The organism is Sulfurihydrogenibium azorense Az-Fu1 (assembly GCF_000021545.1).
Lineage (GTDB): Bacteria > Aquificota > Aquificia > Aquificales > Hydrogenothermaceae > Sulfurihydrogenibium > Sulfurihydrogenibium azorense.
This window is the reverse complement of sequence record NC_012438.1, coordinates 628041-685238: the sequence shown is the minus strand read 5'-3', so window position 1 is coordinate 685238 and position 57198 is coordinate 628041. Positions and strand designations below refer to the sequence as shown.

General features: G+C 32.4%; 65 protein-coding genes (1 of these 65 cut by a window edge). 11 read left to right on the top strand and 54 right to left on the bottom strand.

Annotated features, from left to right (window positions below; all coding sequences use genetic code 11):
* Positions 1–116: 116 nt before the first annotated feature.
* The 21 genes from hypA to SULAZ_RS03570 form a co-directional block, all read right to left on the bottom strand.
* Positions 117–461 (bottom strand): hydrogenase maturation nickel metallochaperone HypA, encoded by a 345-nt coding sequence (hypA, locus tag SULAZ_RS03665; RefSeq protein ID WP_012673736.1) that lies wholly within the window; start codon positions 459–461, stop codon positions 117–119.
* Position 462: 1 nt separating this feature from the next.
* Positions 463–1461, bottom strand: coding sequence for a hydrogenase expression/formation protein HypE (gene hypE, locus SULAZ_RS03660; RefSeq protein ID WP_012674025.1), 999 nt, complete (start codon positions 1459–1461; stop codon positions 463–465).
* Positions 1458–2576, bottom strand: a complete 1119-nt coding sequence (gene hypD, locus SULAZ_RS03655) for a hydrogenase formation protein HypD (RefSeq protein ID WP_012673783.1) — start codon at positions 2574–2576, stop codon at positions 1458–1460. The genes hypE and hypD overlap by 4 nt, the downstream gene beginning before the upstream one ends.
* Entirely contained in the window at positions 2576–2818 is a 243-nt protein-coding gene (locus SULAZ_RS03650) for a HypC/HybG/HupF family hydrogenase formation chaperone (protein ID WP_012673885.1), read from the bottom strand. Before SULAZ_RS03650 ends, hypD begins: the two co-directional genes overlap by 1 nt.
* Positions 2819–2882: 64 nt before the next feature.
* On the bottom strand, positions 2883–4235 hold the full coding sequence (locus SULAZ_RS03645; protein WP_012673603.1) for a nickel-dependent hydrogenase large subunit: 1353 nt from the start codon (positions 4233–4235) through the stop codon (positions 2883–2885).
* Position 4236: 1 nt separating this feature from the next.
* Positions 4237–5154 (bottom strand): NADH-quinone oxidoreductase subunit B family protein, encoded by a 918-nt coding sequence (locus tag SULAZ_RS03640; RefSeq protein ID WP_041675809.1) that lies wholly within the window; start codon positions 5152–5154, stop codon positions 4237–4239.
* Positions 5151–5750 (bottom strand): TetR/AcrR family transcriptional regulator, encoded by a 600-nt coding sequence (locus SULAZ_RS03635; RefSeq protein WP_041675807.1) that lies wholly within the window; start codon positions 5748–5750, stop codon positions 5151–5153. The genes SULAZ_RS03640 and SULAZ_RS03635 overlap by 4 nt, the downstream gene beginning before the upstream one ends.
* The gene (hypB, locus tag SULAZ_RS03630) at positions 5751–6509 is read right to left on the bottom strand and encodes a hydrogenase nickel incorporation protein HypB (protein WP_012673607.1); all 759 of its coding nucleotides are present in this window, start codon (positions 6507–6509) and stop codon (positions 5751–5753) included.
* Between the two features lie 16 nt (positions 6510–6525).
* The gene (nikR, locus tag SULAZ_RS03625; protein ID WP_012674512.1) at positions 6526–6942 is read right to left on the bottom strand and encodes a nickel-responsive transcriptional regulator NikR; all 417 of its coding nucleotides are present in this window, start codon (positions 6940–6942) and stop codon (positions 6526–6528) included.
* An 11-nt stretch (positions 6943–6953) separates the two neighbouring features.
* Positions 6954–7727 carry an energy-coupling factor ABC transporter ATP-binding protein gene (locus SULAZ_RS03620; RefSeq protein WP_012673848.1) on the bottom strand — a complete coding sequence of 258 codons (774 nt, stop codon included), beginning with the start codon at positions 7725–7727 and terminating at the stop codon, positions 6954–6956.
* A complete protein-coding gene (locus SULAZ_RS03615) occupies positions 7720–8271 on the bottom strand; it encodes an energy-coupling factor transporter transmembrane component T family protein (protein ID WP_012674488.1) in 552 nt (183 codons plus the stop codon). Before SULAZ_RS03615 ends, SULAZ_RS03620 begins: the two co-directional genes overlap by 8 nt.
* On the bottom strand, positions 8264–8911 hold the full coding sequence (locus SULAZ_RS03610) for an energy-coupling factor ABC transporter permease (protein WP_012673593.1): 648 nt from the start codon (positions 8909–8911) through the stop codon (positions 8264–8266). Before SULAZ_RS03610 ends, SULAZ_RS03615 begins: the two co-directional genes overlap by 8 nt.
* 10 nt (positions 8912–8921) lie before the next feature.
* Positions 8922–9950 (bottom strand): transporter, encoded by a 1029-nt coding sequence (locus SULAZ_RS03605; protein ID WP_012674501.1) that lies wholly within the window; start codon positions 9948–9950, stop codon positions 8922–8924.
* Positions 9947–10375 (bottom strand): hypothetical protein, encoded by a 429-nt coding sequence (locus SULAZ_RS03600; protein ID WP_012674608.1) that lies wholly within the window; start codon positions 10373–10375, stop codon positions 9947–9949. The genes SULAZ_RS03605 and SULAZ_RS03600 overlap by 4 nt, the downstream gene beginning before the upstream one ends.
* Before the next feature lies 1 nt (position 10376).
* A complete protein-coding gene (locus SULAZ_RS03595) occupies positions 10377–11054 on the bottom strand; it encodes a DUF4198 domain-containing protein (RefSeq protein WP_012673857.1) in 678 nt (225 codons plus the stop codon).
* A 195-nt stretch (positions 11055–11249) separates the two neighbouring features.
* Positions 11250–11411 carry a hypothetical protein gene (locus tag SULAZ_RS09020; RefSeq protein ID WP_012674348.1) on the bottom strand — a complete coding sequence of 54 codons (162 nt, stop codon included), beginning with the start codon at positions 11409–11411 and terminating at the stop codon, positions 11250–11252.
* A 26-nt stretch (positions 11412–11437) separates the two neighbouring features.
* Entirely contained in the window at positions 11438–12220 is a 783-nt protein-coding gene (locus tag SULAZ_RS03590; protein ID WP_012674048.1) for an alpha/beta hydrolase, read from the bottom strand.
* Positions 12210–13583 (bottom strand): aspartate aminotransferase family protein, encoded by a 1374-nt coding sequence (locus tag SULAZ_RS03585; RefSeq protein WP_012675020.1) that lies wholly within the window; start codon positions 13581–13583, stop codon positions 12210–12212. Before SULAZ_RS03585 ends, SULAZ_RS03590 begins: the two co-directional genes overlap by 11 nt.
* The gene (locus tag SULAZ_RS03580; protein WP_012674261.1) at positions 13555–14223 is read right to left on the bottom strand and encodes an MtnX-like HAD-IB family phosphatase; all 669 of its coding nucleotides are present in this window, start codon (positions 14221–14223) and stop codon (positions 13555–13557) included. The genes SULAZ_RS03585 and SULAZ_RS03580 overlap by 29 nt, the downstream gene beginning before the upstream one ends.
* Positions 14224–14291: 68 nt before the next feature.
* Entirely contained in the window at positions 14292–15611 is a 1320-nt protein-coding gene (locus SULAZ_RS03575; protein ID WP_041675803.1) for a sensor histidine kinase, read from the bottom strand.
* On the bottom strand, positions 15601–16269 hold the full coding sequence (locus tag SULAZ_RS03570; RefSeq protein ID WP_012674468.1) for a response regulator transcription factor: 669 nt from the start codon (positions 16267–16269) through the stop codon (positions 15601–15603). Before SULAZ_RS03570 ends, SULAZ_RS03575 begins: the two co-directional genes overlap by 11 nt.
* Positions 16270–16359: 90 nt before the next feature.
* On the opposite strand from SULAZ_RS03570, the gene SULAZ_RS03565 reads away from it, so the two are divergent.
* Genes SULAZ_RS03565 through SULAZ_RS03555 form a run of 3 tightly spaced genes read left to right on the top strand, consistent with a single transcriptional unit; the run spans position 16360 to position 21625 of the window.
* Positions 16360–17559, top strand: coding sequence for a TolC family protein (locus tag SULAZ_RS03565; protein ID WP_012673731.1), 1200 nt, complete (start codon positions 16360–16362; stop codon positions 17557–17559).
* Positions 17559–18599 (top strand): efflux RND transporter periplasmic adaptor subunit, encoded by a 1041-nt coding sequence (locus tag SULAZ_RS03560; RefSeq protein WP_012674720.1) that lies wholly within the window; start codon positions 17559–17561, stop codon positions 18597–18599. Before SULAZ_RS03565 ends, SULAZ_RS03560 begins: the two co-directional genes overlap by 1 nt.
* Positions 18599–21625 (top strand): efflux RND transporter permease subunit, encoded by a 3027-nt coding sequence (locus SULAZ_RS03555; protein WP_012673845.1) that lies wholly within the window; start codon positions 18599–18601, stop codon positions 21623–21625. The genes SULAZ_RS03560 and SULAZ_RS03555 overlap by 1 nt, the downstream gene beginning before the upstream one ends.
* Positions 21626–21627: 2 nt before the next feature.
* On the opposite strand, the gene murJ is transcribed toward SULAZ_RS03555, so the two are convergent.
* The 5 genes from murJ to dnaN are packed head-to-tail and all read right to left on the bottom strand — an operon-like array spanning position 21628 to position 27915.
* Positions 21628–23142, bottom strand: a complete 1515-nt coding sequence (gene murJ / locus SULAZ_RS03550; protein ID WP_012674500.1) for a murein biosynthesis integral membrane protein MurJ — start codon at positions 23140–23142, stop codon at positions 21628–21630.
* Positions 23143–23604, bottom strand: a complete 462-nt coding sequence (locus SULAZ_RS03545; protein WP_012673451.1) for a hypothetical protein — start codon at positions 23602–23604, stop codon at positions 23143–23145.
* 13 nt (positions 23605–23617) lie between these two features.
* Positions 23618–24367, bottom strand: coding sequence for a L,D-transpeptidase (locus SULAZ_RS03540; protein WP_012673741.1), 750 nt, complete (start codon positions 24365–24367; stop codon positions 23618–23620).
* A 14-nt stretch (positions 24368–24381) separates the two neighbouring features.
* Entirely contained in the window at positions 24382–26811 is a 2430-nt protein-coding gene (gyrB, locus tag SULAZ_RS03535) for a DNA topoisomerase (ATP-hydrolyzing) subunit B (protein ID WP_012674412.1), read from the bottom strand.
* 15 nt (positions 26812–26826) lie between these two features.
* Positions 26827–27915 (bottom strand): DNA polymerase III subunit beta, encoded by a 1089-nt coding sequence (gene dnaN / locus SULAZ_RS03530; protein ID WP_012673481.1) that lies wholly within the window; start codon positions 27913–27915, stop codon positions 26827–26829.
* A gap of 123 nt (positions 27916–28038) precedes the next feature.
* On the opposite strand from dnaN, the gene SULAZ_RS03525 reads away from it, so the two are divergent.
* Positions 28039–28470 (top strand): DUF2203 domain-containing protein, encoded by a 432-nt coding sequence (locus SULAZ_RS03525; protein ID WP_012674204.1) that lies wholly within the window; start codon positions 28039–28041, stop codon positions 28468–28470.
* On the opposite strand, the gene SULAZ_RS03520 is transcribed toward SULAZ_RS03525, so the two are convergent.
* The gene (locus tag SULAZ_RS03520) at positions 28467–30452 is read right to left on the bottom strand and encodes an LPS-assembly protein LptD (RefSeq protein WP_228357468.1); all 1986 of its coding nucleotides are present in this window, start codon (positions 30450–30452) and stop codon (positions 28467–28469) included. The two genes, SULAZ_RS03525 and SULAZ_RS03520, sit on opposite strands and share 4 nt — an antisense overlap.
* Positions 30453–30688: 236 nt before the next feature.
* On the opposite strand from SULAZ_RS03520, the gene SULAZ_RS03515 reads away from it, so the two are divergent.
* Genes SULAZ_RS03515 through SULAZ_RS03500 form a run of 4 tightly spaced genes read left to right on the top strand, consistent with a single transcriptional unit; the run spans position 30689 to position 34548 of the window.
* Complete coding sequence (locus SULAZ_RS03515) at positions 30689–31537, top strand: IS982 family transposase (RefSeq protein ID WP_012674497.1); 849 nt, start codon at positions 30689–30691, stop codon at positions 31535–31537.
* Positions 31538–31596: 59 nt separating this feature from the next.
* Positions 31597–32817 (top strand): OmpP1/FadL family transporter, encoded by a 1221-nt coding sequence (locus tag SULAZ_RS03510; protein ID WP_012673993.1) that lies wholly within the window; start codon positions 31597–31599, stop codon positions 32815–32817.
* 18 nt (positions 32818–32835) lie between these two features.
* Positions 32836–33327 (top strand): SCP2 sterol-binding domain-containing protein, encoded by a 492-nt coding sequence (locus SULAZ_RS03505; protein WP_012674694.1) that lies wholly within the window; start codon positions 32836–32838, stop codon positions 33325–33327.
* Positions 33328–33381: 54 nt separating this feature from the next.
* Positions 33382–34548 carry an anthranilate synthase component I family protein gene (locus tag SULAZ_RS03500; RefSeq protein WP_148205410.1) on the top strand — a complete coding sequence of 389 codons (1167 nt, stop codon included), beginning with the start codon at positions 33382–33384 and terminating at the stop codon, positions 34546–34548.
* Here the strand turns inward: SULAZ_RS03500 and SULAZ_RS03495 are convergent.
* From SULAZ_RS03495 to SULAZ_RS03410, 19 genes are all read right to left on the bottom strand, one after another.
* Positions 34537–35352: an RluA family pseudouridine synthase gene (locus SULAZ_RS03495; RefSeq protein ID WP_012674881.1), complete on the bottom strand. Its 816-nt coding sequence runs from the start codon at positions 35350–35352 to the stop codon at positions 34537–34539. The two genes, SULAZ_RS03500 and SULAZ_RS03495, sit on opposite strands and share 12 nt — an antisense overlap.
* Positions 35345–35860, bottom strand: a complete 516-nt coding sequence (locus SULAZ_RS03490; protein WP_012674073.1) for a DUF4416 family protein — start codon at positions 35858–35860, stop codon at positions 35345–35347. Before SULAZ_RS03490 ends, SULAZ_RS03495 begins: the two co-directional genes overlap by 8 nt.
* Complete coding sequence (moaCB, locus tag SULAZ_RS03485; RefSeq protein ID WP_012674901.1) at positions 35857–36771, bottom strand: bifunctional molybdenum cofactor biosynthesis protein MoaC/MoaB; 915 nt, start codon at positions 36769–36771, stop codon at positions 35857–35859. Before moaCB ends, SULAZ_RS03490 begins: the two co-directional genes overlap by 4 nt.
* A gap of 14 nt (positions 36772–36785) precedes the next feature.
* Positions 36786–37313 carry a hypoxanthine phosphoribosyltransferase gene (gene hpt, locus SULAZ_RS03480; RefSeq protein WP_012673545.1) on the bottom strand — a complete coding sequence of 176 codons (528 nt, stop codon included), beginning with the start codon at positions 37311–37313 and terminating at the stop codon, positions 36786–36788.
* A gap of 3 nt (positions 37314–37316) precedes the next feature.
* Positions 37317–37739, bottom strand: coding sequence for a ribosomal protein S18-alanine N-acetyltransferase (rimI, locus tag SULAZ_RS03475; RefSeq protein ID WP_012675118.1), 423 nt, complete (start codon positions 37737–37739; stop codon positions 37317–37319).
* Positions 37729–38616: a multiheme c-type cytochrome gene (locus tag SULAZ_RS03470; protein WP_228357466.1), complete on the bottom strand. Its 888-nt coding sequence runs from the start codon at positions 38614–38616 to the stop codon at positions 37729–37731. The genes rimI and SULAZ_RS03470 overlap by 11 nt, the downstream gene beginning before the upstream one ends.
* A gap of 8 nt (positions 38617–38624) precedes the next feature.
* Positions 38625–39863 carry a bifunctional 3,4-dihydroxy-2-butanone-4-phosphate synthase/GTP cyclohydrolase II gene (locus SULAZ_RS03465; RefSeq protein ID WP_012674789.1) on the bottom strand — a complete coding sequence of 413 codons (1239 nt, stop codon included), beginning with the start codon at positions 39861–39863 and terminating at the stop codon, positions 38625–38627.
* A gap of 1 nt (position 39864) precedes the next feature.
* Complete coding sequence (locus SULAZ_RS03460) at positions 39865–40215, bottom strand: hypothetical protein (RefSeq protein WP_012673530.1); 351 nt, start codon at positions 40213–40215, stop codon at positions 39865–39867.
* A gap of 79 nt (positions 40216–40294) precedes the next feature.
* Complete coding sequence (locus SULAZ_RS03455; protein WP_012675017.1) at positions 40295–41374, bottom strand: bis-aminopropyl spermidine synthase family protein; 1080 nt, start codon at positions 41372–41374, stop codon at positions 40295–40297.
* 16 nt (positions 41375–41390) lie between these two features.
* Positions 41391–42221, bottom strand: a complete 831-nt coding sequence (gene speE, locus SULAZ_RS03450) for a polyamine aminopropyltransferase (protein WP_012673674.1) — start codon at positions 42219–42221, stop codon at positions 41391–41393.
* 13 nt (positions 42222–42234) lie between these two features.
* Positions 42235–43512: a M16 family metallopeptidase gene (locus SULAZ_RS03445; protein ID WP_012674803.1), complete on the bottom strand. Its 1278-nt coding sequence runs from the start codon at positions 43510–43512 to the stop codon at positions 42235–42237.
* A gap of 93 nt (positions 43513–43605) precedes the next feature.
* Positions 43606–43830: a hypothetical protein gene (locus SULAZ_RS03440; RefSeq protein WP_012673485.1), complete on the bottom strand. Its 225-nt coding sequence runs from the start codon at positions 43828–43830 to the stop codon at positions 43606–43608.
* A 37-nt stretch (positions 43831–43867) separates the two neighbouring features.
* A complete protein-coding gene (locus SULAZ_RS09015) occupies positions 43868–44032 on the bottom strand; it encodes a hypothetical protein (protein WP_012674703.1) in 165 nt (54 codons plus the stop codon).
* A 173-nt stretch (positions 44033–44205) separates the two neighbouring features.
* Positions 44206–44493 carry a hypothetical protein gene (locus SULAZ_RS03435; protein ID WP_012674998.1) on the bottom strand — a complete coding sequence of 96 codons (288 nt, stop codon included), beginning with the start codon at positions 44491–44493 and terminating at the stop codon, positions 44206–44208.
* Between the two features lie 59 nt (positions 44494–44552).
* Positions 44553–45227, bottom strand: coding sequence for a cbb3-type cytochrome c oxidase subunit II (locus SULAZ_RS03430; RefSeq protein WP_012674487.1), 675 nt, complete (start codon positions 45225–45227; stop codon positions 44553–44555).
* Positions 45228–45242: 15 nt separating this feature from the next.
* Complete coding sequence (locus SULAZ_RS03425) at positions 45243–46652, bottom strand: cbb3-type cytochrome c oxidase subunit I (RefSeq protein ID WP_012674369.1); 1410 nt, start codon at positions 46650–46652, stop codon at positions 45243–45245.
* Between the two features lie 18 nt (positions 46653–46670).
* Positions 46671–47435, bottom strand: coding sequence for a c-type cytochrome (locus SULAZ_RS03420; protein WP_012674177.1), 765 nt, complete (start codon positions 47433–47435; stop codon positions 46671–46673).
* A 103-nt stretch (positions 47436–47538) separates the two neighbouring features.
* Positions 47539–47859 carry an antibiotic biosynthesis monooxygenase family protein gene (locus tag SULAZ_RS03415; protein ID WP_012674663.1) on the bottom strand — a complete coding sequence of 107 codons (321 nt, stop codon included), beginning with the start codon at positions 47857–47859 and terminating at the stop codon, positions 47539–47541.
* Positions 47860–48801 carry a dihydroorotate dehydrogenase gene (locus tag SULAZ_RS03410; protein ID WP_012673766.1) on the bottom strand — a complete coding sequence of 314 codons (942 nt, stop codon included), beginning with the start codon at positions 48799–48801 and terminating at the stop codon, positions 47860–47862.
* A gap of 58 nt (positions 48802–48859) precedes the next feature.
* On the opposite strand from SULAZ_RS03410, the gene SULAZ_RS03405 reads away from it, so the two are divergent.
* A complete protein-coding gene (locus SULAZ_RS03405) occupies positions 48860–49840 on the top strand; it encodes a GDP-mannose 4,6-dehydratase (RefSeq protein WP_012674502.1) in 981 nt (326 codons plus the stop codon).
* A gap of 3 nt (positions 49841–49843) precedes the next feature.
* Here SULAZ_RS03405 and SULAZ_RS03400 read toward each other — a convergent pair whose 3' ends face one another.
* From SULAZ_RS03400 to SULAZ_RS03380, 5 genes are read right to left on the bottom strand one after another with little or no spacing between them, the layout of a single operon-like run.
* The gene (locus SULAZ_RS03400; RefSeq protein ID WP_012673653.1) at positions 49844–50440 is read right to left on the bottom strand and encodes a recombination protein O N-terminal domain-containing protein; all 597 of its coding nucleotides are present in this window, start codon (positions 50438–50440) and stop codon (positions 49844–49846) included.
* Entirely contained in the window at positions 50441–52201 is a 1761-nt protein-coding gene (locus SULAZ_RS03395; RefSeq protein WP_012673655.1) for a bifunctional 3'-5' exonuclease/DNA polymerase, read from the bottom strand.
* On the bottom strand, positions 52194–52775 hold the full coding sequence (locus tag SULAZ_RS03390) for a nicotinamidase (RefSeq protein ID WP_012674649.1): 582 nt from the start codon (positions 52773–52775) through the stop codon (positions 52194–52196). Before SULAZ_RS03390 ends, SULAZ_RS03395 begins: the two co-directional genes overlap by 8 nt.
* Positions 52772–53125 carry a TraR/DksA family transcriptional regulator gene (locus SULAZ_RS03385; RefSeq protein WP_012674737.1) on the bottom strand — a complete coding sequence of 118 codons (354 nt, stop codon included), beginning with the start codon at positions 53123–53125 and terminating at the stop codon, positions 52772–52774. Before SULAZ_RS03385 ends, SULAZ_RS03390 begins: the two co-directional genes overlap by 4 nt.
* Positions 53126–53179: 54 nt before the next feature.
* The gene (locus SULAZ_RS03380; RefSeq protein ID WP_012674009.1) at positions 53180–53890 is read right to left on the bottom strand and encodes a transporter; all 711 of its coding nucleotides are present in this window, start codon (positions 53888–53890) and stop codon (positions 53180–53182) included.
* A gap of 182 nt (positions 53891–54072) precedes the next feature.
* On the opposite strand from SULAZ_RS03380, the gene SULAZ_RS03375 reads away from it, so the two are divergent.
* A complete protein-coding gene (locus SULAZ_RS03375) occupies positions 54073–54681 on the top strand; it encodes an SCO family protein (RefSeq protein ID WP_012674874.1) in 609 nt (202 codons plus the stop codon).
* A gap of 196 nt (positions 54682–54877) precedes the next feature.
* Positions 54878–55519 (top strand): hypothetical protein, encoded by a 642-nt coding sequence (locus SULAZ_RS03370; RefSeq protein ID WP_012674162.1) that lies wholly within the window; start codon positions 54878–54880, stop codon positions 55517–55519.
* Between the two features lie 54 nt (positions 55520–55573).
* Here SULAZ_RS03370 and SULAZ_RS09310 read toward each other — a convergent pair whose 3' ends face one another.
* From SULAZ_RS09310 to SULAZ_RS03360, 3 genes are all read right to left on the bottom strand, one after another.
* The gene (locus SULAZ_RS09310) at positions 55574–55717 is read right to left on the bottom strand and encodes a hypothetical protein (RefSeq protein ID WP_425476468.1); all 144 of its coding nucleotides are present in this window, start codon (positions 55715–55717) and stop codon (positions 55574–55576) included.
* Positions 55718–55783: 66 nt separating this feature from the next.
* Positions 55784–56632 carry an IS982 family transposase gene (locus tag SULAZ_RS03365; RefSeq protein WP_012674497.1) on the bottom strand — a complete coding sequence of 283 codons (849 nt, stop codon included), beginning with the start codon at positions 56630–56632 and terminating at the stop codon, positions 55784–55786.
* 166 nt (positions 56633–56798) lie between these two features.
* Positions 56799–57198 carry the 3' portion of an efflux RND transporter permease subunit gene (locus SULAZ_RS03360; protein WP_012674014.1) on the bottom strand. 2636 nt of this gene lie beyond the right edge of the window, so the window shows 400 of its 3036 coding nt (coding positions 2637–3036); its start codon lies off the right edge, out of view; its stop codon occupies positions 56799–56801.

Here is a 57198-nt window from a genome sequence, read left to right as displayed (position 1 = left end):
TTTGGTGGAGATCTTTCTCTCTTTAAATTTTTCATTTTTCCATTCCTGAATAATTATTCATTCATATAATAATATAAAGCAAAAAATTTTTTTGTCAACGTAAATGTTTACTAACCTCAAACTTCCAACTCTAAACTTTTCAAAATCATATCTGTCCCGTCTATAACCTCTATATTAAAACTTTGGCAAAACGGACAGATAAAGTTGTAATCTTCAACTGTAAAATCTTTATTACAGTTATTACATCTACAAACTACACTTTGAATTTCCATGATAAAATCTGCGTTTTCTGCTATAGTTTTTTCTTTGAAAATGTTAAAAGCTATTTCTAAAAGATGAGGCTCTACTCCCGACATTTTTCCTATTTTTACAACTACTTTTGAAACCGATTTTGCACTATTTTTTCTCGCATTTTCTTCTATAAGGTTCAACAAACTTTGTACTATTGAAAACTCGTGCATCTTAACATATCCTTGGTAAGATTTCCCCAGCTGGTGGTTCCATAATCCTTAAAGAACCGTAAGAGGTTTTTAGTATAACCCTTTTTTTCCCTTTTGAGTTTACTTTTCCTATAAGTTGTGCATCTTTTCCAAGTGGATTTTTTCTTAGGATCTCCAAAGCTTTCTCCGTATCTTCTTTTGATACTGCCACTACTATCCTTCCCTCGTTTGCTAAAACATACGGCTCTAAGCCCAACAACTCACATAGTCCTTGAACTTGTGGTTTAACAGGTATTTTTTCTTCTAAAACTTCTATTTCCACATTTGAGCTTTCAGCCCATTCATTTAAAACAGCAGACAGTCCACCTCTGGTTGGATCTCTCATAGCCTTTATTTTTACATTCCCCTTTATTAGATCTTCTACCAAAGTCCAAACAGAATCACAATCTGAAATCAGGTCTGTTTGCATATCTATACCTTCCCTTTGAGCCATAATACAAACCCCATGATCTCCAACAGTTCCAGATACGATTATACTATCTCCTTCTGACAAGTTATGAGCAGATACTCCTTCGTAAACTACTTTTCCTAATCCAGATGTATTTATAAAAATCTTATCAACAAAACCTCTTGGAACTACTTTTGTGTCCCCTGTCACTATCAAAGTACCTGTTTTTTTTAACTCTTCTGCCATAGATTTAACTATCTTTTCTAAATCCTCAAAAGGAAAACCTTCCTCTATAATAAAACTACAGCTTAAATACAAAGGTTTTGCTCCCATCACAGAAAGGTCGTTTACAGTTCCTGCTATTGCCAACTTTCCAATATCTCCACCACTAAAGAATATTGGAGAGATAGTAAAAGAGTCAGTTGTAAATGCAACTTTTGAATTTATATTTAACACAGCAGAATCTTCCATACTTAAAAGAATTTCGTTGTTAAAGTACTTAAAAAACAGCTCCTTTATCAGTTTTTGAGTTTCTTCTCCACCTCCACCATGTGCCAACATAATCTGTTTCATTGTTTGTAAACCTCCAGATTTCCATATTTATAGTAAGCAGCACATGCACCTTCTGACGATACCATACACGAACCTAAAGGGTTTTCCGGTTTACAAGCTTTCCCAAAAACCTTGCAATCATAAGGCTTTGCAATACCTTTAAGAATGTCTCCACATATACACAATTTATGATCGTCTATAGGTTTATTTGGAAGAATATCTTTAAATACAACTTCTGCATCTAAGAAAGAAAACTCTTCTTTTATCTTTAAAGCTGAGAATGGAATATCTCCTATACCCCTCCATCGAAACTCATCTCTGACTTCAAAATACTTTTTTATTAAATTTTGAGCTTTTACGTTTCCCTCCCAGGTAACAGCTCTGGTGTACTGTATCTCAACTTCTCTTCTGCCTTCCTTAAACTGTCTAACTATTCTCAAAATACTCTCCATAACGTCAACCGGTTCAAATCCGGCTACAACCACAGGTGTTTTGTAAGAATCAACTATATCTTTGTATATTTTGGCTCCAGTAATAACCGAAACGTGAGAAGGTCCTATAAATGCATCTATTTTCGCTTCCTTACTTTCCATGATTGCTTTTATAGGAGGTGGCACTAAAACATGGTTTATATGGAAAAACACATTTTTCATCTTACTCTCTAAAACTTTCTCTATTACAGATGCAGTCATAGGAGTAGTTGTTTCAAATCCTATTGCAAAGTATATCACTTTTTTATTCGGGTTCTCCTGAGCTATTTTTAAAACATCAAGTGGAGAGTATACCATTTTTACGTTCTTACCCTTTGACCTCTCTTTTGCGAGAGAACTCTCTGAACCAGGAACTCTTATCATATCTCCAAGTGTAACAAGTATATTTTTTTCATCTTGACATAAAACTATCCCATGGTCTATTCTTTCCTTAGGCATTATACAGACAGGACATCCTGGACCATGTATAAAATCTATCTCTTGGGGAAGAAGCTGTTTTAAACCATACTTCATAATAGTGTGTGTATGACCGCCACAAACTTCCATTACATTAATAGGTCTATCTATTTCTTTCTTTATCAGTTTCGAAATTGCAAGAATCTTTTCTTTATCCCTAAAATCCTTTAAAAAATCTACTTTTCCCATCATTCACCTGATTCTTCTTCCAGATGTTTTACAATCTCTTCGTATATCTTTAAACTCTCTAAAGCATCTTCTTCATTCATCTTAGTTATAGCATATCCAACATGGATAAGAACATAATCGCCAACATCAACAGGTTCAGGGAGAAGGTGGAGAGATACTTTTCTTTTTACTCCCATTGTATCTACTATAGCTGTTTCGTCTGGGAAAATCTCCTCCACTCTTGATGGAATTGATAAACACATTTTTATACCTCTAATGAATGATTATTCATTAACTATATTAATGAAATTTTTTAAAATTGTCAACTCAATGAGTTAAACATACAGAGCAAACGTCAAAACTTCTTAAAACCATCTGTGCTTTTAAGGGATCTTCTAAACCTAAAACTGCTTTTTCAGCTGGAGATTTAAATTTATTACATCTTGAGCCTAAGTTCCACATCGTTGGTGTAATTATGTTGTAACTTTTTATAACTCCCTTTTCTACTTTTACTTTATGTATCAAAGAACCTCTTGATGCTTCCACGTAACCAAAAGCTTCACCATAAAGCTTTTTATAATCTTTTGGTTTAATGTAAGATTTCTCATTTACGTTTATCTTTAAAAGCCAATCTTTCATGTTTATTAGTATTCTTAAAATTTCATCAACCCTTGCCCATACTCTAACTAAATAGCTGTCTTTATAAAGACGATAAAGGTTTAGAAACAATTCCGTTTCCGACGTTAGCCTTCTTGCTAAAGGTCCAGTTTGCATAGGTAATCCATCGTACCTGACACCGTTTGCATAGGTGTATCCTGTTTCTTTATTGTAGAGGATATTGAAATCTTTAACCTCTTTTATCTTTTTTAGATTAAGTTTACATTTTTTCTTTTTAATAACACCTTCATTTATACACGGATAAACAGTTGATACTGTTATAAAATGTTCGTAAGACTGTCCTTCTTTATCAAGACCTGTTTTTACACAAAAATCTATAAACGTAGTTAAATCTCCACCTTTTGATTTTGATAAAAACTCTTCTAAGTCTTTAACATTTAAATAATCTTCATAACTCATTCCAAAAATTTCTTCTTCTACATATTTAATTAGTCTGTCTACTATAGATAAAGCATCTACTATATCTGTTTTCAAGGGTTCACTCGTTATCCCCCCTGGAATAGCATAAGATGTATGTGGCCATTGTCCTCCGAAAATAGCGATAACTTTTACTATTTCAGAAGAAAACTTTAAAGCTTTTTTCCATTTTTCTCCTACAAATGGTTTGAATTTTTCGGTTTCCAAAGAAGGAAAAAAGTTTAAAAAATCAGGTATAACGAAAAGATAAAACCATTTCAGATGATTTTGAACAATTTCACTACAGAGGGTTATTTGTTTTATAAGCTTTGCTTTTTCAGTAATCTCTATATCTATTGAACTATTTTTGTAAAGGTTTTCTATAGCGTTTACAGTTGCCATAAGATGAGCATGGCCACAGATACCACAGATTCTTGGATTTATAACCAAAGCATCTAACAGATCTTTCCCTTGTAAAATACGTTCAAAACCTCTATAGTTGTAAGCAACAACGTAAGCATCAGATATTTTTCCATTTTGATCCCAGCAAAGTTTAAGGTTAACATCACCTTCAACTCTATTTAAAACAATTTTTTGAACTCTCATATTAATCAGTATCTTCTAACTTTTTATTTAACCGTTGATTTGTGAATGTTTTTGCAACACCTGATAACATTATATAGGCTCTTTTTGTTACACCCAGTGGAACTTCTTCAGGAATACCTATGTTGGTCTTTGTTTCAAAGTATTTTGAACGTAGGGGAAAATCAAACTCTGTGCAACCGATACACGGCATACCACTTCTTGTTTTTGAAGATTTTTCATTCCAAAGTATTTTATTACATGGAGAGTGTGTTAAAGGTCCCCTACATCCTAACTCGTAAAATAAACATCCTTCTTTTGTCCCAAACTCATGAGCTTCAACTTTCCATTCAAAATACTCATTTCTAATACATCCATCATGAGCTAAGTACATGTAAAAATCTTTAGGTCTGTTAAGGTTGTCAAGTTTAATATCGTATCCAAAATTAAGACTTAAGATAGTCCTTACTATCCATTCAGGATGAGCTGGACAACCTGTTATATTTATAATTGGATATCCAGATTTTGTTTTAAAATCCTCTCCTAAAAAACCTCCTTTATCTTTAAATCTATACTGTAAACCTTTTACGTTTTCGTTATATAAAGCAGGAAAATTTCCATAACAAGCACAGTTTCCAACTGCCAGAATGTAATCTGACTTATCTTTTAAATTATTTAAAATCTCAAATACATCAAACCCTTGGAAAAATACTTCATCCTTTTTAGTGTTGACTGCACCTTCAACTACTAAAAAATTCAAACTTTCTTTTCCGGAAAGTAATAGTTTATATACATCTTTAAACTCCATTTCTGAGGTAAGCATAGGATGATAAAGAATATTGATATTACTTAAAAACACATCTAACATTGTATCGTTTATAGACAAAAAAGAATGTGAGTTTCCATTACAAGTAAGCCCTTGTATCCATACAAGATTTTTCAATCCTTTTTTAGTGCCCGCCAAATGTTCTCTCCTATCTCTTCTGCATACTCTATAGGTCTTTTAGGTAGCACATTCTCTCCCTKTAAAAATACAATACCACCAAGGGGTCCTGTTACAGTAACAAACGCAGGGAAAAAGTCCTGCTGTCTTAAATCTCCCTTTCTTGCTCCATCTTCAAAAAATAACATTAACTCAGTTACAACATCGCTTACACATAAAAATCCTTCACATCCTTCCTTAAAAACTTCCCTATTTGAGAGAAAAACTCTTAAAAAGTAATCAATAAGCTCTGGTTTTTCTTCTGCTATTTCTATAAACCTTCTTACTAAAAGTAATATTTTTTCTCGTGTAGATATATCCATTTCAGAAATCTTTCTTATCTCTTCACCTAAAATATTGGAAGAGTATTGCATTATATACTTTGCAAGCTCTTCTTTAGATTCAAAGTAGTTGTAGAAGTTTCCAACGCTCATTCCCAAAGCTTCAGCTATATCAGGAATAGTTGTTTTGTAAAAACCTTTTTCCGCAAACAACTTTAAAGCAACTTTTATAATTTCTTCCTTCTTTTTTTCTTTTACACGTTTTTTAATCAACATCTACTCCATCATCTCTTTTTTTAATTTTATATATTTTATCCATTTATCCATTCCTTCTCCACTTTTTGAAGATATAATCAGGATATCTGCTTTTGGATTCAAACGTCTTATTTCCTTTTTAACATTATCAACATTAAAGTCAAAGTAAGGAATTAAGTCAGCTTTTGTTATTAAGACAATATCAGCAGATCTAAACATTACAGGATATTTTGCAGGTTTATCATCTCCTTCCGGAACAGATAGTAAAACTATGTTAATGTGAGTTCCTACATCGTAAGATGCAGGACATACAAGATTTCCTACATTTTCAACAAACACTATATCTAAATCCTGTAAAGGTAAATGATGAATGCCTTCATGAACCATAAAAGCATCTAAATGGCAAGCTTGACCAGTTGTAATTTGATAAGCTGGAACTCCTTTTGCCTTTATTCTTTCTGCATCTTTATTTGTCTCTAAATCTCCTTCTATAACTCCTATTTTGTATTCATCTTTTAAAAGATCTATCGTCTTTTCAAGTAGAGTTGTTTTACCGGCACCTGGAGAGCTCATAAGGTTAAAAGATAAAATTCTGTGCTCTTGAAAATGTTCTCTATTACTTTGAGCCTGTTTATCGTTTGCATCAAGTATCTTTGTCAAGACTTCTACAGTCTTTTTATCCTCTGTAATAGGATTAGTATGAACATGGTGATGGTGATGATGGTGATGATCGTCCTGATGGTTATGGGGAGTTATAGAGCATCCACAGTCTTTACACATTTTAAAAACCTCCTTACTACAGTTTAATATTAGCTGTTTTTGTTAATTTTGCAAACTTAACACCGTTTAATCCAGAAATACTGTTTACCACGTTTAATATCTCATCTGCTTTTCCTTTTACAATTATCACTTCTAAACAGTTGTGATGATCTAAATGAATGTGTGTAGAACATAAAATATTTATGTAGTAATCGTGTTGTATGTCTATCATTTTTTGAGACAACTCCCTTTTGTGATGATCGTAGATAATTGTAAGAACACCTATTACCTCTTCTTTTGGTTGACTCCAGCTTTCTTCCACAGCAAACTCCCGTAGTATATCTCTAATAAATTCTGACCTTGAAGAGTAATTATTTTTAATAACCAACTCATCTAAAAAATCTGCAAGATCCTTCGGTATTGAGATAGATATTCTAACCAGATCCTTTTCCATAAAAAACCCCCTTAATCCCAGTCATGAGTATGGTAATGTGCATGGATAATACTGTTATGTCTATGTTTATGAATGTGTATCAGATTTGCCTCAATAAGCAGATTTTCATCTTTTAAGAAGGTCTCAACTTTACCATCGTATAAAATCTTATGATTTTCTCCCAACACAACAGTCCTTTCAGCTAACTCTCCGGCAATACTTAGATTGTGAGTTGTTATTATCATTGTAAGATTCAAATCGTTTAAAAAGTCAATAAACCAACCTGTTGTCCTAGGATCAAGGTTTGAAGTAGGTTCATCAAGAAGTAAAACTTGCGGTTCTATAGCTAATATAGATGCCAGACAAACTTTCTGTTTCTCACCACCGCTCAACTCAAAAGGAGATTTATCAAGGTACTTGGTAATACCAAAAATGTCAGCCCAGTACTTAACTCTGCCATCTACATCATCAAAATCAAACTGCCTAAGACCAAAAGCAATTTCATCGTAAACCGTTGGATTAAAAAGCATAATGTCAGGATTTTGAAAAAGCATAACAACCTCTTTTCTAAACTTCTTGTTGAAAGATTTATCTTTTAACTTTTTTTCGTCTAACTTTTCTCCTTTGTAGAGATATATACCTTCCTGTGGAAAAATAAGTCCATTTAAAATTTTTAATAAGGTAGATTTTCCTACTCCATTTATTCCAAGTAAAACTACTTTTTCTTTTTCATTAATAGAAAAGGTTATGTCGTTTAAAACTACTTTTTCTTCATTTTTATAAGTTATTTCTCTTAATTCAATCATTAAAAAATCCCCTTGATTTCATAGCTTGGGATATTTCCCTACTATTTCTTAAAGACTTATCAAAGAAAAACATGGTTAAATACCCGTAAAATTTTAAATAATCATTAAATGACAATTTTTTTACAACCCTACTTTTCATAAACATTTTAACTTCTTCATAAAGTTTCTTATAACTCAGTATCTGACTGTAAGTCAATATTAAAACATAATATAGATCTTTTGAAAAGGAAAACACTTTAAACAAGTTCAACTTAGAAAATACAAAAGTTGTAAGATACGTAAGTGCAAATACCCTAAGATTTACAACTATTAGGTAATCTATATTAACGTTGTTTTCAAAAATTCCTACAATTAAATAGAAAGCAGATACAGTTCCTGTAAAAAAGACAACAGAGATAATAACTTTTTTTGATATTTTTAAAGCATCTTTAAGGCTAATCCCAATCAAGAATAAGATAGCAGATATAAGTAAAACTTTATTAGAAATTGAAGATATAAAAATCAATGTTGCAACGTATACCAAAAAAAGTAGTTTTTCATACATCAACAAACCCTTTTGATTTTAAAATTTTATAAACAGAAGCTGTGTACAACCCTTCAACTATACCTGCTAAAAAGTGAGGCAACATCAAGGCTGGAATTGTGATATCCCAGGAAAAAGGAAAGTAAAGAGGGTTTCCGCTATTATCGTGGGCTATTACTGGTACAAGCCCAAGAATAAGAGCAACTACCAAAGCAGATAAATTTATAGAAACCCAACCTGACAAAAAGCAGGAAACCTCTTCTTTTAAGAAATTTTTTAGAATACGAAAAGTTAAGTATGCACTAAGACTTCCCAAAAAAGATATAGCTAAACTGTTTATAGGAAAGGAGGTAATCCCACCTTCACCGAATAAAACAGCCTGTAAAAACAAAATCAAAGATGTTGAAAAAAAACTAAACCAGTATCCAAAAGTTATTGACAGTATGGCAACCCCTGTAATATGAACAGAGGTTCCCCCAAACACAGGAAAGGATATAGACATAAGAACAAAGGATAGAGCTGACAAAACAGACAAAATTGGAAGAGTATTTTCATTAAGATTTTGTTTAATTTTTTTAAACCCGTGAACCAAAAGTCCTACATCTACTACATAAGCTGGAATGTAAATTATAGGAGGAATAAAACCATCCGGTATATGCATCACTCTCTCCTTAAAAAAGTGCAGAGAATGTTATTATTAATCTATAATTTTCTTTTCCTTCCCCTCCTTGCTGGGTACTTTCTTCATTTAAACGTTTCCATACAGGCAATTTAACACCTATTCCAAGACTTGTATTTTTATAGTACAATCTTCCACCTAAAACGCCGTAAAGTATCTTTCCTCCAGAACCTTCAGCTTTTATCCCATCTTCTTTATCTCTTTGATTGTACTGATAGGTTGCCTCTATGGAAGTATCTAACCTTAACTTTCTTTCTGGAATAGTCAAGACTCTGTAGGTTAAAGCAGTATTGAATCTAAACTCATCTCCGTATTTGTACTTTTTATTACTTCCATCTGGATTTTTATAACTGTAAGTTTTTTCAAAAAACTTTATGTAGTTAGTGTCAAAAAGAATTGTAAATCTTGGGTTACTTACAAACTGTTTTGTAGCGGTCTGACCTATCCTTATATAAGGTTTTCCAAAGCCCGTAGCCATATCAGCCTCAAAATCGTTTCTAACTTTATCTACTGCAGACCCATTGTAATCTCCCGTAGGAATTGAAAAACCAAAATAAGTCGTAAAGTGCCAGTCCATCATATCATCAAGACTTTCTTTTTTAGGAACAAGTTTAAAACCTTTGTCATACTTATAACCTAACACAGCCATAAAGGATATATCAGCAAAACCAGAAGAAGTAAAGTTATACTGCCCTCCCGCCTTTATCTCTTTCTTTGTATAGTAAGGAATAAACATGTAAGCAGAGAGATAAGGCTTTACACCGTATCCTATTCCATAAGTCCAAAAGTAATACTCATCTTTTTGATCAGGGAATTCAGACCAGCTATACTTTTTCCATTTTACATAATCAAGCTTTCCATAAAATAACCAGCTTCCTTCTGGTAAAGTCGCACTACTTGAAGTCTCCAAAGGAGCTCCCGGACCTTCTAACCCAGCAGCTCCCAAAGATGCAACTCCGTGATGTGCAAATACAGAAATTGGAATCAGAGAGATAATTCCTGCTAAAACCTTTTTATTCATCTTACACTCCTCCTACATTTGAAAATTGATATAAAACCAAATACTCCCAAAATCAATCCAACTCCTACGAAAACCTTTTCATACCTTTTGAACATACTTTCTTCTGTGGATATATAACCGGCCTTTTCTACAAACACTTTTACGTTAGAACCGTGTCCATCTTCTGAAAAAACTTTAATTATCCAATTACCTTCTTTATCCGGAATAAAAACAACTCTTCCAAGAGTATCAGTCCTTCCTACTTGAAAAGGCACCTTTTCACCATCTCTGTAAATTTCGAAGTTTTCATATGAAAATTTTGTCCCATCTGGAAAGTAAAACGAAACCACTACAGTATCACCAACTTTTTTAACAGAATGCTGCAAATCGTGAGCGAAAGTAGACCCTGTTAAAAAAAATAGTAAAAAGATAATAAGGTTTAGCATTTTATTTAACCTCAAAGTTTAAAGTTGAGGTGTAAATTGTAAAGTCAGCTTTCTCTGATACTTCTTTTAACTTTAAGGATGTTGAGATATTTTGAATACCACTACGTTTTATTCTGATATTTATCTTACCTTCATCGTCAGTTGTTCCTATAGGTTTTTCATCGTAAGCAACAACAGTATCTTTAACAGGCTTTGCGTTTAGAGTAACTAAAAACGTAATCTTATCACCGATTTTTACGTTTTTTATACTATCTAAAGGAGTAATTTCTAAATTAGCTGTTAATGGTTTATTTATATCCGTGTCTAACCTTTTAACGTACTCTACAGATTTCCAACTTTCCAAAGGCATATGTACCTGATTTTTAGGTAGGTTTTTAAGTCCATAGGGAGTTTTTGTCCAGTATCCTGAAGAAAATCCTATAAAAACAGAATCACATTTCCCAAAGATTTTTAAAGGATAAGATCTTTCAACTTTTATACTTTTTTCTTTTCCATCTTGAGAGAAACATTTTATCTCGAAGACAGAATTTGGATTATACTCAATGCTTTTCTGATCGTTATCTGATGGATTTAGATGTCCGTAGAAAAGGGTATAGAAGTTGTCCTTTTTTTCCAACCATAGATCATGGGAAAAAGCAATTCCAACTGAAAACAGAAGTAGAATTAAGTATTTTTTCATGATTTCTCCTGTATTAAAAATTTGAAAATTTTAATATTATATTAATGAATATTTATTCATTTGTCAAGGGATAAATTAGTGATATATTAATTCGATCTTGCTTGTATATAAGCCCTAATTCCAAAGTTTTCTCTTTATAAACAAAAAGAAAAGAGGAATGATTAATAATTTAACAAATATTACAAAGATAAGTCCTTACCATTGAATAAATAAACTTAGATTAAAGTTAGTAAAACGACTTACTTTTAATGAATCTAACTTATAAATTTTTTCAAATAAATCAAAAACTTCATCTGCAAAAGATAGACTGTATAGAGAAAGTGTAAGGATTATTTTTAATTTAACTTTTAACTTCATGATTAACTTTTATTTTAAAACTTTCTTCACTGAAAGAATTTTAGTGTTTGTTCAAAAACTGTTTCTTTATCGTTGTCTATTGTTATCATGTGGTAGCTGTCTTCTACTATTATAAGCTTTTTCTTTTGTGAAGAGATTTTTTCATAAATTGTATAGGCACTTTTTACACTGGATACGTCGTCATACTTTGAATGAATAATAATTGTAGGTTTTTTAATGTAAGGAAGTTGTTTTACGAAATACTTAGATAAGTCTAAAAGTTCTTTCAAAACAATGCCTGTAAATCTATCGTACACAAAAGAAGTCTTTTCTGCAAGACTTAAAACTTTTTTTCTTACTTTGTCATTTTTTATTCCATAAGGATACTTTTCTTTAAAGTAAAAAATGTGTTTTAAAGGCGTTGATAATACTAAGGGAAGAAAAACTACTGCTTTTGGTATCGTCCACCCATCAAGGTAAACAAGGGGCGACCAACTGGCTACTGCTTTAACTTTATCACTTTCCCTAGATAGAAGTAAAGCCAACATTCCACCCACACAAAGACCTGCTAAATATATTTCATCATAATCTTTTTCTATCGTTTTTAAAAGTGTTCGTGGAGCTTCTAACCAATCTTTCCACTTGGTTTTTTCTAAATCTTTGACAGTAGTACAATGTCCAGGAAGGATAGGACAGTAAACGTCATAACCTTCCTGATTAAATTTTCCTCCTATCCACCTTAATTCAAAAGGGCTTCCAGTAAGTCCGTGAAGTAAAATTAAAGCTTTCTTACCTTCACCTTTTAAGATAAATCCATCTTTATAGCTCATCTTTTTTTATCCTTAAAAACAGCAAATCAAGTAATTCTACTGCAAGGTCTATTTCTTCATCTGTAATCTCAAGAGATGGTGCAAGGGTTAAAACGTTTTTATAGTAGCCACCTACATCTAACACTAAACCATAAGTTTTTCCATTTAGGTTTAAATCTGCTTTTAATCCTTCTTCTACTATCTTATCTGTTAACCGTTTGGAAGGTGTGTATCCATCTTTTTCACATATCTCTATCCTTAAAGCAAGTCCTAAACCATCAACATCCCCTATAAATGGATACTTTTTCTTTAAATCTTTTAGGAGATTTAAGAATTTTTCTCCTTTTTCTTTTACTGTTTTTTCATAATCTTTCTCTTCAATAAGCTTAAAGACCTCTAAACCGGCTCTGACTCCAATAGGATTTGATGAAAAAGTAGAATGAGTACTTCCTGGTGGGAAAATCTCAGGATTTATCAACTCTTCTTTAGCCCATAAACCTGATAACGGATTCATTCCGTTAGTTAACGACTTTCCAAACACTATTATGTCTGGCACAACACCAAAATGCTCAATACTCCAAAGTTTTCCTGTTCTGTAAAATCCCATCTGTATCTCATCACTTACAAGTAAGACTTTGTACTCATCAAGGACAGGTTTTATCTTTTTAAAGTAATCTTTAGGTGGTATTATGTAGCCTCCTGTTCCTTGAATTGGTTCTATATAAAAAGCTCCAAACTCGCAATTTTTTGTTTTCGGATTACAAACTGTGTAGTACTCACTTTCAAACAGTTTTTCAAACTCTTTTGCACAGTACAAGTCACAAGTTTCTTTATCTTTTCCATATGGACATCTAAAACAGTAGGGGAAAGGAACAAAAAACGCTCTATCAGAAAAATGACCGTATCTTTCTCTGTATCTATAACTTGAGGTGATGTTTGTAGCTCCTATAGTTCTACCGTGATAACCTCCCATAAAGGCAAAGTTTAAATTTTTCTTTGTGTAATTTCTTACTAATTTAAGCGAATCTTCAATAGCCTGAGAACCACCAACGTTAAAGTGGACTCTGCCTTTTACATTAAACCTGTCTTCTACAGACTTTGCTATTTTGTAAGCTAAAAGTATCTTTTCCTTTGTTAAAAATTGAGAAGCAAGCTGTCCTAAAGTATCCATCTGGTCTTTTATTGCATCGTTTATTCTTTTGTTTTTATAACCAAAATTACAGGCAGAGTACCACATCTGTAAGTCAAGGTACTTTTTACCTTCAAGGTCGTAAATATAACTTCCTTCCGACTTTGCAAAGATTTTTGGTGGATTTAAGTAATGAACAGTATCTCCAAAGGAACAGTACTCTGATTCAAGTTGAAGCAACTCTTTTTCTTCCATTTAAAAATTCCTCCAATTTTAAGTAATTTATTACATCTTTAAAATTCTCTATTTTTACAGGATTTTTTCCGATTGATTTAAGATATTGGTAAAGCTTTCCCTTTGCAAATACAGTTTCAAACTTAGAAGCAACACAAAAATCAGACCTACCGTCTCCAATGTAAAAAGTTTTATTTCTACAGATTTGATTTTCTGAATGCTTACACTTACAGTTTCCCATACCTGCTTGACAAAAAGGATTTTGGTAAGGAAAAACAACTTCCAATGTTTTATCATTTATAACAAGTTCATTAGATAAAATAGCATCAACCTTTATTCCATAATTGTTTAATATCCTCTCTATAAAGTATCTAAATCCGTCGCTTAATATAACTACTTTCCCGTTATACTTTTTTATTAAATTTACAAAATCCTTGAAGAAAGGGTCTATCTTAACCGTGTTTAAAAATTCATCAATGGTATTTTTATCTACGTTCTTAACAAGAGATATTTGTTTTTGTAAACACTCTAAAGAAGATATTTCTCCTTTTAACCATCTTTCTTCAATTTCTAAATACTCTTTATCAGCAAACTTTTCTAAAAATGTGTCTACCACGTCAACTTCTGTAATAGTTCCGTCAAAATCACAGAAAAAAACCAAAATCTTACTCCTAGAAATTTAATCACTACTTTATTTTAGTTTTGAAATATTACAAAAAAATTACAAAATTAAGAAAGTATCAGCTCTATAGAAGTTCCTACTCCTTCTTGACTTTGAATGTTTACCTTTATGTCTAAAAGGTCTGAATAAATTTTAACTATTGAAAGTCCTAAACCTAAACCTTCTGAGTTATAGGATTTATAAAACTCATCAAAAATATTTTTTAGGTCTTCTTCCTTTATTCCTATACCTGTGTCAGATATAGTAATTTTAACTTTGTTTTCTTCTTTTTTTGCTTTTATAATTAACTTACCTGAAGGTTTGTTAAACTTTATAGCATTGCTTATTAAATTTTGAAGTATCTCTTGAAACATCACTTCATCTGTATGCAACGTTAAATCCTCTTCAACATCTACAAAAACTGATAAGTTTTTTTCCTTTATCTGATTTTCAAACATTTTTAAAACTCTTTCTATTAATTGATTTAGATTTACAGTTTTGTAATCTGGATGAAAGTTCTCTTTTGTTAAATATAGGTTTTTCAAAACGTTAAAGATGTTTAACATGTAAATGGCTAATTCTCTTATGTTTTTTAAAGCTTCAACGTAATTCTTTTTTTCTCTGTCTTTTCTTAGAGTTATATCTATGTCTGTTAGAATGGTTGTTATAGGTGTTTTAATCTCGTGGGACAGAATCATTACAAAATCTTTTTCTTTCTTATAACTTTCTTTTATGTGGTTTAGTAGTTTGTTGAAAATTTCTATGATTTCTTTAAACTCTTTTGAGTATTTATTACTGTCTATTGGTTTTAGGTCTAAGATTGATATTTCTTTTATATCATTATAAAGCTTGTTTATATTTTTTAGATTTTTGTCTACTATAAAGTAGATAAAGCCATTGGTAAATATTAACGTTAAAGAGTAAAGAAGTACTAAAACATCGTTATAGGTATCTAAAATTTTAATAGCTCTATCCATGTTTTTAAATATTATCACGTGGTAGTTGTCTATTGTAAAATGTGTTAATCTGTAAGTGTTTTTCCCAATTTTTACACTTTCTATCGTATTTTCTTTTAACTTTTTCGTAATTTCATAAAGTTTTTTTGTGGTGTTTAGGTCGTGAATAGTTTTGTAAATAAGTTTTTCATCTTTATCGTAAATTACGATTTCTATGTCATAATCTTTAAACACATCTATATCGTCCATTAAGTCTTTTTGCTGAGATAGTTTTCCTATTATGTGTTTTCTTTTTTCAATCTCTGAGTCTATATTGTCGTATACTAAACTTTCAAGCATAAAGTATGAAGTAAAACTGAATAAAGATAGTAAAATTATTGAAATGGCTAAAAGTTGAATTGTGAACCTAAATTTTAAACTATTACTCTTCATCAAATATGTATCCTAACCCTCTTATAGATTTTATATACTTGTGGTTTTCATCTTCTATTTTACTTCTGAGTCTTGATATTAGAACTTCAAGGGCATTACTGTTTAGCTCAAATGATAGGTCGTAAACAGCATTAATTAAATTATCTTTTGTCAAGATTTTTCCTCTGTTGAAAATAAAGTATCTTAAAAGCAGATACTCTTTAGAAGAAAGTTTTATAAGATTACCTGATTTTTTTACTGTAGATTTAGATAAGTCTATCTCCAAATCTCCTATACTTATAACGGAAGATTTTATGTCCTTATCTCTTCTTACAACCGCTCTTATTCTCGCTAAAAGCTCATCAAAGTCAAAAGGCTTTGTTATGTAATCGTCAGCTCCTGCATCTAACAGCTCTATTTTGTCTTTAACTTCATCTTTTGCAGTCAAAACTATAACAGGTGTTTTTATACTACTATTTCTTATCTTTATTAATACATCTTTTCCACTTATGTCAGGAAGCATTAAATCAAGAATGATAGCATCGTAAGATTGCGTTGTAAGAAAATCCAGAGCTTCTTTCCCTGTATGGACTAAATCTACTATAAAGCTTTCTTCTTCAAGACCTTTTTTTATAAGTTTGCCTAACTTTTTTTCATCTTCAATAATTAAAACTTTCATAGTTAAAATTTTAGCATAGTGAAGTTTGTAATTTTTCTGTAATCTAATTTATGTAAATTATTTGTAAAGGACAATAGATTAGAGAAGTTTATGAAAAAGTATTTAATAGGTGTTTTAACTGTATGTACTGTTTCTTTTGGGCAAACTCTAACGTTTGAAGAAGGTTTAAACAATTTTATAAACAAAAACTACGATATACTTATTCAAAAAAATGAAGTAGAAAAAGCAAAAGCGGATATTATTACGGCAAAGCTAAGGCCTAATCCTACCTTCACTTCAAATTTTACCTACTACAATATCCAAAACCTGTTAAACAGGTCTAACACACAAAACTCTTTTAGAGTAGACCAAGAGATAGAGACTGCAAATAAAAGAGGTTTAAGGATAAAACTTGCAGAAAAAATGTTAGAGTATACACAGCTCAACTTTAAATCATCTTTAAAAGATTACTTAAACACTTACCTTTCTTCTTACACTCAACTACTATCTGATAAACTACAGCTTGAAAACTCAAAAAGCAACCTGCAGGACTACCAAAAGATTATAGAAATAGCTAAAATCCAATATGAAAAAGGATTTTTATCCCAACTTGACTATGAAAAGTTAAAGTTAAGTCTAATAGACTATCAGAAAGATTACTATTCAAACTTAGAAAACTATCAGAAGGATAAAGAGTTTTTAAAATTTTTGATTCAAACAGATTTTGACGATGTAGCTTTAATAGATATAAAAGATATATACTTAGATAACTTAGATAATTTGATTAAAACAGCCCTTGAGAAAAGATACGATATAAAAAGTAGTAAAGCAAACGTGGAAGCTTCAGAAATTCAGGTAAATTTAAATAAGGCTCTGGCAGTTCCAAACATTACAGTTGGATTTGAGTTAGAAGGGTACGGAGAAAAGTATAAGTTTATTGGAGTCGGATTTAGCGTTCCTATTCCAATCTTTGATAGAAATCAAGGTGAGATACTAAAATCAAAGATAAATTTAATACAGGCAAAACTACAGTATAAAAAAAGTGTAAATCATGTTAAAACAGAAATAACGCAGCTGTACTACTCACTAAAGTCAAAAGAGTCTGTACTTAAAGAGTATCAGGCAAGGTATGAAGAGTTAAAAAAACTTAAAGAAAACACAGAAAAAGCATTTAGTCTTAGAGGTATAAACGTTTTAACTTTACTTGATACTTATAAACTTTACAGAGAGTTTCAAAAAAATTACACACAGGCAAAGATTGATTACTACACGACATTATATCAATTAAAACTTGCTATCGGAGATTACTGATGAGAAAAATTATAGCTTTGACATTAACAGCTTTTACATTAACCCTTTCTTGTGGTGAAGACAAAGAAAAAACAAAAGAAAGTCAAACTCCAAAAGTAAGTTATCAAACTACTTTACCTTCCACTGAAAATTCAAAAGTTATTAGAGTTTTTCCAGCTACGGTATCTTTTACGCCTGAAGGAGTAGTTAACATTAATCCCCCTATCAGTGGGCAAGTAGATAGTATCTACGTTAAAGTAGGAGATAACGTAAATAAAGGTCAAAAGCTTATAAAAATAAAAGCTTTAGACGTTTCTGATATAAAAAGTAATTACCTAACAGTTAAAGCTCAACTTGAAGAAGCAAAAAGAATATACCAGCTTAACAAGAGCTTATACGAAATTGGTGCAATCTCAAAAAATGAACTTATAGCATCAGAAACAACTGTAAAACAACTTGAGTATACATTAAAAGGATTAGAAGAGAAAGAAAAACTGTTAAACGTTAAAAACTTTACAGATTTTTACGTAAACTCTCCGATAGACGGTGTTGTTTACGAGATAGACACTACAGTGGGTTCGAGGGTTCAACCTGATTCATCTCAACCATTGATAAAAATAGCAAACAAAAATCAGTTTATAGTTGTAGCAAATGTATATGAAAAAGATATAAAATTTTTCTCTAAAGGGGATACTGTAGATATTATATTTGATGACAAATCAAAAATATCAGGTGAGGTTTACTACATATCAGACGTTTTAGACCCAGACACAAAAACTGTAAAAGTTTACATAAAACCGTCAAAAACAGACAATTTAAAAGCAAATATGTTTGTTAGTATAAAAGTTCAAAAAGAGTTAAACAACTATCTATCCATACCTAAAAACGCAATCATATTTAAGGATAATCATTTCTATGTCTATTTACTTAAAGATGGACAGGTTGTTAAAAAAGAAGTTCAGCTAATTGGAGATGCTGAAAACGAGAAATTTGCAATAGTAGATGGACTAAACAAAGATGACAGAGTTATTCTTAATGCTATCAACGTTGAGGGTGAGTAATGCACAAAGTCTTTAGATTTGTTATAGAAAATGCTGTAGCTATTCTTTTAATAAATTTTATCTTAATAGTGTCTGCTATTTTTATAGTAAGACAGCTGAATATAGAAGTTTTTCCAGACCCTTCTCCTCCTATTGTAGAGATAGTTACAGTTTATGAAGGAAGGTCAGCAGAAGAGGTTGAAAAGCAAGTAACAATACCCTTAGAAGTTGCTTTGGCAGGTATGCCAGGATTTGAAAATATCTACAGTATATCTCTTTATGGGCTTTCTGATATAAAGTGTAGATTTTCTTTTGACGTAAGCTATAAAGAGGCAAGGCAGGAAGTTTTAAACAGGCTTTCTCAGGTAAATCTTCCACCAAACGTTTCACCATCTATCAACCCAAGTCCAATTGGCGAAGTTATGAGATACAAAGTAAAAGGAAACAGAAGTTTAGTGGATTTAAGGACTATACAAGATTGGATTGTTGCAAGGAATCTTCAAACAGTGCCAGGAGTTGCGACTGTTTCCAGCTATGGAGGTTATATAAAAGCTTACTCTGTAATAGTTCATCCAGAAAAGTTGATAGAGTACAAAATACCTTTATCTCAGGTTATAGACCAGCTTTCAAAAAGCAATATTAATGTTGGAGGAAGAGTTTTAGAATTTGGAGACCAGTTTTACAACATCCGTGGAATAGGTTTAATAAAAAACATATCAGACATTGAAAATACAGTGGTAGGTTATAAAAACAATATTCCTATACTTGTTAAAAATATTGCTGATTCTCAAATATCACACCTTCCAAGGACTGCCTACGTAGGTTTAAACAGAGACGACGATATAGTAATGGGCGTTGTCGTTCTAAGAAAAAATGAAAAAAGTATTCCAGCTTTAAAAGCACTTCACGAAAAGATAGATTATCTAAATAAGGTAATACTACCGAAAGATGTGAAAGTTATACCATTTTACGATAAGCAAGAGTTAATAGACAAAGTTATCCATAAGATAACAGAAACAGCAATAACAGGTATTATACTGGTTTTAGTTGTTATACTAATATTTTTAGGAGAAGTAAGGTCTGCCATTATTGTAGCGTCTATAATTCCAATTTCGCTACTTTATACCCTATCTGTAATGGCAATAAATAAAGAGTCAGCAAACTTACTTTCTATAGGTGCTATAGACTTTGGTATTATCGTAGATATACCACTTATATTTATTGAAAACTACTTTAGATTGAAAGAAGAAGGGAAAAATCACATCCAAGCTTTATACGAAAACATAAATCAAATCTTTAAACCTATTTTATTTTCTATGATTATCATACTTTTAGCGTTTATTCCACTATTTACTATGAAAGGTTCAGAATCTCAAATATTTATGCCTATGGCAAAAACTTACATATACGCTTTACTTTTTGCCCTTGTTTTAACTTTTACATACCTACTTGCAGGAAGTTATCTTTTTCTTAAAAACAGCCACGAAAGAAAGTTTAAATTTTTCACTTACTTAGAGAATTTTTATCTATCTTTGATGGAAAAAATAAACGTAAAAGTAGCCATTATATCTACGGTAGCTGTTTTCATACTTTCAGTAATTTTATTTAAATCCTTAGGTGCTCAGTTTTTACCCAAAATGGACGAAGGAAACATTTACGCAAGAATAATATTCCCTTACACGATATCACTGAAAAAATCTTATGAGAATGCAAAAGAAGTAAGGGATATACTTCTATCTTTTCCAGAAGTACAGCAGGTAGAGTTCCAAGTAGGAAGACCTGAGGACGGGACAGACCCTTCTGGACCTTTTAACAGTGAGTATTTTGTGAAGCTAAAGGATTATGATAAATGGACAAGAAACATAACGAAAGAAGAGTTAGAGAAAGAGATAAGAGAAAAAATTAGGCAGAAGTTTCCAAACTTTGATATAAACCTATCTCAGTACATTCAAGATAACTTAGACGAGGCTATGTCAGGGGTAAAAGGAGAAAACTCTGTTAAAATATTCGGTTCTGATTTGAAAATACTTACAGAAAAAGCCCACGAAGTAGCAGATAGAATAAAGAAAGTTCCCGGAATAGTAGATGTGGGTATATTTGAAGAGCTTGGACAACCTAACTTAATCATTCAAGTTGATAGAGAAAAGGCATCTTTATATAACCTTACCGTAGAAGATGTATTAGACGTAATCCAATCTTCTTTAAACGGAAGATTTATAACTCAAGTTATGGAAGAAGATAAATTTTTTGATTTAGTTATAAAGTTTCCAGACAAATACAGAGATAGCATAGAAGATATAAAAAACATCCCTATAATATTACAAAACGGCTCTCTTATACCTATTTCTAAAGTTGCAAACATTTACTACGATACGGGAGCTTCGTTTATATACCGAGAAAATTACAGAAGGTACATACCTATAAAATTCTCTGTAGAATCAAAAGATTTAGCTGGAACAGTTGCAAAAGCTCAAGAAGCAGTAAAAGACATAAAACTTCCAGAAGGATACTTTATATCTTGGTCTGGTCAGTTTGAACAGATGGAAAAAGCCTTTGAAAGGTTAAAAGTATCTATCGGTTTTACTTTATTTATAATCGTGATTGTTTTATTCATCATAAACAGCTCTATTAAAAACACGTTTATTATTCTAATGTCTCCTCTTTACGCTGTTTTTGGTGGGTTATTATTCTTACTTATATGGAAAGAACCTATCAGCGTTTCAGCTTCTGTAGGATTTATATCTATCTTAGGAATTGCTGTATTAAATGCAAATATAATGTTATCTACTTACTCTAACTTTGTAAGGTCGGGTATAAAAGAAGAAGAAGCTATTAAAATGACAGTAAAAGAAAAATTTAGGTCTATACTGATAACAGGTCTAACTGCATCTGTAGGTCTTCTTCCTGCATCTTTATCTCAAGGTGTAGGTAGTCAGGTACAAAAACCTTTAGCTGTCGTGGTAGTCGGTGGTATGTTTTTAGGAACAATTTTACTTTTACTATTCTTTCCAAAACTATTAAAGTATGCAGAAGTTAAAGAAAGTTAACATCACTTACGTAATAGTTTTCTTTTTAATATGTTTAAAAAGATTAAAGCTGAATCCTCTTTTAATAAGATATTTAAAATTAGGTAGATTAAACCACTTAGTAGTATACCACCAAATACAAGAACTGATAAATTTAGATGGAATGCTTTTAAAAGTTCTAAAACTAAGACCATAACAGATGTTGAGATTAACACTTTTACGAAAGAAATAAAAATACTTTTTAAATCTAATTCGTACTGGTACTTAAAGTATAAGTATATAGAGTTAACGTATGCACCGAGTGATGACGCCAAGGCAAGTCCAAAAACTTCCCACTTTAACACAAATGTAAAAAAGACAGCAAAAAACATACTAGACAGTAAACCAACTATTGTAGAAACAAGAGGTGTTTTTGTATCTCCTACTGCAAAAAAAGCACTTTTAAAAGGTCTTGTAAAAGCGTACCCTAATAGTCCAATTGCGTATCCTACTAAGGCGTAGTACGTTAAAACTGCATCTTTTTCAGTAAATGCACCTCTTACTAAAAGAAGGTCTATAATCTCCTTTCCTAAAAAAATCATACCTGCCATAGCAGGAAGAGATATAAATATTGATACTTTAAAACTTAGAGTAAGGTCTTTTTTAAAAGCTTGAATGTTGCCTTCTGCGTAGTACTTAGACAAAGATACTAAAAGTGCGTTTCCAAGACCAATTATAAAAAGCCCAAGAGGAAGCTGAAATATTCTGTTTCCGTAGTAAAGGTAAGTTACAGCTCCAGCATATAAGAAAGATGCAAGAAGAGTATCTATAATAAAAGAAAACTGACTAACACCAAAAGATGCAAAAGCTGGAACCATCTTTTTTAAAGTTGTGTTAATGGCAGGATGCTTTTTTAACGTAGGTTTAAAAAGAAGTCCTTCTTTATAGACTTGAGGCATCTGGATTAAAAACTGTAAAAAACCTCCAAGTAGAGCTCCAACAGCCAAAGCGTATATACCCAAATAATTTGAAAGAAATACAGCGGAAAAGATAAAAGATAGATTTAAAAGGGCAGGAGCAATACCAGGAATAAAAAATCTGTCTTTTGTGTTAAGTAAGGCCATAAAGAATGAAGTCCAGCCTATAAGAATAAGATAAGGAAAAACCAGCCTTACAAGGTTAGCTGTAAGCTGTAGATTACCCTTCTCTGAAAATCCAGGGGCTATTAATTTTACAAAACCTTCAGCGAATAAAACTACAAAAACAGTTATAACAGATAAAACGATTGTGTAATAACTAAATAAAGAAGATACATACTCTTTTGCGTTTTCGTAAGACTTTTGACTTTCTTGAGTGTAAATAGGAATAAAGGCAGCGTTGAAACTTCCTTCTGCAGCAAGTTGTCTTAATGTGTTTGGAAGTCTCCAAGCAACGTAAAAAGCGTCTGTAATCTGGTTAGACCCAAAGTAAAAAGCTACGACAGCATCTCTAATATATCCAAGTATACGGCTTATAAACGTAGCTATAGAAAATATTACTGTGTTTTTTAAAAAGTTCATTTAAAGTTTTATACTAAACTCTGACTTTAAAAAGTACTTCTTTCCAGATTTATCAAAAATAGTTATTCTTACAATATAGTTTCCTGAAGAAACTTCCTTACCTTCTATATCTTTCTGATTCCAACACCACTGCTTTTTCTCTTTAGGTTTTAAAACTACTATTATTTGAGCAGCTACGGGAGAAAATATTGCAACTTCTGGCTTTTCTTTTTCAAAGATAGCGTAAGGTGCAGTAGATGGAAGTAAAATCTCGTTATTAGAGTTGTTTTCTAAAACAAAACAAACATTTTCTCCTTTTTTGTATGTTGATCTTTCTGTGTAAAATTTCACGTTTTCTATCTTTTCTTCCTCTTCTTTAATTTGTGGTTTAGATTCTACTTTTATCACTGTTTTATCTTGTTTTTCAGACATGGCAAAAGAAAGGTTTAATATTGTTAAAGCTAAAATTATTAATAATCTCATCTTTCACCTCGTTTTAGTATATTATAACAGTAGTGTTTAAATCTACAAAATTATAAAGTCTTTCGATATCGTTATTCCTTAAGACTATACAACCATAGCTAATGTTCATTCCCACTCCTTTTTCACTTCTTTTGCTTGTTCCATGTATCATATAAGAGGAACCATTTAGCCTTAACGCCCTTGTTCCAAGACCGTTTTCTGGACTTCCATAAGGTACAACTGGTGGAAGGTTTGGATTATTTATCTTTGCACTTGGTGGGACTACCCAGTCAGGGTTTACTCTTCTTTCAGTTATTTTGAACTCTCCTTTAGGTGTTGGAAAATCTTCTCCACCAAGTCCTACTGGAAAAGTTATAACATACTTTTTACCTTCTAACTCAATTGGATAGTAAAGTCTGTGGTCTTGTGTTGATATATACACAGTGTTTAACTTAAAATCTTCTGGGAGCTGCTTTTTTAAAGGTACTTTTATGTAAGTGTTTTTTGGAACTTTAAAAGGGTTTATATCAGGGTTTGCCTGTTTTAACTCGTAATAACTTACTTTAAGCTGGTAGGCTAAATCTACAAAGTTTGTATCCTTTTCTACCCTGTATTTGTAATCTTTTCCAAAACTGTTTCCTTGTAGCTCAAAAATTTCCAGATTTTTTATAAAGTAAATATCGTTTACCTTTATCAATTCTTGGTCAAAACCGTAAACTTCTAATCTTTCAGCTTTTGCAAACCCTACTAAAAAAACTATAAAAGTAAAAATCAATCTTTTCATATTACTTTTTCGGATTAAATATCTAAATTCCTTACTTCTTTTGCATACTTCATAATAAACTCTCTTCTTGGTTCTACTTTTTCTCCCATTAGGATAGAGAAAACTTCGTCTGCCAGTGCTGCATCTTCTATAGTTACTTGAAGTAATCTTCTGGTTTTTGGATTCATTGTTGTTTCCCAGAGTTGTTCTGGGTTCATCTCTCCAAGTCCTTTGTATCTCTGTACCTCACATCCTGACATGCCCGCTTCAAATATTACATCGTATAAATCATCTAAATCTTCTACTTTAATACTTTTTTGTTTGTAAGATATCTCTACAGGAAGCTCTCCTAACATACTTTTTAGGTGGTTTTCAATCTCTTTAACCTTTAAGTATGCGTAAGATGATAAAAAGTCTATATCTACTTTATTTACAACTTTAGAAAATCTTTCTACTCTTTCTATAAATATTTCGTAGTCTGATTCTTCCGGATTAAACTTATAGTAAATCTCGTAAGATGGTAGTTTTTGTCTTAAAAATTCTACTACTTCTTTAACTTTACCTTTATTTCTTATATCGTCTTCTGTAAGATTTAAACTAAGAAGAGTATCTATCACAACTTTATCTTTTCTTTTATAAAGACTTTCTTTTAGGTTTTTATACTCTTTTGAAAGTTTTGCAATATCTTTTAGTTGAGATTTACTAAAGTTTTTACCTTCTATAGCTATCTCGTCTGTAGCAAAGTCTATAACTATTTTACTGAGTTCTTCATCGTCTTTTACGTATATTTCTGACCTTCCTTTTTTAAGTTTGTAAAGTGGTGGTTGAGCAATGTAGAGATGTCCGTTTTCTATAATCTGTGGGAAAAATCTGTAGAATAGGGTTAAAAGTAAGGTTGTAATGTGAGAACCATCAACGTCAGCGTCAGCCATTAGAATGATTTTGTGGTATCTTAATTTGGATAGGTCAAAACCTTCGTCTTCTTTCTTTTCTTCATCTTCTGATTTTATAGGTAATCCTATTCCGGTTCCTATTGCGTTTACAATTGCTCTTATTTCTTCGTTTGATAGGATTTTATCTATTCTTGCTTTTTCAACGTTTAAAATTTTACCTTTCAGTGGTAGTATTGCTTGGGTTCTTCTGTCTCTTCCTTGTTTTGCAGAACCTCCTGCAGACTCTCCCTCAACTATAAACAGTTCACAGAGTTGTGGATCACTTTCAGAACAGTCTGCAAGTTTACCCGGAAGTGAGCTATCTTCAAGAAATGATTTTCTTCTTGATATCTCTTTAGCTTTCCTTGCAGCTTCCCTTGCTATTGCTGCTTCTATAGCTTTTTCTGCTATTTTTAGTGCAATATCTTTATTTTTTTCAAAGTATTCCAGAAGGTAATCTCCTACAACAGACTCAACTATCCTTTTAACGTCTTGATTTCCAAGCTTTGTTTTTGTTTGACCTTCAAACTGTGGTTCCGGTACTTTTACTGATATAACAGCTGTAAGCCCTTCTCTAAGGTCATCTCCACTTACTCCAGATTTTAACTCTTTTGGAAGTTTCATCCCTGACAAGGTTTTATTCATAGACCTTGTAAGTGCAGCTCGGAAACCTGATACGTGAGTTCCACCTTCCACTGTTTTAATGTTGTTGACAAAACTTTCTATAACTTCGTTATAACTTTTTGTATACTGAAAAGCCACTTCAACTAAAACACCATCTTTTTCACCTTTTACGTATATGACTTCATCAAATAAAGGTTCTTTTGCTTGGTTTAAAACTCTTACAAAGTCAACTATACCGTTTTCAAAGTAAAACTCTTCTTTTATATCTTTTCTTTCATCTATTACAACAAATCTAACTCCCGGATTTAAAAAGGCAAGTTCTCTTACTCTTTTTTGAATTATGTCAAACTTTATAGTGGTAGTTTCAAATATAGAGTCGTCAGGTTTAAAGGTTACCTTTGTTCCTCTTTTTGTTGTATCTCCTACAACTTTCAAAGGATAAACAGGTTTTCCGTAAGAGTACTCTTGTCTGTAAATTTTTCCGTTTCTATAGACTTCTACCACAAGCCAGCTTGACAGTGCGTTAACTACAGAAGCTCCTACTCCGTGGAGACCTCCTGAGTACTGGTAGGCTTTTTTAGAGAACTTTCCTCCAGCTCCTAAAATTGTAAATACCATCTCAACTGCAGGTATTTTAAACTCAGGGTGAATATCTACTGGGATACCTCTTCCGTCATCTTCAACTGTAACAGATCCATCTTGATGGATGATTACAGTAATGTTTTTGGCATAACCTGCCATCGCCTCGTCAACGGCGTTATCAAGAATCTCCCAAACAAGATGGTGAAGTCCTCTTTCTCCTATGTCTCCTATATACATTGCTGGTCTTGCCCTTACGTGGTCAAGACCAGTTACAGCCTGAATTGCTTCCGCGGAATACTCTATATTTTCATTTTTAATCTCTTCCAAATCTAAAGACCTCCTTTAAATATTCATTGGCATTACAACAGCTAAGTAAGGCTCACTTTCATCTTTTGGGACTATTACTGTTTGACTATCTTTGTTTATAAACTTTAAAACAATCTTACTATCTTCAATTTCATCTATAGCATCTATGATGTATTTACCGTTAAATCCTATCTCAAACTCTTCTTGGTTATACTCTATATCTATCTCGTCCTCAGCGTAAGCATCTTCTACTGTAGGTGTTGAAATTATAAGTTTATTTTCTTTCAAGGTTAACTTTATAGGTTTTGCATCACTTTCTTCTGCTACTACAACCCTCTTAACAGAGTCTAAGATATCTCCTTTTAACACTTCTACCTCTATATTAAAAGACTTTGGAATAACCTGAGTGTAATCAGGGAAAACACCTTCTAAAAGTCTTGCTGATAACATCCAGTCAGATCCTTTGAAAAATATACTACTTCCAGATATAGCAACTTCAACATCATCATATTCTGAAACAAGCTTTTTAATCTCACTAAGTGCCTTTTGAGGAACTATGTACTTTCCTTCTATGCTACCACCAGAAACTTCACCTTTGTAAAGAGCCAGTCTATGCCCATCAGTTGCCACAAAATCTAAATACTTCTCCACAAAAGAAAAACATACACCATTTAAAGCAAACCTACTTTCATCTTTAGAAGCTGCATAAACAGTTTTTGTAATACCTTTTAGTAAGGTATCTCCAGATACTCTTACAGCAAGGTCGGCAGGAAACTCTTCAAACACAGGAAAATCTTCTGGATCTGTTGTTGGGAGAGAGTATTTTGTCTTCCCAGATACTATTTTTAAATTGTTTTTATCTAATGTTAAACTTACAGAAGCTGCAGGTAAAACTTTTGATATATCGGTAAGTTTTTTGGCATTAACACATACAGAACCTTCTTCTTTTACATCAGCGTTTATCCAGTAAGTTGTAAAGACTTCTAAATCTGTCCCTTGGATTATCAACTTTCCATTTTCCGCCTTTAAAAGAAAATTTGTAAGAACAGGTAGAGCTGCTTTTTTCTCTGCTATAACCTTTTTAACTGCATCTTGAAAACTTTTTTTATCGACAATGATATCCATTGAAGAAACCCCGTCAGAATTTTTTGTATATACTATTTTATCATTTTTTTAGCTTACTTTTATCATAGAAAAATTTAAAAAGTTTTATGATATTATAGATGTCAAAATTGGCGGAGGATTGATATGTACAAATTTTTTACAGTGAAAGAAGCAAACGCAATCTTACCTCAGATAAAAGTGCTTGTAGAAGAAATAGCAGAAAAAAGAGATGAGATTTACTACAACATAGCAAGATATGAAGAGTTGGCAGACTCAGAAGAAAAAACTGACAAAGAAGACCTTGAAATGATGTATGCTAAAAGTATGGTAATGATGTTAGAATCAGAAATAAAAGAGATTATAGAAACTATACAAAACTTTGGTGTTTTAGTTAAAGGTATAGACCCGGTTATAGTTGATTTTCCATCAAAAAACGATGAAGAAGATATATTCCTCTGCTGGAAGGAAGATGAAGAAGAGATAATGTACTGGCACGGAATAAACGAAGGTTTTAAGGGGAGAAAACCAATATCACTGCTAAAAAATCCTCCAAGAAGGAGTTTTTATAATTTTTAATTCCTTACAAAAGGAAATTTATAATGTATATCTAATATGTTTATCATAACGTATATAGTTTTGTAGTGTTTTTGAGTGGTGATGTTGTAATCGTCTAAATACCCTAATGATAAACTCCAGCACCCTCTATTCCAGTTAAATGTAAACATCTTTCTTTGTGTGTATTTTTGTTGCAGGTTTGTGAGAATATAGCCATTAAAACTGTAATTTAAATAGTTAATAGATAAAGCGTTAGAAATCTGTTTATTTTGTTGTGTATCTCCTTTGTCTTCTATGTAAGATACAGAATAGGTAGCGTATTTATAAATAGGTATAGAAGCTGAAGAAACTGTCCTTGAGATGTTCCTTTTATCCCAGTCGTAGTATAGAATACTGTCAAGGATATAGCCTTTTATATTTAAGAAAATACTATTTTCTAAAGGTTTTGTTTTAGAGTTATACTTAGTATCTCCGATGTAATAGTGGTCTAAAAAGGAATAACCTTGGGATAACTTCCATCGGAGAAAGTAATCATTTTTAAAGTTTAAGATGTTGTAAAGTGTAAGGTCTATATCCTCTTTTTCATTTATACGGTCATTTCTGTCGTAGATAGGTAGATTTGATTGATTTACTTTAGAGATATACTCAAACGAAATTTGAGGGATTATTATGTGGTTAAAATTTGGGTATGTTTTAATAAATGTAGTTTGAGTTGTATTTTTAATAGGAATTAAAAATCTTGTATCTATAGTGTTTTGATTTTTGGTGTTTAAATATAAAGTTAATCTTGGAGATAGTTCAATATTATTTAAAATGCTACCAAAGTAAGTGTAGTTAGACAGTCTTAAGATATTATCAAATCTGAGTCCAGAGGTTCCTTCTTGTCTGTAAAAGTATGTTGATTCTGATAAAAAGTCGTAGAATACAGGTAGATTAAAAAATTGTCTTTCTTTCCAGTAAAATCTTATTTCTGGAAGTTTCTGCAGAGTTTGTTTATTGTTTGGAGCTGTAAGGTCATAAAAGTAGTTAAGGTTAGTTTCTAAAAGGTAGTCTTTTGTGCCTGTTCTTGCTGTAATGTAAGATTGGGTAAATGCTGTGTACTTTAAAAAAGAAAAGTTATAAAAATCTTCAAAGAAGTATTTATCACTTGGAATGTCAATTTTTGTATAAATCTGCCAGTTATTAAAAGGTGAGTAGTTAGTATCTAATCTAACTCTCCATCTGTTTGTTATAGGTGTTTTGTCTCTGTTTTGCCACCAAGAGCCGTTAGATTTTTCTTTAAATAAATCTATCTGTGAGTTTAAATATACACCTTTATCAAACAACTTTCTATATTCTGTAGACAAACCAAATCCTTGTTTATTTCTGTAATCTGTTGTGATGGTTATATCGGAGCTGTCGTTTATAACAAAAAATATTGGTTGTTTGTAAACAAAAGTGTTATAGGTGTCTTGGCCTATGATAGGTTGAAGTAGTCCTGATTTTCTATCAATAGTCGGATAAGAAAAGTAAGGAGTATAAAAAATTGGAATTCTACAGAATCTAAAAGTCATATTGTAAGCTTGAAGTTTATCGTTTTCTTTTAACTTTCCAGATTTTGCTTTGATGTTCCAGTCATACTGATTAAAAGGACAAGAAGAAAACTCTCCATCGGTAAAGTAGTAAGTATCTTTAACTTTTTTTAAATACTTTCCTCTTACTGAGTACACTCCGTCAACTGTTCCCTCGTAATCAAAAATCTCTCCCTCATCATCTTCTATACTAAACCATCCTTTACTACCTGTTCCTTCAAATGTTTTTGTTTTGATGTAAAACTTTTGTGGAAGTGTAATTTTTTTATTTTTTGTATCGTATATAACAACATCAGATTTTAAAACTTTATCAAAGTAAGTGATTACAACATTACCCTTAGCTGTAATAACATCATCTTTATCTCTCTCTACACTATCAGACTCTATTAAAACGTTGTTAACTTCTCCGTATGTAAAAACAAAAAAAGTCAATAGAAATAAAAATATAAATCTCATTAACAACTCTCAAAGATTATCTTTTTCAGGAAAAACAATTATAGCATAACAAACCATTACATTTGGTTAGTGTTTGACAACCTTACAATTTTTGTATTCAATGTTTACCGTAAATAAAAAATTTATTAAACCCTAATTTCCAATTCAAAAAAAGATGAAATAAAAAAACTCCAGTGGTATCATAAAGTAAAACTACCACTGGAGGTAAAATCATGACTTTTAGAGATTATATCATAAACGTTTATATTCTGACAGATGAAATCCTAAAACTCATAAAACATAAACATAAAACAAATAAGCCTAAATTCTCTGATGTAGAGCTTATAACTCTCATCATATTTTCTATGAGCTATAGAAAAGGTGATTACAAAATAACACTTAAGGAATTTAAAGAGAATTACAATGACCTTTTCCCTTATGTTCCTCAATTACCAGCAATAGTAAAAAGAGCTAAAAAACTATATAAACTTGCTCAAGTAATCTCAATCATTCTTACAAATTTATTTTCTGAGAAGATAACCACAGTATACATAGCAGATACAAAACCAATACCTGTTTGTAAAAATCAAAGAATGAAAAGAAACAAGAAAGTTTCTGGTAAGTTATACAAAGGAAACAATGCAGCAAAAGAATGGTTTGGTTTTAAAATAGGATTAATAGTGGATTATTACAAAAGACCGATAGGATATGAGATTATTCCAGCTTCAAAGCATGATATAAACTTTTTAAAGGAAGTAAAAGAGGACAGTGTTTTGATAGATATATTAAACAAAGGGACAATAATAGCAGACAAAGCTTTTAATTCAAAGGATTTAAAAGAAGAATTTAAGAGTTTAGGAATAGAGTTAGAGGCTATAAGAAAGAAGGGGAAAGTACATCACAAACAAAAGGATAAACAAGAGTTTTTAAAGAGAGTAAGGAAGAGAATAGAGACAGTATTTAGCAAGTTATACTATATGGGAATAGAGGATATCAGGGCAGTATCTTTAGAAGGATTTAAAGCTAAGATAAACTTCTTCATTTTAGCTTTAAGTTTTGCTACTTGTCTTGGTTTGTTTTAAAATTATTTAAATTGGAAATTAGAGTTAAAAAATTTATTAAATTATAGGAGGTTAGTATTATGAGAAAAGTTTTAGCGTCAGCGGCAATTCTTGCAGTGGCAGGGTCCGCAATGGCAACAAACGGAGATAACATGATAGGTGTTACTCCAGCATCTCAAGCGATGGGTGGTATTGGTGTTGGTATGCCAATTGGCTCTGTTGATTCAATCTTTAGAAACCCAGCATGGATGAACTCAGAAAAAGGCTTTGCTGTAAGCTTTGGTGGTATTTTATTTATGCCATCAGTAAAAGCAAGATATAATGGTTCAACAAATGGTGATACTGGTTATGTTTCTTCAAGAGCAAACTTCTTTACTGTACCAGAGATAGGAATTACAAACAGAATAAATGATCAAGTGGTTGTCGGTATTGCTGCATACGGTGTTTCTGGTATGGGTGTAGATTATAGAAATAAAGACCCAAGATTAGCAAATATGCATACGACTTTACAGTTTATGAGAATTATTCCGGCTGTTTCTTATCAAGTGAATCCTAATTTATCAGTTGGTGTAGGGCTTAATTTAGCATGGGGTTCTCTTGATATGGGTGCTAATGCAGGCGGAGGTCAATCATCTTCCTATGGTGTAGGCGCACAATTAGGTATAGGTTATAAAGTTGGAGATTTAACAGTAGGTTTTAACTATCAATCTCCTGTTTCAATGAAATATAAGCATGTATTTGATAGTAATGGCGATGGTTCATATGAAGACCTAAAATTACAACAGCCTCAAGAAGTTGCGGCTGGTATTGGTTATAGAGTATTACCAAACTTAAAAGTTGGTTTAGATTTAAGATGGATTAACTGGTCTGATGCAGATGGTTATAAACAATTTAAATGGAAAGACCAAACTGTTATAGCAGTTGGTGGTGAATATCAAGTAAATCAAGCATTAAAATTAAGAGCTGGTTATAACTATGGTAAATCTCCGATCAGAAGCTATTCTGGATTGAACGGAATGATGCCAACAAATAATATACCAAGTTTAGCACAACCTTTCCCAGACTTTAACGTTCAATGGTTCAATCTAATTGGCTTCCCAGCGATTACAGAACACCATATATCATTTGGTGGAAGTTATCAATTTACAAAAAACTTTGCAGTTGATTTAGCGTATGTTCATGCATTTGAGAAAAAAGTTGAATCAAGTGGACAAAATGCTTTAATGGGTGATGCGAACGCAACAGTTGGAGCTAAAAACGCACAAAATGAAGTTGGTATAGCTTTAAGATGGTCTTTCTAAGGTTGGAGGTAGGGAGTTATGAATAAAAAGGTTGTTTTAGGGACAGTTTTGTCCCTTTCTTTTATAAGTATGTCTTACGCAGCTGACCCTTGGATGGGTCCAGAGTGGACTAAAAAGTTCTGTGATTACTGGAATCAAAACCTTCAAACTACTATGGCAGAGTGGGCTGAATATAACGTAAAAAAAGAAAAAGGCTATAAAACAATACAGTTTTACAGACAGGATTGTAATCCTCATAAAAAAGTAGAAGTTAGAATTAAGTATGAAAATGGGAAAGCTGTTTGTATCTATGGTGGAGAAGCAAAAGATCCTAACCCAGAGTTTGTAATGTACGCAACGGACCAAAACTGGAAATCTTTAGCAAAAGGTGAGTTTGGCTTTATGGGTATGGGAATTATGTCAAAAATGACTTTTCAAGGATCAAAAGTTGAAGCTATGAAATTTATGGAGCCTTTTAAAGCCTTTTTAATAGGACTTGGAAAAGTTCCTTACTCCGACTCTTGCCCTTAAAATATAAATCTTCCTCTCCCCTGGAGGGAGGGGGGAGTGTTATATAATATTTTTATGATTTTCCTCTACAGTAATTCTTCTGATGGATGGTTAGGTAAGCAAGGTCTTTTTTTATTCAATAAACCTGTATTTACACTAAAAGTATACAAAAATCGTACCTATCTAAACGGTCGTTTAATAAAAACTAAAAAACCTTTAAAACTTACAGAAAGTATAGTTAAAAAGAAAAAACTTTTTGCAGTAGGCTTTATATCTTACGATTACAACGATTTTATTTTATCTAAAAAGTCTCCCAAAAAAGATGATACAAACTTTCCCCTTATTTACTTAGAGTTTCATAAAAACTACATTGAAGTTGAAAAAAAATTAAAAGATAGCTTTACTTCTAAAGCTCAAAAAGTAATTTTCAACACAACAAAAGATGATTTTATAAAAAAAGTTAACACTGCAAAAAAATATATAGAAAGTGGAGACTTTTATCAAATCAACTTATCCCACAGAATAGATATAAACGGCTATTTTAACAAAGATACAATATTTTTTAACCTAATAAACATCCAACCAACAGATTATATGATGCTTATTAAAAATCCAGAGTTTTCTTTAATATCAGCTTCTATGGAGCTTTTTTTAGAAAAAAATGGGAATTTAATAAAAACAAAACCAATTAAAGGCACAGTAAAGAAAACAGGCAATCCAGAGTTAGACGAAAAATTAAAAGAAGAGTTAAAAACAAGTCAAAAAGAAAAAGCAGAAAACCTTATGATAACTGACCTAATGAGAAATGATTTAGGTAAAATAGCCAACAACATAAAAGTAGATAAATTATTTGAGATAACACAGTACTCAACTTTATACCAGATGAGTTCTACTGTAAGTGGCATATTAAAAGAAGGTTTATCTATTGATAGAATCATAGAAAGCACATTTCCTCCCGGGTCTGTAACTGGAGCTCCAAAAAAGAGAGCTATGGAAGTGATAGAAGAGCTTGAAGATAAAAGAAGGTCTGTTTACTGTGGAGCTACAGTTTTAATAAAGCCTAATCTTAACTTTGTTATGAGTGTAGCCATTAGACAGATTCTCTTTAAGAAAGATAAAGCTTACATATACGTAGGTAGTGGTATAGTATCAGACTCAACTCCGGAAAAAGAGTGGGAAGAAACTTTATTAAAGGCTAAAGCTAACCTTAAAGCAATCGGTTTAGAAAGTTTAAAGGTTTAAATAGTTAAGAACATTTTTAAAATCTGTTGGGATTTCTGCTACTAAGTCTATCTTTTTGTTTTTATAAGGGTGGAAAAATGAAAGTTTATAAGAGTGAAGCATTTGACGATTTACCCTTTTGAGTAAGTTGTGTTCTAACTTTTTAACTCCGTAAATTTTGTCTCCTACTATTGGGTGTCTTATACTTGATAGATGTTTTCTTATCTGATGTTTTCTTCCAGTCTCTATCCTTACTTGAAAGTAAGAAAAGCCATTACCTTTTTTCACAAGTTTTATATGGCTTACTGCAGGTTTATCATCTACTGGTAAATTTACTGTTAAGTGGTTAAAGTTTGCTTCGTTGTGGGATATTGCAAGATAAAGCTTAAATACAATTTTATCTTCCCACAACTCTTTAAATCTTTCAAAAACTTTATAATCTTTTGCAAGTAAAAGTATCCCTGAAGTTTCTTTATCAAGTCTATGAATTGCTTTTATTTTTGGATTTTTTGACTTTTCTCTTAAAATAAACTCTACAGAATCTTTTTCTCTATCACTTAAAAGTGTTGGTGGTTTATTTACAGCTACTATATACTCATCTTCGTAAATTATTTTTAACTCTTTTGTAGCTGGCTGCTGCGGCTGTAGTATTTCAACTACATCTCCTTCTTTTAAAGTGTGAGATGCTATCCAGACTCTTTTGTTGTTTACTAAAACGTTTCTACTGTCTATTATATCTTTTGCTTGGTTTTTTGAGATATTTAAACTTGCTGCGATAAAATCTTTTAGATTAGCAGTTGTCTTTACATAAAATTTTTTAATCATTATCTATCCATTCTAAATAGTATTTTCTTGCTTCGTTAAAAAAAGGAATATTCTCCTTATAATCTAAGTATGTCCATATTAGAGGTTGAAAACTACCATGGTGATACAGTAATTCTATCTCTCCGTAAACACCTTTTCCTATGTAAACCCTTGAACCTTTATACTTGTGGCTTAGAGCTACTACTTGATATTCATCAAGGTAAACTGGGTCGATATTTACTGTCCTGCCACCATTTTCTCTAAAGTTGTCCTCTAAATTCATACAGTAATGTTTTATATTTACACTTTCTTCTCTATTGATTAGACAATCTATAACAAAAAAGCTTTTTAACAAGCCTTCTCCCATTTCCTTTTCATAGTAGCTTGAGTAAGAAAGGGTAAATTCTTGGGTTTTTTTCACTACTTTTCCAAACTTGTTTTCAATTATTTTTAAAACTTTTTCCAGATTTTCCGTCTTTTTTTTATTCCACATTATCCCAAGTAAAAGTAATGCTTTCTTGTCTATCAATGTTTTTTCTCACCTTTAGCCATTCTTATTGCGTGTTTTAAAAGTGGTGCTATCATTTTAAGGTTGTCTCTCACTCCTGAAGAGCTTCCCGGAAGATTTATTATTAAAGTGTGGTCTCCTGCTATGCCACAAACTGCCCTTGATAAAAGGGATTTTGGTGTAAATCTTATCCCTATTATCCTCATAGCTTCTTCAAATCCTATCATCTCTTTTTCTATTACTTCTTTTGTAGCTTCCGGTGTGTTGTCCCTTTTACCAAATCCTGTTCCTCCTGTTGTAAAGATTATGTCTACTTTGTCAGTTAACTGTTTTAACTTTTCAACAATCTTTTCTTTATCATCCGGAAGTATTTCATAGTGGACTACTTCTCCTTTAAACTCATTCTCTATAATATCTATTGCAACTTTCCCACTTTTATCTTCAGCTTCTTTTCTATAGCAACTATCACTTAGAGTAATTACTGCACATTTTAAACCTGATAAATCCTCTTCGTAGTCAGACTTACCACCTTTTTTAGATACAAGCTTTATATCAGATATAACCATGTTTTTATCAAAAGCTTTACACATGTCGTAAACATTTAAAAGGGCAGCTGAAACTGCCGTTAGAGCTTCCATCTCTACACCCGTCCTTCCTATGCATCTAACAAAGGATTTAACGTATATACCATCTTCTTGAAGCTGTACTTCTACAAAAGCTTGGTCTATAAGGATAGGATGACAAAAAGGTAAAACTTCGGGAGTTTTTTTAGCACCAAGTAATCCTGCCATCTGGCTTGCAGTTATTACGTCTCCCTTTGGAATCTGTTTATTTTTTATCATCTCTATTGTTTCTTTTGAAAGGTATATTTTACCTTCTGCTTGAGCTTCTCTAATTGTCTCAAATTTCATTGATACATCTGCCATTTTCATCTCAAAAGCCCTCCTTACACAACTGAGTATATTTCTTTAAAGTTTCTTCCTTCTTCAGCCCAATCAAGTCCGTACCCTACAACAAATTTATCTGGTATAACAAATCCAACGTAATCAGCATCATAATCTACTTCTCTTCTTTCCTTTTTATCAAGTAGTACAACTGTTTTTAACTTTTTTGGATTTCTTAGACTTAGAGCTTCAACTAAAGCTTTTAAAGTCCTTCCTGTATCTATAATATCATCTACAATCAAAACATTTTTATCTTTAATATCAACAGACATATCTTTTATAAAGACAACTTCTCCTAGACTTTCCATCGATGTTTTATAAGATGAAACTTGCATAAAATCAATGTAAACTTTCCCTTCTAAATTTCTCACTAAATCTGCAAAAAACATAAAAGACCCTTTAAGTATTCCAACTACGTAGATTTCTTCTCCTTGAAAATCTTTGTTTATTTTGTCTGCAATCTCTAAAACTTTTTTCTTAATATCGTCTTGGGGTATTAAAAGTTCAAGTTTCCTTCCTTTTATTTCCATCCTTTACTCCTTTAAATCTTTTTTCATAACTATTGCATCTTTTCCGTCGGCGTAATATTTTTCTCTAACTGTTAAAAACTTAAATCCTAATTTTTCATAAAGCTTCTTTGCAGGTTGGTTATCTATCGCAACCTCAAGGTAAACAGATTTAACGCCTTTCACATTTAAATACTCAAATGTTTTTTCAAGTAAAATTTTACCATATCCTCTACCTTGAAACTCCTTCTTTATAGCTAAAATTGTTATTTCAGCTTCATCAAACAGATACCAAAACTGAATAATGCCTATGATTTCACTGTTATCTTCTAAGAAAAAAGTTTTGAATAAATCAGATTTTTTATCAAGAATAAACTTTTCACCGAATATATCTTTTAAAATAGACTCAACAAAGGGGTATTCTTCGTCTCTAACTTCTCTAAAAGTCATAAGATGCTATTTTTTCAGCTTCTTTCTGCCATGATAGTTTTCTACTTAGAGAAACTTTAACTTTATCATAGCTTTCAAGGTAAGGAATGTTAATAACTTTTTCTTGTTTAGGTAAAAATGCTTCTTTTGGAGTAATCATATAAGAGTCTGTGTAAACTTCTTTACCATCTTTGTATATTACAATATCTACGTAATACTTAGGATTGCCGTGGTCTGCTGTTGGAACGTTATGGGGAACCTTTAAGTTAGTTATTTTTAAAACAACACCTGAACTGTCTTTAGATATCTTTACGTCAAAGAAGTCTTTTTTAGATTTTGGAACCATAAAACCGTGGTGATGAACTTCTTTAGATGCGTGAAACAGGTCAAATGGAAACTTTTGGATAAGTTTGCCTTTTTCGGAAGGCATATGGCACTGTTGACAGTTTTTTTCTGTGGCAACTGTTTTCCACTGTTTATAAGTCTCTTGATGACATCCAGAACATATTTCTGCTTTTGTGTACTGTAAGTCCTGAGTTGATGGGTGAGGTGGTGAGAATACATCGTAAGGTCCGTGCATAGATTTAGTTGAATCTCTAAAGTGGCATGCTACACAGTTAACACCATCTTCTCTATGAAAATCTCTTAAATTCGGTTTGTCGCTAACTGTTATCTCATAAGGTGCATGACAGGATAGACACTTTGTTTTTGAATAATTTTCTGATGCTCTTTTAAATTCTTCGCTAGTCCAAGCTACTGCATGTCTGGAATCTTTCCACTGATTGTATATATTCTGATGACACTCTGAGCATCTTTTTGCTACTGGTCTTTGTAAAAGGTCTTTTTCTTGGAAAACATCTTTTACTTTATCACAGGAAAAAAGTAAAAACCCTCCCAAAAGGAGAATTATAAATCGCATTTCTCTCCCTCAAAATCTTCTATTAAATGTCCTAACTTATTCTTTTTAGCTAGGATGTAATTTTTATTATGAGGATTTGTACCTGTAAATATAGGTACTCTCTCTACAACTTCTAATCCAAAACCTTCCAGAGCAACTATCTTTCTTGGATTGTTAGTCATAAGTCTCATTTTTCTAACTCCAATGTCCAGTAGTATCTGAGCCCCTGTTCCAAAATCTCTTAAGTCTGATTGGAATCCTAATTTATGGTTTGCTTCTACAGTATCGTACCCTTCATCTTGTAATTTGTATGCTTTTAGCTTGTTTATAATACCTATACCTCTACCTTCATGACCTCTCATATAAACCAGTACACCTTTTCCTTCTTCAGCTATCTTCTTAAGTGCTTGATGGAGCTGATTTTGACAATCACATCTAAGAGACCCGAAAATATCTCCTGTCAAGCATTCTGAGTGAACTCTAACTAAAGTAGGCTCGTCCGGGTTTATATCTCCCATAACAAGTGCAACGTGCTCATTTCCATCAACAAGACTTTTATAACCGTATATTTTAAACACTCCGTACTTTGTCGGTAAAAAGGCTTCTGCTTCCCTTGATATAAGTTTTTCTCTTTTTAACCTATACTGGACTAAATCTGCAATAGTTATTATCTTTAAGTTATGTTTTTTTGCAAACTCTACTAAATCTGGAAGTCTTGCCATAGTTCCATCTTCTTTCATTATCTCACATATAACACCTGCAGGGTACAGTCCCGCCAGTTTAGCCAAGTCAACGGAAGCTTCTGTATGTCCCGTTCTCTCTAACACTCCACCTTTTTTTGCCATTAAAGGGAAAACGTGTCCTGGTCTTACAAAATCTTCTGGTTTAGCATCAGGACTTACAGCAAGTTTTATAGTCACAGCTCTATCAAAAGCAGATATACCAGTTGTAGTTCCATATTTTGGATGAGCATCTATTGATACACAAAAGGCTGTTCCTTTCGGGTCTGTGTTATAAGTGGTCATAAGCGGTATATCAAGTTCTTTTAACCTCTCTGGAAGTAAAGACAAACAGATTAAACCTCTACCTTCTTTTGCCATAAAGTTTATTATCTCTGGTGTTATCTTTTCAGCAGCTGCCACTAAATCCCCTTCGTTTTCTCTATCAGGGTCATCTACTACTATAACCATCTTTCCTTCTTGAATATCTTTAATTGCTTCCTCTATAGTATTGAATTTAATTTCCATCTTATTCCTCTTTCTTCTCTTTATTAGTAAAAAACATTTTAACACTGTTTACAAAATTTTCAATTTTCTCCTTTATCTCTTCATACTTTTCTTTTATCTTGTCTTTAAACGTTTTTGGTTTTTCATTTTCTTCTATTCCTAATATTTCGTTAATCTGTTTTTGTTTTTCTTGTTGTGATAAATCTACCTTTTTATCTTCTTTATTTTGTTCTTCTGATTTTTCTACATGATTTTCTAAATGTTTACCAGAGTATACGTAGTTAGTAAAATCTTCCCACGATTTAAACGGAAAATTTTGGTAAATATAGTAAACCCCCACTAAAATTAGTATAGCGTAGATAACTTTTTTCATAATAGATAAGTATAGTTTAAATTAGATTATTTAGCAAGAAGAAATTTTAAGAAGGGGGAAAGCCCCCTTAAAGGATATTTTAAGTTGTTGAACCTTCTTCGTCTAAGTATAACTCTCTGAATACTTCGTCTGTTATTTGAACGTTTTCACCTTTAAATCCTGGAAGAGCTTCCATTCTTACCCATGCAGACCTGTACCATATATCAGTTGGAACTTTGTTTACAGGTGCAACCTCTTGAGCTTTTGTTTCTGCATGGTAATCCCAGTTCATGTAAGCGTTAAAGTCTTGAATTATATCAGTTATAACCATTCCGTAGTCGTTTATAAGAGCTTTTTGGAATTGATGCCATCTGGTTATAGATGAGTCTCTCAATGTAAGACCAAAGTATCCTACACTGCCCTCTTGTCTTAAAGCAGCTATACCTCTTGCTATAAATGCTTTAAAAGCTTTTAATGTCTCTGGTGGGTCTGTAATAAAAACGTCAAAAGATTTTAACCACTCTTCAGGGAATGGGTTTCTAAGATCAAATCTTATAGCTTCTGCGTTATCTATTCCAAGTTCTTTAAATATTCTGTTGTCAAAATCTATAGACCTTTCGTCTATATCAAGGATTAAAACTCTTCTTGGCAGTCTTGTTAATGCTACTGCTAAACCTGTAAGGTCGTCTTCAGCTCCCATAACAAGTATATCTCTATCCCTTAAATCTTCTCTTGAATCAAGGAATAGTACCCTTGAAACTGTTGTTTCTGGAGTCACACTACCTTGGTCATACTCTTGAATTGCTTTTGGTCTATCTTTTGTTACTTGTAAAAATGTATGGTACCAATCTAAATTTGCATAGAAAGGTATTCCTCTTCCTTCACAAGCTTTACAAGAGTAGTCAACTGCCGGAGGGATTTTTAGATCTTTTACAAGTTGTAATCCTTTTTCTGTTAAAAGGATTTCATCGTTTTCAATTTTAGCTAAGCTTTCTGCAACGAGCTCTTTAACTATTTGAGAAGTTGCTGGAACAGGTTGGTCCGCAAGGTCTACAACCTTCCAAAAGTCAGACGTAGTTAAAAGCCCTGCTAAAACTCTCTCAACACTTCTACCATAGAGCTTGATACCTGTTTTTTCAGAAGCTCTCTGTGCGATAACGTTTAAAACTTCTCTTGCCAATTTCTCACCTCTTTAGTTATTTTATTAAATCTGATACAAATTTAGGTAGTGCAAAAAGAGAAGTATATATTTTATCACAAAAGTACTTTGTATTCAAATCTTTGATTTTTTCGTAATCTTTTTCTGAAGAATCCAATATATTCACATCGTCAGAAGCCATTGTAAAACTCCACATTCCAGCTGGATAAGTAGGTATAAACGCAAGGTATGTCCCGTAGTTTTTAAAGACTTTTTGTATCTCTTTCACAGCTGTTTTAAAGTACTCTTCTTGTAAAAAAGGAGATTCTGTCTGAGCAGTCATTATACCGTTTTTTCTTAGAGAAGCTTTTACTTTTTCATAAAAAGCTCTTTTAAATAAAGCCTCAGCAGGTCCAACAGGGTCAGATAAATCAAGTAAAATAACATCGTAATACTCTTTTCTTTCATCTAAAAATTTATTTCCATCCTCAACAAAGATAGACACTTTTGGATTGTTTAACTCACAGGATATAGTAGGTAGGTACTGTTTTGATATGTTTATAACATCTTCATCTATCTCACATAAATGAACTTCCTTTACAGAAGGATGTTTCAACACTTCTCTTACAGTTCCACCATCTCCACCGCCGATAACTAATACCCTTTCAGGGTTTTGATGTTTTATCAAAGCTGGATGTGCAAGCATTTCATGGTATATAAACTCATCTCTTTCAGTTGTTTGAACAGCTCCGTCAAGTACAAGCATTTTTCCGTATTCGTAAGTATCAAGTAAGAGTATCTCTTGATACTTTGATTGGACATGTTTTGCTTCTTTTACTTTAACTGTTAAGCCCGTGTTTTTAGTTTGATATTCTGTAAACCAAATCAATTCTTTCCTCCTTTTATGGTTTTATTACTATACAAGTAGAACCTTGGTTAAAATACTTATCGTAAAGAGGCTCTAAATCCTTCGATTTAACTTTTTTTACTAAATCTGTATACATTTTATCCATTTGATAACCAAGTCCAACAGTCTCAAACCAACCTAAGTAGTAAGCTTGTTTTACTCTCGTTTGATGATCCATTAAAAATCCACCAATAATCTTTTCCTTTGCAGTGTTTATCTCTTCTTCTTTAATTCCCTCTTTTAAACTTTCAACAACTTTTTTAATCCCTGATACAGACTCTTGTGTTTTTTTTGGGTCTGTACCTATATAAGCTACTACGGTACCTATATTTATTCTGGCAGGGAAAAATGACCCTACTGCATAGGCAAGTCCTCTCTTTTCTCTAAGTTCTTGGAATAGTCTTGAAGTAAATCCACTTCCAAGTATTGAGTTTAAAACTCTAAAAGGTATATAGTCTTTATCTTTAACTGTAGGAGCATTGTAAGCTATCATAATTGTAGATTGCGCGCCTTCTCTCTTTATCTCTTTACAAGGGATGTTTTCAATTTTTTTATCTATTTGAACGTAGTTAAAAGTTTTTCCCCTTGGAATACTGTTGAATACCTTTAAATACTCGTAAGCCTTTTTATACTCTAAATCTCCTACGATAGAGATTACCATTCTATTTCCATTGTTTAACTCTTTCCATCTATTTAATACATCTTGGATAGTTATATTAGGAATAGTTTCTTCTAATCCTAAAGGAGAGTATTCATAGTTTGTTCCCTTGAAAATCTCTTTTCTCAATTGGTCAAATCCGTATGCAAAACCTTCTTCTTTTTTGGCTTTTATTTGAGCTACTACATTATTTTTCTCTTGCTCTAACTTATCCTCAGGAAACTTTGGGTTATTTAAAATATCCCCAATAATAGCTAAAGCTTTGGGAAAATCTTCTACTTTTACAGCAAAATCTATTTCTGAAAAATCCTCAGATGTAGATACTGATATAAATCCTCCACTATCTTCAAAAAATTTACTTATCTCATACTGAGAATAATTTTTTGACCCTTGAAGTAAAAGCTTCAAAGTCAAGTTAGTTAAACCAGCTTTTTCTTTTGTATCTTCAAAACTCCCACCTTTTATAAAGATTGAACCTCCTATTATTCCCTTACCTTCAGTCTCTTTGTATATCAGCGTAACACCGTTAGGATAGACAGTTTTAACCAAATTTTCTCCTCCAAAAGAAAGGTAAAACAAACAGATATTTAATATGAGTATTAACCTAATTACCATAACAAACCTCATGATTTAAATAAAAAGATTATATCATAAAAAGAAAAAGCCCCCATAAAAGGGGGCTTGTATTTTGGAAACTGTTGATAAAAATTAGTTTCTCATTAACTCTCTGAGCCAGATATACTTATCAGCAGCTTCTGCACCTTGTCCTACTACTGACATCCACCCAAGGAAGTCTGGAATCCAGTCAAAAACTATGTACGAAACTGTAAATAGAATGTAACCTATCCAGAACATCATCCACCAAGTTGGAACTGCATCTGTAACGTAGGTTATTTTGTCTATTGCTCTTGTGTTTTCTAAATGTCCAGCCATATTTTAACACCTGGTAAACCAAAGTGTATTATAAGCTTTACTTTATACACTTTGGGCTGGGGTATTTATATTCCGCCTTTTTCAGATGCAAGCAATCCCCAGCTGGCGGTATTTTGCTTGCATCATAGTCCCTGTCCCAAGAAACAGGAACTAACCCTACTGCTACCCTATCCCAATCCCCTTCAACCAGTATTGGCTTCAAGGGTGATAAGTCCTTGTTGAGAGACTTACCCAGAATAGGGATAGCAAGGGCTACCTTTACAACTTGCCATAGTTTATAGCTTGCTTACTGCAAGCCCCTCACCTGTGCCTTCCATCGGTTGACAGGTTCTTGGGTCTATGGCTCACTGTAAAGGCTTTGTCTTATTCTTTTTATTAATACATCCCAGCTTTTTTTTCAGCTTCTATTATTTTTTCTTCCTTTTCTAACAATTCGTACTTTGGACCTTCAATATCTTTAAAATCACCTTTTAAGTAAGAGTAAATAAATAAAGTTAACCAACCTGTTAGAGCTATTACATAAGTTATTACTTCTACTAAAAATCCTTTAAGCTCGAATCCAGCCTCTAAGTACGCAACCGTTCTAACTGCTATAATAGACCCTACAACGAAAAGGAATATAAACATTATCATCAAAGAAACTGTGCGTTGTGTTATCTTCATTTAATCCACCTCCGGTGGCATTAAAAGGGGGTGAAAACCCCCTAATACCAATAAATTCATTACTTCAATGCCCACTCTTTAGTTGGTTTTACTTCCCAAGATCCAAGCCACATAATATAAGTAAGTAGTCCTATGCCTCTTTCGTTAGGAACTATATTACCATTTTTATCCTTTTCAAAGTACCAAGGATATCCAGGCATATTAGATCCGGGAGAAGTTGTTTGAGGGTCGTATAAATGAGCAACTTGCCAATCAACATTGTGTACTGCAGCTTCTCTTATTAGGTCTGGACCAATTCTCTTTGTACCCCATAGAACTGGAGCTTGTAGTTCATTTTGATACTCAGAAGGATAAGATACTGTGTTAGATACACCCGGTATTCCAAATCTGAGGGTCTCGTTAGAAACTGGTCTTATCATCTGAGAGTGGCAGTTCCAACATCCTTCTGCAACATACCAGTGATGTCCAATTCTTAAAGCCTTTTCAAAAGACTTCTCATTTACTTCACCATAATACTTTTTAAACTGTTCAGGATAGTACATGGCTATTCTTTCAAAATCTGCCCAAGCAGATGTATTTTTAGCCTTAGCTTCAGCTGCAAGGTCTGAAACTTTTTTCATTGGTATATCTTTTAATACAAAGATAGGCAAAGCCCAAGATATAAAGTCTGCAAATAAGAAGAACAACAGCCCTGCTACTAAGACTACAAACGGAAAACGTTCCATTTTACCCATTTTCAACCACCCCCATTATGCATTTCTGAGTTGAGCTTCTAAACCTTTTCCAGCTGTTGCTGTTTTGTAGAAGTTCATAGCATACATTAGTAATCCAGTTAACATCATAATACCAGCAACAGATCTAAAGTACCAGAAAGGTTTAGAGAAGTTTACAGAGTCTATCCAAGGGTTTAATCCTATCCAGTCAAATCCTTGTACTAGTCCAGCAGCTGTAAGGTCAACGAACATAGCGATAACACCTATTGTTAACAACCAGTAAGCACCTTCTGACATACCTTTTGAGTACATTGTTTCTTTACCAAACAGTCTTGGCCATACATACTCTGCCATTCCAAGAACCCACATACCAAATGTTCCAAACATTATAAGGTGTGCGTGTCCAGTAACCCAGTCTGTAAAGTGAATTACTTTTTGGAAAGTTAAAGTAACATGAAATGCACATTGGAAACAAGTAATCCAGTAAAATATAGCTCCTGTATACATATATCTTAGTGGTACATTGTATTTGAGTACTTCTGCAGATCCTCTTAAAGTCATCATAAAGTTGATTAGAACTGATGTAACTGCAAACTCAATAGCAACTGTTGCAAATACAGCTGAGTACTGAGCAAACATTGGAATTGGAGACCACAAAAAGTGGTGAACACCATTCATAGGATAGAAGAATGCTAATCCCCAGAAACCAAGTAAAGAAAGACCATGAGACCACATTGGTTTTTTCATGATAACAGGAACAAAGTAGTACATTAATCCCCATGCAACTGGAGTAACGTAAAGACCAACTAAATCGTGAATAAATGTAGATTGAACTGCTCCTGCTCCAGAACCTGCAGACCAGAACCTTGGTATAAAGTTACCCATAAATACAACAAGAGGAGTCCATACTAACATTGCAGAAACATACCAACCTGTAACATAAAGTGGAGCTTTTTGAGATGCTTTAAGTATAGGAGTACCAAACTGAACAGCATGTAGTAACAACCAAGCAACTATAATTGGATCAAGCCACCATGGAGTTTCACCCCATTCAACGTTGTCTGCTTGACCTAAGAAAAGTATAGCTACAACAGTTATTAAAACTGCTGCTTGAAGACCTATAAACATAAATCCTCCAAGATACTTTTCATCAAAAACTTTGTACCCTGTAAATCTTGGAACAGCCCAGTAAAGCAATCCAGTAAACATGTTTACCAAAAATCCATAAGCCGCTCCTGCAGTGTGAATCATTCTTACTCTACCAGGAGATAAAAACTCAATACCCGGGAAAGGATATATACCGTCAAGCTGTAAAGAGTAAAGGAATCCCATTAAACCTACGATGATAAAGAATATCAAACCCATTGCAACGTGTAGCTTAACAAGTGTATAGTTAACCAAATTGGTTAACTGAACTTCACCTGCTGTTGTTGTAGCAGCTGCCATTTTAAGCACCTCCTTTTATTATTTTCCTTGGTTCATTAAATACGCTATGTAAGAAACTAAATGCCATCTGTCTTCTTCTGATAAATGGTCAAACTTAGGCATTGGAGATCCTTCTAAACCAACAGTTAAAACTCTGAACGTATCTTTTGGAGAAGGACCTGCTGCTCTTACGGGATAAGTTAAGTTTGTTGGCGGAACAGGTAAAGTTGCCGCAATTGGACCATCTCCTTTTCCGTTTTCACCGTGACAAGCTGTACAGTTTGCTGCATACAACTCTTTTCCTTTTTCAATAGACTCTTTAGTTCCAAAATAAGGTGGTATTTCTTTAATCTTTGTGTAAACAGACTCTCCAGGTTGTTCTTTTTTCCATCTATCAGAGAATGTTTTGATGTAAGCAATAACAGCTCTCTTTTGAACTTCAGGTACTAAGTGAAAAGATGGCATTGGAGTTTGAGGAATACCCCAGTTTAATACATGTAAAAGGTCTTCATCTGTTGGAAGTGTACCTTCTGGAGTTGACTTCCATCTAAACACACCAGTGTGAAAGTTTGGTGGTTTGTCTTTGAAGAAAGGAGCTGCCATACTGTTACCATCTCCGTTTTCACCGTGACAACCTACACAGAACTTGTTGTAAACCTTACGACCCCCCTCTTCCATCTCTGTAAGCTCAGCTGTTTTTTTAGCTTGAGCCGGTTTAGAAGAGTAAACGTGGAGCAATCCGTACACGAAAAGTGCCGGGAAGAAGAAGAACAGGATCCACCTGATAGTTGTGTTTTCTCCCATGAAAACAACCTCCTATAGAATATGATTTAAATCAATATTAAACAATTTGTAAATAAATTTCAAGCTTATAATTTAATGTTAAATTTTGTAAAAATTAACATAGCTATACTTCTTTGATAACTTCATATATTTCTACAGAAGGATTTCCAACAAACCATTCTTTTGGTGGAGGATTTTTATGTGCTTCTGCAAAGGCTTGGCTCTTTGTGTAATTTAAAAAACTTTCCATATCTTTCCAGTAGGTAATTATTACAACTTGATTGTTCTGTGGCATTGATGGAAAACTTCTTCCTGCTAAAATTTTCATACCTAAAAAACCTTCCATCTTGTCTATTCCGTGCTCTCCAAACCTTTCTTTAGACCTTTCTTCAAAATCTTTCATAAACTCTGATTTGATTGGAAATTTTGTTAAAACAACAATCACTTAAACCTCCTTTAAAATCATTTTATGGGCTTTTCCTACCATTTCACTGTAATGACTATAACCTTTTTTAATCACATGTTGCTTTAAACCGTCAATTATTTTCAACGGAGAGTATGGGTCGTAAAAGTTTGCAGTTCCTACCTGTATAGCAACAGCTCCAGCAAGTATATGTTGAAGAGCATCCTGTGTGTTTGATATACCACCTACACCAATTATGGCTACTTTACTACCATACTTTGCATAAACTTGCCATATCATTCTAACGGCTATAGGTAAGATTGCCGGTCCAGACAATCCGCCTGTTATTGTAGATAGGATAGGTTTTTCTCTTTCTACATCTATTGCAACACCTAAAAGAGTATTTATCAATACTAATCCATCAGCATTGGCACTAACGCAAGCATCTGCAGTATCAAGTATGTTTGTCACATTTGGAGATAGTTTGACTAAAAGAGGTTTTTTGGTTATCTTTTTCAGCTTGTAAACAAGGTCGTAAAGGACTTGAGGGTCACTTCCGAAGGCTATTCCACCTTTTTTTACGTTAGGACAAGAAACGTTTAGCTCAAGTCCATCTACACCGTCGGCTCTATCTAACCTTTCTGCAACGGCTAAATATTCCTCTTCATCTTCTCCAAAAACGTTTGCAAATATTCTTGTATCATACTTTTTCAACTTAGGTAAGGTTTCATTTATAAAGTAATCTACCCCAGGATTCTGTAGTCCTATAGAGTTAAGCATTCCGGCAGGAGTTTCAACAATTCTTTCTGGCATATTACCTTTTCTTGGTTTTAAAGAAAGCCCCTTTACAACTATGGCACCAAGTAGTGATAGGTCGTATAACTTTGCAACTTCAAGACCATAGCTAAAAGTCCCTGAAGCAGTCCAAACAGGATTTTTAAACTCTATTCCAAACAGTGTATGTTTTAAAACATCTTTTTCCATTACCTGACCTCTTTCAATGATAAAATAATATCATACCCTAAAGATAAAGGAGTATCAAATGAAAAAAGTTCTTCTAACAGGAGTTGCTGGATTTATAGGTTGGAAGACAGGAAAATTTTTACTGGAAAAAGGTGTTGAAGTTGTAGGTATTGATAATATGAATAACTACTACGATGTAAGACTGAAAGAGTATAGAAAAAAAGATTTAGAAAATTACGAAAACTTTAAGTTTTATCCAGTTGATATAGAAAATTTAGGAGCTCTTGAAGTGATCTTTAAGGACCACAAGTTTGATTGTGTTATCAACCTTGCTGCAAGAGCTGGAGTAAGATACAGTATGATAAACCCTCATGTGTATATGACTACAAACGCAAATGGAACATTGAACCTACTTGAGATGATGAAAAAGTATCAAGTTAGAAAGATGGTTTTAGCTTCTACATCTTCACTTTACGCAGGACAACCAATGCCTTTTAAAGAAGACTTACCTGTAAACACTCCCATATCTCCTTATGCTGCATCAAAAAAAGCAGCTGAAGTAATGGCTTACACTTACCACTATTTATATGGTATTGACGTTTCAATTGTAAGATACTTTACCGTTTACGGACCTGCAGGAAGACCAGATATGAGTATCTTTAGATTTATAAAATGGATAGATGAAGGAAAACCAATAATACTTTACGGAGATGGCTCCCAATCAAGGGATTTTACATACGTTGACGATATTGCAGAAGGGACGATTTTATCAACTAAAGAGTTAGGTTATGAGATAATAAACTTAGGCGGTGGTAAAAATCCTATAAGTCTAAATACAGTAATCCAAACGATAGAAAAGTACCTTAACAAAAAGGCAGTTATAGACTACAGACCTTTTCATAAAGCAGATTTAAAAGAAACGTGGGCAGATATAACAAAAGCAGAAAAACTTTTAGGTTGGAAACCAAAAGTAAGTTTTGAAGAGGGAATAAAGAAAACCGTTGAGTGGTATCTGGAAAATAGGGAGTTTTTAAAGGATATAGAAGTTGGAAATGAGTAAGATTTACAGAGAGTGGGTAAAAGATAGGAGTTTTTCCTTTAATTTTTGTGGATTTTGGTTTTCTTCACCTAAGAGAGAGGAGATTTTAGATATAGGAGTTTTTAAAAGAAAGGTTAGTAAATCTCTTTCTTGAGTGTCAAGGTCAATAGCATTTAGATTTAGTTCACCGTTTAGATAAACAAGTCTTACTAAAAATGCAAGCTCTAGTAAATTTGTATCTTTAGCTAAAGTAAGGTAATACAAAGTTTTTTTAAGGAGTATAAAAATTCTCTCATCTTGATGAGGAGCAAAGTTGTAAATCCAGCTGATAATGTTGTAAGCTGATAAAAATCTGTTGTACTCTTTTACAATTTCAATAGCAACATTTTTAAAGTTATCAATCTCGCTTATATAAAGCCTGTCTTTTATTTTAAAAAAGACTCCAGAAAACCAGTTAAACTCGGTTAGAGAGACTACTGGGAGATTTTTTATAAGCTGCCCGTTTTGGATAAAAATACTCTCCCTGCCTAACTTTTTAGTGTAAACGACTAAACTTAAATCCTTCTCTCCTACAAATGTTCTTTTTAAAACTATGGCTTGGTCTTTAAAGAGTGTGTACAACTACTCTTTGCTCCAAGATTTTGATACGTTTATCTCAAACTCTACAGGAACTTCTTTTAGTAAGTACCTTCCTGCCTTTTCCATAGATTGAGAGAGTATTTCTTGAACTTTGTCTACGTCTTCTTGTTTTACTTCAACAACTATCTCATCGTGGACAAGATTTACAACCTTTGCGTCTAAGTCTAATAAACTCTTATAAAATAGTACAACTGCCATTTTAAGTAAATCACTTCCACTCCCTTGTATAGGATAGTTTACTGCGTCTGTAAATTTATAAGCTATAAGTTTTCTTCCAAGTAGTGTTTCAACCTGAATAAACTTGTGTTTTTCTAAGTAATTTTTAACATTTTCGTGCCATTCTTTAAATTTTGGATAGAAGTTAAAAAAGTTTTCGTGAAAAGTTTTTGCTTGAGAAAGTGTTATATCTATATCGTAATTGTTTTTTGCATACTCTACCAATGATTTTGGAGATATACCGTAGATAAGCCCAAAGTTTATAGCCTTTGCAAGGTTTCTTTCTTCTTTTGTTATCTCTTGGTAATCTTTTCCTGTTATTACTGAAGCTGTGAGTTTGTGAAGGTCTTTCTTCTCTTGAAATGCTTTTATCATACTTTTGTCTTTTGTGTACTCTGCGGCTATTCTAAGTTCTATCTGGGAGTAATCTGCGATTATAAACAAGTATCCGTCAGGAGCTCTAAAGATACTTTTTAGGTTTTTTGGTATGTTTTGAAGGTTTGGTTTGTAAGAGGACATTCTACCAGTTGAAGCTCCTATCTGTTTAAACTCTCCATACACTCTTGAGTTTTTAACATACTTAGAAAGTTCTTCTAACTTATCAAGGGTTTTCTTTTCGTATCTGATAGAAAGAAGAGTTTTTACTTCTGGTTTATCTTCATAGGGCTTTAAATGTACATCTTGAGATGAAAAAGACCCTTTTTCTGTTTTTGGTAGTTTTAACCCTAACTTTTTTGTTAAAAAGTTTGCTACTTGTTGTGGAGAAAATGGGTCTATATAGTACTTCCTTTTAAATTCTATGTATAGGTTTTGGAAGGTGGTCTTTGAGTTTTTTATAAGATTACTAAGCTGTTTTTCATCTATGGGTATTCCTGATAGTTCTATTGATACTAAACAAGGTAAAAATGCCATCTCTAAAGCAGCTACTGGGTTCACTACTCCAAAGACTTTGTAAGTTTCCCCAGAGGATTTTAAATGGGTCTGTTCTTCGTTCAGTCTAACAACTTGCTCTCTAAAAATTGACCTTAAAACTTCTATATCTTTTGCTGAGTACTCTATCTGTTCTTTTGTTAGGTTTTCTACCCACCAAGGTGAAGTTTGATAAGTCTTATCTACTTCTTCATCTGTTAATCTAACTGCTACTGCGGAAAGGGAATGTTTTTGAGAGTTATCTCCCTTTGCGAGGATTTTAGAGGCTATAAATGTATCAAACACTACTTTTGGATATACATCAAAATTGGTTGCTAAAAATTTTAAATCAAACTTAAGGTTATGTCCTACAATGCCTTTACTTTCTAAAACTTCTTTTAAAAACTCTTTTAAAGTATCTCTTTCTACCTTGAAAGCATCTATAACAAAAATATCTTCTTGTGTACCTATCTGGATAAGTCTTACTTTGTCGTTAAAGTAGTCTACCTTTTCAAAGTCTTTTACAGCTACTTCTGTATCTAAGTAAACGTAAGGCAAGTCTTTTAACTTTTCCTTTAAAGCAGTAAGTTCTTTACTTTGTGTTATGTAGTTAACCATCTATATCTTTTAATGTTAAAGCCACAGTAGTTTTATCTAAAAGGTCTTTAATAACTTCTTTCTCTTTTTCTGGAAATACAGATTTTATCGCATCAACCAAAAGGAAAACTTGATAACCTAAGTTTAAACCACCTATAGCCGTATTTTTTACACAGAAATCTGTTGCAACGCCACATATAAAAAGTCTTTTTATACCTCTTTCTTGTAAGAGAGAGTGTAAGTTAGTACCTTGAAATCCGGAGTATGCATCAAAATCTGGGCTTGTTCCTTTTGAGATTATAAATTTATTATCAGATGGTATTTTTAAATCTGGATGAAATTTTGCACCTTCGGTGTTCTGGACACAGTGGGCAGGCCATATACCACCAAATCCTTTAAATGATATATGATTTTCTGGATGCCAGTCTCTTGTAAAAAAAACAGGGTTTGACATTTTTTCAAAAAGCTCAATATAACTGTTTATAGTAGGTACTATCTTATCCGCATCTTTTACAGGAAGGACGCCGTAAGGCATAAAATCGTTTTGCATATCAACCACTATTAAAGCATCTTTGTCAGTTAACTTTACCTTCATTCTTCGTCTTCCTCCTGTTTAACTTTACAGTTTATACATAAAGATGCTACAGGACGGGCTTTTAGTCTTTCATAGGGAATCTCTGCACCACAAGACTCACATATACCGTAAACTCCGTACTCTATCTTTAAAAGCGTCTCTTCTATCTTTTTAAGTAATTTTCTTTCTCTATCTAAAGTCCTAAGGGTAAGAATTCTTCCCGCCTCAGCTTCTGCTCTTTCCATCTCATCAGCACCTTCAAAAGATAGAGCTTCTCCAGTATTTTGTTTTGTATCCTCTATTATTCTGTTTTTCCACTCAATAAGTATGTTTTTTAACTCTTCTATCTGCTGTGGTGTTAAATGATTCATGATTTTACCTCTTAGCCTGTTTTATTCTACTGAGAGGCTAATTATAACATAAATTTAGAAAAATTTAAAAGTTATTCCACCGTAAAACGAGTAGTCGTTGTTTGGGTTAAAGACTTTTCCTATTCCTACACCAATTTCTACTTTTCCTTTACTATAACCTATACCTATCAATCCACCTTTCTCAGTTTCTTCATAGGAGCTTAAAAAGAAAGTTGTAATTACACTTAGATTATCTATTAGTGAGTATTCTGCGGAAATAGACTGAAAAAATTCGTTTTGCCCTAGTATTCTATCTTTATGTACCATAAAAGATGAGTTAGCGTAGAAGGTTAATTTTTCAAAATCTGCTTGAGATATGAGAGTAATGCCATAACTTAGATGACCTTCACTAAAATCACTATCTTTCTTTACAGGAATACCTAAAAAAGGCTTTATTGCAAATTTTAATCCATTTTTTTCGTAAAATCTGTATTTAACTTCTACAAATGGGTCAGATATGTCAGAGTAAGTGTTCTCATAGTTTTTTAAGTACCCAAAAGGTATATTTAAAGCTATGTCTGTTTTATCGTTATAGCCATAAGTGAAGTTAAATATGTAGCTACCATCTGTTTCATCAGTATACTTTGTTATAAAAAAGTAGTTTTCGTTTTGATAGTTGCCTGTTCCAAGAGTTTCTGTATCATCCCATATTAAAGCTTTTTTACCTGCAAAAGAGTTTGTAACTAGGGTCAAAACTACTAAAGAAGCTACTATAATTTTTTTCATACTAAACCTCCTATCTAAAATATTTTAAACTAAGCCTCAAAAATGATTTGAGTTTTATTTTATTGTAATTGAGACTTAATTTCAATGATGAAAAGAAAAATTTAGTCATGTTAAATTTGAAGTTGAATTTAACACGAAATTAATATATGATTTAAATCAATAAATTTTTTGGAGGTGTGAAGATGAAGAAGTTGCTAAGTTTTCTAATTGTACTTGTGTTTTCTACAGTATCTATGGCTTACAATCTGCAAGGAAGTGCAAAAGGCTATCCTAAACCTGCGATTGAAGTGGAAAATCTTGTTAATGAAGAAGGTAAACCTACAAAACTTTCAGACTTTAAAGGAAAGGTTGTTATACTTTACTTTGGCTTTACAAACTGTCAACATGTGTGTCCTACAGTAAGTGCATCTTTAAAAAGAATCTCAGATGCATTAGTTGAAAAGGGATTAAAAGATAAGTTTCAAATTGTATTTATAACTGTTGACCCTAAAAGAGATACTCCAGAAGTTTTAAAAGAGTATAAAAAGTCTCACGAGTTTGATACTTTTACATTCTTAACAGGGAAAGAAGAAGATTTAAAGAAGGTTTGGAAAGCTTACGGTATAGAAGTTAAAGAGAAAGAGATGGAGATGAAGCATGGAGACCACGTTATGAAACATAAAATGATCTCCCATACTCCTGTTATAACCTTTATAATAGACAAAAACGGTAAAATCGTAGAAGATTACAAAGGAATATACCTTCCGGAAGATAAGATAATACAGGATATTGAATATTTAATAAAAAAATAGATTTAGAAAGTTAGGGGCTAAAAGCCCCAATTTTTTATTTTAAACTTCTTAAAAAAATGTATTGCAAGAAAAAAAGATACCTTTATAGGGTAGTAGCTGGATTAAAAGAGACATTCTTTACATTAGTGATTATGGAAAAAGGTAAGATTATTAGATTTATTTAAAATGTAAATGTTTTCAGAGGAGTAAAGACCTTTTGGAACAAAGATATCTATCATCAACGTTTGAATACATAGTTCAAAACTACATAGAGGAAGATAAAAGAGAGGCTCTAAATAATTTTCTATCTCTTATACAAAGCTTTGAGTATGCAGTAGTAGGTGGGGTTGCAGTTTCTGTATGGTATAACGGAGTAAGGGCAATATCTCCTGAAGATTTTGACGTAAAAATTTTACCGTCAGAAGAAAAACAACTTTTAAAAGTACTAAAAGAAAACGGATTTAAATTGGAAAGAAAAAACGCCTTTATGGATAGTTTATGGTTCGTTTTTAAAAAAGATGGCCAAGGGTTTGATGTAGGAATAGTAGAAAAAGAATGGGACATAATTGGTATAAAAACGGCTAAAAGCTTTAACTATAAAGGTCATCTTGTTAAGGTTATACCAATAGAATACCTTATAGTTTCAAAACTCTTTGCAGGCAGAAGAAAAGATTATAAAGACGTAGTTTTTTTATTAAAATCTGGGAAAGTAGATTTTCAAACCATAAGAATCGCCGTTAAAAGATTTATCCCATCTGAACTTGAGGAACTTGAAAATCTAATCATCTATGCAAAACAGTTTGATGTAAAGGACATTAATAAACTTTTTGAGGAACTTCAAGATGGAGAAGAGAAATGATAAAGGCAACAAGGAGGTTAAAATTTAAATAAATAAGATCCTCAGAAAGGTAATCTACCATATTTCTTTACCTACTTTTCCCCATTCAAACTTTTTATTTTCTTCATAATCTTCCTTAAAAAGCTGGTTAATATCTAATTTTGGTTTTCTTTTCTGTTTAACAGGAATTATAACTATCTTTCCATCTTCTACTTTTATATCAACTTTTTCACCAACTTTTAAACCTAATTCCTGTAAATACTCTAATTTCCAATTTAAATAATTTTAAAACAAACCAAGACAAGTAGCAAAACTTAAAGCTAAAATGAAGAAGTTTATCTTAGCTTTAAATCCTTCTAAAGATACTGCCCTGATATCCTCTATTCCCATATAGTATAACTTGCTAAATACTGTCTCTATTCTCTTCCTTACTCTCTTTAAAAACTCTTGTTTATCCTTTTGTTTGTGATGTACTTTCCCCTTCTTTCTTATAGCCTCTAACTCTATTCCTAAACTCTTAAATTCTTCTTTTAAATCCTTTGAATTAAAAGCTTTGTCTGCTATTATTGTCCCTTTGTTTAATATATCTATCAAAACACTGTCCTCTTTTACTTCCTTTAAAAAGTTTATATCATGCTTTGAAGCTGGAATAATCTCATATCCTATCGGTCTTTTGTAATAATCCACTATTAATCCTATTTTAAAACCAAACCATTCTTTTGCTGCATTGTTTCCTTTGTATAACTTACCAGAAACTTTCTTGTTTCTTTTCATTCTTTGATTTTTACAAACAGGTATTGGTTTTGTATCTGCTATGTATACTGTGGTTATCTTCTCAGAAAATAAATTTGTAAGAATGATTGAGATTACTTGAGCAAGTTTATATAGTTTTTTAGCTCTTTTTACTATTGCTGGTAATTGAGGAACATAAGGGAAAAGGTCATTGTAATTCTCTTTAAATTCCTTAAGTGTTATTTTGTAATCACCTTTTCTATAGCTCATAGAAAATATGATGAGAGTTATAAGCTCTACATCAGAGAATTTAGGCTTATTTGTTTTATGTTTATGTTTTATGAGTTTTAGGATTTCATCTGTCAGAATATAAACGTTTATGATATAATCTCTAAAAGTCATGATTTTACCTCCAGTGGTAGTTTTACTTTATGATACCACTGGAGGTTTTTTATTTCATCTTTTTTTCGAATTGGAAATTAGGGTTCCTGTAAATATTTTTTTGGTATCCTAATGCCTTGTGAGTTTCCCCATTTTGTAATTGTAAGCATTTAAACACCTCTTTTAACTACCTATTGTTAAACATCCTATAGACAACGGGAAGAATGAGTAAAGTTAACATCGTAGAGGTAAAAATTCCTCCTATAACAACAAAAGCTATTGGCTTTTGAGTTTCTGAACCTATATCACCACTAAACAGTATTGGAAGTAATCCTAAAGATGCAGCTGTTGCTGTTATTAGTATGGGTCTTAACCTTAGTTTTGTAGCTAAATTAATAGCATCTTCTATGTTTTTTCCTTCAGTGATAAGCTGTTTTATGTAAGATATTAAAACTACTCCGTTTAAAGTAGCTATCCCAAAGACTGCTATAAATCCTATCGCAGCTGGGACAGATAAGTTAAACCCTGAAAGATATAAAGATACTATTCCTCCTATTGTAGCAAATGGAATGTTTAGTATAACTATC

Excerpts from the sequence above, each read along its gene's own strand:
- hypA (WP_012673736.1), bottom strand. The coding sequence starts at position 461 with ATGCACGAGTTTTCAATAGTACAAAGTTTGTTGAACCTTATAGAAGAA.
- hypE (WP_012674025.1), bottom strand. The coding sequence starts at position 1,461 with ATGAAACAGATTATGTTGGCACATGGTGGAGGTGGAGAAGAAACTCAA.
- hypD (WP_012673783.1), bottom strand. The coding sequence starts at position 2,576 with ATGGGAAAAGTAGATTTTTTAAAGGATTTTAGGGATAAAGAAAAGATT.
- SULAZ_RS03650 (WP_012673885.1), bottom strand. The coding sequence starts at position 2,818 with ATGTGTTTATCAATTCCATCAAGAGTGGAGGAGATTTTCCCAGACGAA.
- SULAZ_RS03645 (WP_012673603.1), bottom strand. The coding sequence starts at position 4,235 with ATGAGAGTTCAAAAAATTGTTTTAAATAGAGTTGAAGGTGATGTTAAC.
- hypB (WP_012673607.1), bottom strand. The coding sequence starts at position 6,509 with ATGTGTAAAGACTGTGGATGCTCTATAACTCCCCATAACCATCAGGAC.
- nikR (WP_012674512.1), bottom strand. The coding sequence starts at position 6,942 with ATGGAAAAGGATCTGGTTAGAATATCTATCTCAATACCGAAGGATCTT.
- SULAZ_RS03620 (WP_012673848.1), bottom strand. The coding sequence starts at position 7,727 with ATGATTGAATTAAGAGAAATAACTTATAAAAATGAAGAAAAAGTAGTT.
- SULAZ_RS03615 (WP_012674488.1), bottom strand. The coding sequence starts at position 8,271 with ATGTATGAAAAACTACTTTTTTTGGTATACGTTGCAACATTGATTTTT.
- SULAZ_RS03610 (WP_012673593.1), bottom strand. The coding sequence starts at position 8,911 with ATGCATATACCGGATGGTTTTATTCCTCCTATAATTTACATTCCAGCT.
- SULAZ_RS03605 (WP_012674501.1), bottom strand. The coding sequence starts at position 9,950 with ATGAATAAAAAGGTTTTAGCAGGAATTATCTCTCTGATTCCAATTTCT.
- SULAZ_RS03600 (WP_012674608.1), bottom strand. The coding sequence starts at position 10,375 with ATGCTAAACCTTATTATCTTTTTACTATTTTTTTTAACAGGGTCTACT.
- SULAZ_RS03595 (WP_012673857.1), bottom strand. The coding sequence starts at position 11,054 with ATGAAAAAATACTTAATTCTACTTCTGTTTTCAGTTGGAATTGCTTTT.
- SULAZ_RS09020 (WP_012674348.1), bottom strand. The coding sequence starts at position 11,411 with ATGAAGTTAAAAGTTAAATTAAAAATAATCCTTACACTTTCTCTATAC.
- SULAZ_RS03590 (WP_012674048.1), bottom strand. The coding sequence starts at position 12,220 with ATGAGCTATAAAGATGGATTTATCTTAAAAGGTGAAGGTAAGAAAGCT.
- SULAZ_RS03585 (WP_012675020.1), bottom strand. The coding sequence starts at position 13,583 with ATGGAAGAAAAAGAGTTGCTTCAACTTGAATCAGAGTACTGTTCCTTT.
- SULAZ_RS03575 (WP_041675803.1), bottom strand. The coding sequence starts at position 15,611 with ATGAAGAGTAATAGTTTAAAATTTAGGTTCACAATTCAACTTTTAGCC.
- SULAZ_RS03570 (WP_012674468.1), bottom strand. The coding sequence starts at position 16,269 with ATGAAAGTTTTAATTATTGAAGATGAAAAAAAGTTAGGCAAACTTATA.
- SULAZ_RS03565 (WP_012673731.1), top strand. The coding sequence starts at position 16,360 with ATGAAAAAGTATTTAATAGGTGTTTTAACTGTATGTACTGTTTCTTTT.
- SULAZ_RS03560 (WP_012674720.1), top strand. The coding sequence starts at position 17,559 with ATGAGAAAAATTATAGCTTTGACATTAACAGCTTTTACATTAACCCTT.
- SULAZ_RS03555 (WP_012673845.1), top strand. The coding sequence starts at position 18,599 with ATGCACAAAGTCTTTAGATTTGTTATAGAAAATGCTGTAGCTATTCTT.
- murJ (WP_012674500.1), bottom strand. The coding sequence starts at position 23,142 with ATGAACTTTTTAAAAAACACAGTAATATTTTCTATAGCTACGTTTATA.
- SULAZ_RS03545 (WP_012673451.1), bottom strand. The coding sequence starts at position 23,604 with ATGAGATTATTAATAATTTTAGCTTTAACAATATTAAACCTTTCTTTT.
- SULAZ_RS03540 (WP_012673741.1), bottom strand. The coding sequence starts at position 24,367 with ATGAAAAGATTGATTTTTACTTTTATAGTTTTTTTAGTAGGGTTTGCA.
- dnaN (WP_012673481.1), bottom strand. The coding sequence starts at position 27,915 with ATGGATATCATTGTCGATAAAAAAAGTTTTCAAGATGCAGTTAAAAAG.
- SULAZ_RS03525 (WP_012674204.1), top strand. The coding sequence starts at position 28,039 with ATGTACAAATTTTTTACAGTGAAAGAAGCAAACGCAATCTTACCTCAG.
- SULAZ_RS03515 (WP_012674497.1), top strand. The coding sequence starts at position 30,689 with ATGACTTTTAGAGATTATATCATAAACGTTTATATTCTGACAGATGAA.
- SULAZ_RS03510 (WP_012673993.1), top strand. The coding sequence starts at position 31,597 with ATGAGAAAAGTTTTAGCGTCAGCGGCAATTCTTGCAGTGGCAGGGTCC.
- SULAZ_RS03505 (WP_012674694.1), top strand. The coding sequence starts at position 32,836 with ATGAATAAAAAGGTTGTTTTAGGGACAGTTTTGTCCCTTTCTTTTATA.
- SULAZ_RS03500 (WP_148205410.1), top strand. The coding sequence starts at position 33,382 with ATGATTTTCCTCTACAGTAATTCTTCTGATGGATGGTTAGGTAAGCAA.
- SULAZ_RS03495 (WP_012674881.1), bottom strand. The coding sequence starts at position 35,352 with ATGATTAAAAAATTTTATGTAAAGACAACTGCTAATCTAAAAGATTTT.
- moaCB (WP_012674901.1), bottom strand. The coding sequence starts at position 36,771 with ATGAAAATGGCAGATGTATCAATGAAATTTGAGACAATTAGAGAAGCT.
- hpt (WP_012673545.1), bottom strand. The coding sequence starts at position 37,313 with ATGGAAATAAAAGGAAGGAAACTTGAACTTTTAATACCCCAAGACGAT.
- rimI (WP_012675118.1), bottom strand. The coding sequence starts at position 37,739 with ATGACTTTTAGAGAAGTTAGAGACGAAGAATACCCCTTTGTTGAGTCT.
- SULAZ_RS03465 (WP_012674789.1), bottom strand. The coding sequence starts at position 39,863 with ATGGAAATTAAATTCAATACTATAGAGGAAGCAATTAAAGATATTCAA.
- SULAZ_RS03460 (WP_012673530.1), bottom strand. The coding sequence starts at position 40,215 with ATGAAAAAAGTTATCTACGCTATACTAATTTTAGTGGGGGTTTACTAT.
- SULAZ_RS03445 (WP_012674803.1), bottom strand. The coding sequence starts at position 43,512 with ATGGTAATTAGGTTAATACTCATATTAAATATCTGTTTGTTTTACCTT.
- SULAZ_RS03440 (WP_012673485.1), bottom strand. The coding sequence starts at position 43,830 with ATGGCTGGACATTTAGAAAACACAAGAGCAATAGACAAAATAACCTAC.
- SULAZ_RS03435 (WP_012674998.1), bottom strand. The coding sequence starts at position 44,493 with ATGAAGATAACACAACGCACAGTTTCTTTGATGATAATGTTTATATTC.
- SULAZ_RS03430 (WP_012674487.1), bottom strand. The coding sequence starts at position 45,227 with ATGGGTAAAATGGAACGTTTTCCGTTTGTAGTCTTAGTAGCAGGGCTG.
- SULAZ_RS03425 (WP_012674369.1), bottom strand. The coding sequence starts at position 46,652 with ATGGCAGCTGCTACAACAACAGCAGGTGAAGTTCAGTTAACCAATTTG.
- SULAZ_RS03420 (WP_012674177.1), bottom strand. The coding sequence starts at position 47,435 with ATGGGAGAAAACACAACTATCAGGTGGATCCTGTTCTTCTTCTTCCCG.
- SULAZ_RS03410 (WP_012673766.1), bottom strand. The coding sequence starts at position 48,801 with ATGGAAAAAGATGTTTTAAAACATACACTGTTTGGAATAGAGTTTAAA.
- SULAZ_RS03405 (WP_012674502.1), top strand. The coding sequence starts at position 48,860 with ATGAAAAAAGTTCTTCTAACAGGAGTTGCTGGATTTATAGGTTGGAAG.
- SULAZ_RS03395 (WP_012673655.1), bottom strand. The coding sequence starts at position 52,201 with ATGGTTAACTACATAACACAAAGTAAAGAACTTACTGCTTTAAAGGAA.
- SULAZ_RS03390 (WP_012674649.1), bottom strand. The coding sequence starts at position 52,775 with ATGAAGGTAAAGTTAACTGACAAAGATGCTTTAATAGTGGTTGATATG.
- SULAZ_RS03385 (WP_012674737.1), bottom strand. The coding sequence starts at position 53,125 with ATGAATCATTTAACACCACAGCAGATAGAAGAGTTAAAAAACATACTT.
- SULAZ_RS03380 (WP_012674009.1), bottom strand. The coding sequence starts at position 53,890 with ATGAAAAAAATTATAGTAGCTTCTTTAGTAGTTTTGACCCTAGTTACA.
- SULAZ_RS03375 (WP_012674874.1), top strand. The coding sequence starts at position 54,073 with ATGAAGAAGTTGCTAAGTTTTCTAATTGTACTTGTGTTTTCTACAGTA.
- SULAZ_RS03365 (WP_012674497.1), bottom strand. The coding sequence starts at position 56,632 with ATGACTTTTAGAGATTATATCATAAACGTTTATATTCTGACAGATGAA.